A 47251-nucleotide genomic window follows, 5' to 3' on the forward strand; every position below is an offset into this window, starting at 1 on the left:
TTGAATCCCGGCGATGTGCTCTTTATCGACGAAGTGCACCGCCTGTCGCGCAGTGTGGAGGAAATCCTCTACCCGGCTATGGAAGATTATGCGCTGGATATTATCACCGGCAAAGGACAGATGGCAGCGTCCTACCACTTTGCCGCTTCCGAAGTTTACGCTGGTGGGTGCTACCACACGTGCGGGGCAGCTTTCTGCTCCATTGCGCGACCGTTTTGGCGTAGTGCTTCGTTTGGAAATGTATTCTCCACAGGAGTTGGCAAAGATCGTCACGCGGAGTGCACGGATTTTGGGAATTCCGATTGAAGCGGATGGCGCGCTGGAGATCGCTTCTCGTTCGAGGGGAACACCGCGTATTGCCAACCGGATGCTCCGGCGCGTAAGGGACTTTGCACAGGTGATGACGGACGGGGTAATCACTTACCAGTCTGCAAAAGTAGGGTTGGACCGATTGGAAGTAGATGAAATTGGTTTGGATGCCAACGACCGGCGTATGCTCAGTGCAATGATCCGTTATTACAATGGCGGGCCGGTCGGATTGGAAACACTGGCTGCAGCCATCGGGGAAGAGGCGGTCACAATTGAGGATGTTTATGAGCCGTACTTGATGCAGATTGGCTTTCTGAACCGAACTCCAAGAGGCCGTTGCGTTACGCGGGCGGCATATCTGCATTTGGGACTCACACCCCCAGGAGAGCAAACGCCCCAACAGAGTTTTTTTGATTGGACCAGGGAACCGGATTCTAGGAGCGGCGCACCCAACGAATAGCCAGGCGGATGGATGATTGGACGCCGTAAACACAGTGTTTGCGATGAAAGCTTTTCGTTCAATTGTATGTGTTAGCAAAATGAGAACCCGCGGTTCTGCTCAGGAGGGTAGGGGCGTTTCCGTTTGTGAGCAAAACGAGAAATGGCCAGTGATGATCTCACAACAGCAGAGAATGCTTCTGTTGGTGTATGAAATACCTGTTTACGGATATGGAGAAAGCATGAGAAGTGACAGGAGATGAAAGGCTGGACTCGATATGAAGCTCATTATAGGGCTTTTACTAGTACCGATTTTGATGGGACATGGTTACGGTGTCTTGCCCCCCCAATGAATTACACGAATGGAGACGGCATGGGGTTTGTGCATCATTCCTACAAGGCCGTTTGGCCGGATAGTCGCCGGGAAAAGGGGTTTGGAATCATGCCTTTAAACGGCTCGATCGCGGCATGAACGGGTGTGGGTTTGATCTCTGCACCCCGTCTGTGCAGATTCATCTCGGTAGAGCCCCCTTCTATGCGGAGGTTGCGATTTTGAATGGAAACGGTGGGCGGTATGAGTCATCTTACATGCCTACCAGCCGCCCTCCGCACAGAGGGTGTGGATTGAAATCCACATAGCCACACCATTGGCATCAGCATCTTCGATGTCACCCTCCATGCGGAGGGTGCGGGTTGAAATATGATGATAGCTATGCGGGGCTTGGGGACAATAGCGTCGCCCTCCGTACAGAGGGTGTGGGTTGAAATCATTTGTTTTGTTCCATTTCGTCCGCCGTGGAGCTTCGATTCTCGCCGACTTTTTTGGTGGAGCCTGCACGAATGATAGGAGTGTTTGTTCAGGAGTTCTCAATAGCGAGGATTTCTTTGAAGTACATGTATGGAAGGATTGATTTTTGAAGCGCCTGTAAAGAATGGCATATCGTTGTGGAGTGAGAAGAGGACCCAAGCGGTTGGTATATAAGGAGCAGATGTTTGCCCTGTAGATGACCCTGCCATTTGTAGGGAATTGCATCAAAGAAGTGCCAGGCCAATACGTTTATCCGATTCGCCGCTCCGAAAGAGAGTGAGAAAAGTTGTCGCTTTGCGCATCTTGGGAGAGCTGCACGGCTGGTACGATTTCCAGATGGAAGCGTATGAATGGAAGCAGAATCGGATGTATCCCCTTGTACAAAGGAAAATCCGTTCCGGTGCCGGATAGGGGATCAGGCGAGTTACAGAAAGGAACATGTTTTTGGAATTCTCGTGTGAAGCTTGAAATCTATGTGCCCGAAAAAGATCTTGACCGCCTTCGGATGGCGTTGAACGATTTGGGGGCATGTCGTGTTGGGGCGTATGACAACTGTTCATCGGTCGTTACGGTCACCGGCACTTGGCGTCCCCTTTTAGGAGCCAGTCCATACGATGGAACCGTTGGCGTACTTTGCCATGGAGCGGAGTGCAAGCTGGAGGTGGTCTGCCCGCGAAAGTTGGCTGCACAGGCGGTGGAGCTGGTTCGCAGGCTGCATCCCTATGAGGAGCCGGTTATCCATGTCCTGCCACTGTTGGATTTATAAGCTCAGGACGGTTTTACAAGTGGACGGAAGTTTGCCGCCCATTTATAAAATCGCCCCGTGTGGTTCGCATTTCAACGTTTCCCGGTCAGACGTGTGGGATTGCGACGAGGTTTTCGGAGAAGAACCGTTACAATAGGAGAAAAGACCGGTTTCGGAATATCCGCAATTCAGACGACACCCGTTAAGGGAACGATTTTAAGGAGTGTGTTAAGAAAATGGGCAGACTTTTTGGCACGGACGGCGTCAGAGGCGTCGCAAATTCGGAACTCACCTGTGAAATGGCAATGAACATTGGCCGGGCTGCAGCCATGGTGTTGACGGACAACAACCACCGGCATCCCAAAATTTTGATCGGAAAAGATACGCGCATTTCCTCCGATATGTTGGAAAACGCCATTACAGCGGGATTGTGCAGTGTAGGGGCGAACGTCGTACAGCTTGGTGTGGTACCGACCCCGGCTGTCGCCTTCTTAGTGGGCAAGTATAAGGCGGACGCAGGCGTTATGCTGACAGCTTCCCATAATCCGTGTGAATTTAATGGCATCAAAATTTTTAGCGGGGATGGATATAAGCTGCCGGATGCGCTCGAAGAGCAGATCGAGGCGATTGTGCTCGATCATGCGGATACCCCTCCGGTTCCCACGGCAGGTGACATCGGAAGCGTCACTTCAGCGCCCAATGTAGTGCGCGATTATGTAGATCATATCAAGAGTACGGTTCCGTTTGCGTTGACCGGTATGCGCATTGCCATCGATTGTGCAAATGGCGCGGCGTCCCGCACCGCGGAATTGCTCTTTTCGGAATTGGGGGCAGAATGCCATATGTTGGCCAATCAGCCCAACGGTGTGAATGTCAATGACAACTGCGGTTCTACACATATGGAAAATCTGATGAGCTTTGTCAAAGAGAACCATCTGGATGCAGGGATTGCATTTGATGGGGATGCAGACCGCTGCCTCGCGGTAGACGACAAGGGCCAACTGGTGGATGGAGACTTCGTGATGGCAATTTGCGCTGCGGATATGAAGTCGCGCGGCAAGCTGGCGAAAAACACCGTTGTGGGTACCATTATGACCAATATGGGTTTCACACGTTTTTGTGACGAAAATGGCCTGCATTTTGAAGCCGCGACGAAAGTGGGCGACCGCTATGTGTTGGAAGAAATGCAGCTGGAAGGGTATAATTTTGGCGGAGAGCAGAGCGGCCATGTTATTTTCTTGGATTTCGCCACGACGGGAGATGGCCAGCTGACAGCGGCTCAGCTGTTGAGCATTGTACACCGCCGTGAGGCAAGGCTTTCCAGTTTGGCAACATTGATGACCCGCTATCCACAGGTGATTGTCAATGTGCAGGTGGGGCCGGAAGGAAAACTGCACTTCTATACAGACAGCGAAGTGAAAGATGCGATTGAGAAGGCAAAAGAGAAGCTTGGAACCAGCGGACGGATTGTTGTGCGTCCTTCGGGAACCGAACCGCTTCTGCGCGTGATGATTGAAGGGGAGGACCTGGAGTACATCAATGTGCTCGCAAATTCGGTGGCAGATGTTCTCCGCGAACGGTTGGCTTGATATATTTTGTAGAATCTATTTAAAATATAACGGATAGTATTAAAAATTGACGGATAAGAGAGGGTTTGCTTTGAGAGCGGCAGCATGGAAGGACTATGAATTGATCGATACATCCGGTGGAGAGCGGTTAGAACGATGGGACAATATCATCCTCATCCGGCCGGACCCGCAGATCATATGGAATACGCCGCGCAAAAACCCGCTTTGGCGGGAAGCGCATGCGCGTTATCAACGTTCGAATACGGGCGGCGGCCGTTGGCAGGAGTATCAAAAAGTTCCATCCATGTGGAAGATTCGCTACGGAGAATTGACCTTCCAGCTCAAAACAATGGGCTTTAAGCATACGGGAATCTTTCCAGAGCAGGCAGTGAACTGGGATTTTGCTATGAAAAAAATCCGCGCGGCGGGCCGCCCTATAAAGGTTTTAAACCTATTTGGTTATACGGGGGCGGCCTCGCTCGCCTGTGCAAAGGCAGGAGCGCAAGTTTGCCATGTGGATGCTTCGAAAGGGATGGTTGCCTGGGCGAAGGAGAACGCGGCGGCCTCCGGTCTGGCGGACCGGCCGGTTCGCTGGCTGGTGGATGATTGCATGAAATTTGTTCAGAGAGAGCAGCGCCGTGGCAATCACTACGAAGGGATCATCATGGACCCGCCTTCCTATGGCCGCGGCCCCGGCGGTGAAGTTTGGAAGCTGGAAGAACAGCTGTATGCGCTAGTAGAAATGTGTATACCGATTATGTCTGAAAATCCGCTGTTCTTTTTGCTGAATTCCTACACGACAGGTTTGTCCCCAGCTGTAATGGAATACTTGCTGGGGGTGTTATTGCAAAAACGTTTTGGCGGGAAGGTATCCTCCGGAGAGATCGGCCTGCCGGTTACGGAGAGTGGGTTGGTTCTTCCTTGTGGAAGTACAGCTATTTGGGAGTCTTAATTCGACAACAGATAGTATTATTTTACTAAATTTTAACATCTTGGATTTGGGAGAGTGTGAAATGAAGTATATTGACAAGGCGCATTGGAGCCGAAAGGATCATTTTGACTACTTTCGTACCTTTAGTTATCCCCATTTTAATCTTTGTGCCAATATGGACATTACGCTATTTTCACACTTTGTGAAACAGCAGAAGCTTTCCTTCTTCGCAGCGTTCCTCTATGTGGCAAGCCGGGCGGCCAACGCGATACCGGAGTTTCGCTACCGTATTCGAGGGGAGGATATTGTGGAGCACGACGAGGTGACGCCCTCTGTCACGGTGCTTACCCGGCACGATACCTTTAGCTATGTAGCAATACCGTGGCAGGAGGACTTCCACGCATTTGTGGCAGATGCCAGGACGCGAACACAGGCGGCTAAAAATGGGGACGCCTGTATTGAGGACGAGCCCGGGCGGGATGACCTTCTGTATGTGACATCCATTCCATGGGTTTCCTTCACTTCGTTGACGCATCCCATTCAGATGAATCCGGTGGACAGTATTCCGCGAATCTCTTGGGGAAAGTATTTTCCCCAGGGAGATCGGACCCTTTTGCCGCTTTCTGTGCAGGGACATCATGCTTTGCTGGATGGACTGCATGTGGGGCAGTATTTTGCTTGGGTGCAGGAATGGTTGGATACGCCCGAAAAGTGGGCAAAATAGGCGGCGGTTGACGCAATCGCTCAAATACAGGGAGTAAAAACAGATGGCTTTTATACAAACAAAGGACCTAAAATTCACCTACGATGAGGTGGAAGACGGCGAAACCCGCCAGGTGCATGAGGTACTCAAGGGTGTGAACCTGGAGATCAAGAAGGGGGAGTTCGTCGCACTTTTGGGACACAACGGTTCTGGAAAATCCACCATCGCCAAGATGTTCAATGCCATGCTGCTGCCTGCCGGCGGCAGGGTGTATGTGGAGGGGATGGACACGCTGGACGAAAGCCTTTTATATGAGATTCGCCGCCGCGTGGGCCTTGTGCTACAGAACCCAGACAACCAGTTGGTGGCCAGCATTGTCGAGGAGGATGTGGCGTTTGGCCCGGAGAATCTCGGCATAGCGCCGGAAGAGATTCGCCGCCGTGTGGACGACGCCCTTAAGGCTGTGGAAATGTACGATTACCGCCTCAACGCACCTTATAAACTTTCGGGTGGCCAAAAGCAACGCATCGCTATTGCGGGGATCATCGCCATGCAACCGGAATGCATCGTGCTGGACGAACCAACGGCCATGCTGGACCCGCGTGGACGGGAAGAGGTGCTGCGGACCATCCATAAGCTGAATCAAGAAAAGGGGATCACAATTGTTCTGATTACCCACTACATGGACGAAGCAGTGCAGGCAAGCCGGGTGGTTGTGATGGATAACGGGCAGATTCTATTGCAGGGAACACCGGAAGAAGTATTCGCACATGTGGAATTGCTGAAAAAACATAAGCTGGATGTTCCACAGGCCACGGAGCTGATTTACCGCTTGCGCGCAAGCGGTTATCCGCTGCCGGAGTGTGTACTCAATGAAGAGGACTGCGTGGCTGCATTGGAGCGGATTTTAAAAGAGCCGGTTGGCGACGAATTTTCCGGCAAGAAATAAATAGATCCGCAGGTATCCGTATGAAACGGAATCTGACGGAGGTTTGGAGAAAGCACTATGGCGATTATCGAGACAAGGGACCTGACATACACATATGGAACGGGCACGCCGTTTGAGAAGATGGCGGTGGACCATGTGAACCTCTCCATTGAGCAGGGAGAGTTCATTGGCGTGATCGGGCATACCGGCTCTGGAAAATCTACGTTGATTCAGCAACTCAATGGACTTTTGCGCCCAACCTCGGGGACAGTCCTGCTGGACGGGAAAGACATCTGGGCGGAACCCAAAAAAATTCGGGCAGTACGCTTTCGGGTGGGGATGGTGTTTCAGTACCCGGAACACCAACTTTTTGAGGAAACCGTCTTAAAGGATATCTCCTTTGGGCCGTCCAATATGGGGCTTGAGCCGGCAGAAATTGAAAAACGAGCGCGCGATGCGGCGAAATTTGTCGGATTGAAAGATGAACTTCTGGAAAAAAGCCCCTTTGAGCTTTCCGGCGGGGAAAAACGCCGTGCGGCGATTGCCGGCGTGATTGCAATGGACCCGGACGTTTTGATTTTGGACGAGCCTACAGCGGGGTTGGACCCGCGCGGCCGCGATGTGCTTTTGTCGCAGATTGTGAATTATCACGAGGTTCGACACAATACAATTCTTCTGGTTTCCCACAGCATGGAGGATATTGCGCGAACCGCGGATCGGATTCTGGTGATGAACGCGGGAAAGGCGGCCATGTTTGATGAGACGGAGAACGTTTTTGCGCGTGGGGAAGAGCTAGAGCAGATGGGGTTGCGGGTTCCACAGATCACAAAGATTCTTGGAATGTTGAAAAAGGATGGGTATCCGGTGGGAACGGCCCTTACGTTGGAACAGGCGATCAAACAGCTGATGCCTCTGTTGGAGGAAGGAGGACGCACGCATGGTTAGAGACGTCACTCTGGGACAGTATTTTCCCGCCAAATCGGTAATCCATCGTTTGGACCCGCGGATTAAGGTTATACTTCGACCTTTTTATTTATTGTATTTGTCTTTGTTGCGCGCAACTTTGCCGGATTATTTCTCATGATCGCGCTGGAAATAGGCGTGATGGTGAGTTCCGGGGTTCCGGTCAAGCAATACTTTAAGAGCCTGAAAGCAGTGCTGTTTATCGTCATTTTTACCGGTGTCCTGAACCTGTTTTATGGGACAGGAGAGCCGTTGGTGACGCTGTTCGGTTTTATGCAGATCACTATGAACGGCATTCAAAATGCGATTTTTATTGCAATCCGTATCATGAGTTTGATCCTTTTCAGCGCTGTGCTGACCTTTACAACGACGCCTACAGAGTTGACAGACGCTTTAGAGCGCATTATGCGGCCGTTAAAGGTGTTGCATGTCAAAGTCCACGAAATTGCCATGATGATGACCATTGCACTGCGCTTTGTCCCAACGCTTCTTGAAGAGACGGACAAGATCATGAGCGCACAGAAGGCGCGCGGCGCCGATCTGGAAAGCGGTGGGCTGATGCAGCGGATCAAGGCGCTGATTCCGATCTTGATTCCCCTTTTTGTGTCTTCCTTCCGCCGGGCATATGATTTGGCCATGGCAATGGAGTGTCGTTGCTATCATGGAGGGGAAGGCCGGACGAAGATGAAACAGCTGCATATGGCCACACGCGACGGCTGGGCGATTGCAATCTCGGTGGCAATTTGTGCTCTGGTTATCGTATTAAACCTATTTGTGCCGGCAACTTTGTGATGTTATCATTCCCGAGAGGAGGAAAAGCGTATGCGCAATCTTTTGTTGACACTCTGTTACGATGGCGCACAGTACCATGGTTGGCAAATTCAAAATAATGCGGTTTCGGTGCAACAGGTGTTCCAAGAGGCGCTTTTCAAGATCACCGCAGAGAAGCCGGAAATCAAGGGATGCAGCCGTACGGATTCGGGTGTGCATGCCAATCAGTACTGTATCAGCCTGAAAACAGCACATTCCATTCCCTGTGAGCGGTTGCTCAACGCTTTAAATCACTTTTTGCCAGAAGACATTGCCGTACAGGACTGCCGGGAGGTGCCAATGGATTTCCATGCGCGCTATTCCTGCCTCGGCAAGGAGTATATTTATAAGATTTGGAACGAACCGGTCCGCAATCCTTTCCTGCGGAACCGGGCGCTTCATTATTGGTATCCTTTGGATTTAGACCGGATGAATGCAGCGGCAGTCCATTATATTGGAAGGCATGACTTTACATCGTTCTGTACGTCGGATGCCCGCGAACGCGGCGATATGTGCCGGACGGTTACGCGCGCAAACATTCAGAGGGATGGGGGTTTAGTGACCTTTACTGTGGCGGCCGATGGCTTTTTGTACAACATGGTGCGGATCATGGTGGGGACGCTGCTGTATGTGGCCCAAGATAAGTTACAGCCGGAACAGATTCCAGAGATTTTGGCTGCACGTGACCGTACGACGGCAGGACCAACCGCCCCCCCGTGTGGTTTGTATCTGAACCGCGTGTTTTATGGAGAGGGACCAGTATGAGCCAGGGAAAACGCTTTGCCACGGGCGAGATCGATGTGGCCAAACACGACCGCCATGCCGAACAGATTGCCAAACGGCGTGCCAAGCGCCGCGAAAAACAAAACCGCACGCATAAAATTCCTGGATGGGTTTATAGGGTTCTGCTCATATTGATTTTAAGCGTGGTTGGGATGTTGTTGTGGTTTAACCGGCAGAATCTGGCCCCTGACCGAGTAATGGAATGGGTGCAGGACCGCGTGGTAGGCATTGGCGTAGGGGATGGATTTCCACAGCCAATTGCAGGGACGGTTGTGGAACCAAAAAACTTTCTTTCTGTGAATAAGGAACTCATTGTGGTGAGCGATACGGATTCTTTCGATCTACAATTCCTCAGCAAAAGAGCTGGCAAGCCGTCAGCACAGTTTCAGTGAACCAGTGATGAAGACAAATGGTTCCCGCACGTTGATTTATAATTTGGGTGGGACTGGTTATCAGATTGAGAGCCGTACAAAAACCATCGCCAAACAGAACGCAGAGGGAAATATCTTTGCAGGTTCATTGTCCGAAGATGGGCATTATGCCTTTGCGACCCAGGCAGACGGCTATTGTGGAAAGTTGACTGCCTATAAGCCGGACGGAAAGGCCAAATTCCAGTATTGGTTTGCAGATTATTATCCCACCTCGATCGCGTTGGACCCATCTGGCTCCCATGCAGCGGTCACAGCGTTATCTGCGTTGGATGGTGGGTTGACGTCTGCGGTATATCTGCTAGATTTTCATTCGGAAGAGGCGGTTGAACCGTTCGCTGCCTATACGGAAAATATGATGTTGGATTCCTATTGGAGTGCTGACGGGACAGTCTCTGCAATTGGAGATAAAATGACCGCGATCATCAATACAACGACACAATCCAAAGTTAATTACGACTATCAGGGCATGCAGCTTTCGGCATATACTGTGGACAGTGGCCGGACAGTGCTCTGTTTGGCCGCGTTTGACAGTGCGGCGAGCAGCCGGGTGGTGGTGTTGGGCGGCGATGGCAAGGAACTAGCCAGCCTTTCCGTTCCCGGAGAAGTTCGCTCGGTTTCGCTCTATGGGGATACCGTAGCAGTCCTGGTCAATGGAACGATCTACGCTTATTCCGCAGTAGGGGGAAATCCGGTTGCAACGGTGGATGCGGGAAACGATGCTAAGGCCGTGGCGCTGGCCAGTGAGAGTAAGGCTTATGTACTTGGTATTTCAGAACTTCGTTATGTCGATCTCAATGCAGGTTAAGCCCGGGAACCGCATGCAGCCTTAGTGAACGGAATATGAACATTTGAACGAAAACTTGTGTTTATCGCCTTTTTGTGCTATATTAATCTGGTGATTTCCGTACTTCCCTTTCAGAAGGAAGTGGCTTTCGGGAAAATTGGATGACATTGGGAGGAAACGAGTGGGGCTGGTATTGGACGCCGCTTTTGCGGCGATTGTACTTTGTTTTATCGTCGCCGGTTATCGTGCCGGCTTGATGCGTACATTGGTAGAATTTGTTGGGTATTTGTTCGCAGTGGTTGCCTCAGTAGTGCTCGCGGGCCTGGTGGCGGACGGGTTGGCAGATCTGTTTCTACAGGCACGCAGTCCTTCGCCAGCGGAATACTATTTTTTGCGTGTAATTGCCACTGCAATCGTATTCGTTCTGCTGCAAATGTTGGTACGGATCACAGCCTCGGCAGTCAGTGCTGTTTGCCGTCTGCCTCTGTTACATTTGGCCAACAGCCTGTTGGGCGGTTTGTTTGGGGCATTTAAGGGTGTCGTTGTTGTTCTGCTCTTGTGCTCTTTCGTGCAGTTGGCAGGTCCTATTTTCGAATTGGAGAATGGCCCCTTGGACGAACAGGAGCTTTTTACCACCTCGTATATTTTTCATTTTGTTTCTGCGCATAATCCGGTTTATTCCCTGTTCCACGTGGAAGACTTTTTGAAAGGGGTCGGAGGCGCCTTGTAAGCGCTGAAACAGCGCGTGCATATTTTGCAGCGGACTCTGTCGCATCCGGCGGCATCAGCCCGGAAAGGCTTGTGAGGAATGAAAAACTGGAATAAGAATATCAATGTACCAAATGCACTTTCTCTGTTTCGAATTGTGCTGATTGTGCCGTTTGTCTATTACTTTTTACACGATCAGATCGTACCAGCTGCCGCCTGCCTTGTTCTCTCCGGGCTTTCGGATATGTTTGATGGCATGATTGCGCGAAAGTTCCATCAGATCACCGAGTTAGGAAAAATGTTAGATCCAGTTGCCGATAAGCCTGACACAGGGGACAGTGGCTGTATGTTTGGCAATTGAGCAGCCGGTCTTGATTCCACTTTTAGCGATCTTTATTGTTAAGGAACTTTTGATGTTGGTGGCAGGATCTTCTTGGTCCTGAAAAAGAAGAAAAGGCCCACCGGCTCCAAATGGTATGGCAAGGTGGCAACCATTCTTTTTTATTTTTCATTTGTCGTCATTGTGTCCCTAAAGGGGTTTTTCCAGATCGAAAACCTCGCAGTGACGGTCACGTTGCTTTCTGTGACAGCGGCATTTATGATCTATGCTTTTATCCAATACTTTAAGATTTTTTTGCAGCTTCTGCATTCTACAGACCCGAAAGATGCCATCGATTTGAAGGCGGATATTCGTGCCAAAAAGTCTGCAAAGAAGCAATAATTTGACAATTAACGCCGTCCGAAGGCCGCGGACGGCGTTTCCGAATATTCCAAGGGGATGGTTCGGCCGCACTTGGATGGTATCCACTCACTGGGTACAGATCAGTACAAACCAGCCATTGGTGAAATTTCCGGTTGGTTGTTCCCCGGAACCTTTTATATTTTTAGAAAAAGAAGTGATTGCAATATGATGATGTGTTCGAGATGTCATAAGCGCCCGGCTGTCGTGTTTATTTCGCCCACGGTAAACGCACAGGAGAGCAAGGGGCTTTGCCTGGTTTGTGCCAAGGAACTGGGAATTAAACCGGTGAATGATTTGATGGAAAAAATGGGGATCACAGAAGAACAGATGGAGGCAATGGAGTCCGAGTTCAGCAGTCTGATGAACCCAGAGAGCAACAATGAGAACAGCGAAGAAGGTTTTACGCCCGGTGGTGCAGCGACTTTCCCATTTTTACAAAATATCTTTTCGGATATGGCGAATCCGCAGAAGAGCAGCGGGGAGACGCCGCCCCCTCCGTCTGCGCCAAAGCGTGACAAGCGCGAAAAGCATAAGACAAAGCGCAAGGCGTTGGATACGTATTGTACCGATTTGACTGCAAAGGCGCGCAAGGGTGAAATTGATAAGATTATTGGAAGGGATAAGGAGATTTCGCGGGTGGTACAGATTTTGAGCCGCCGCACAAAGAATAATCCCTGTCTGATCGGCGAGCCCGGCGTAGGCAAAACAGCGGTTGCAGAAGGATTAGCATTGCGAATTGCCTCTGGCGATGTCCCAGCGCGCTTAAAGTCCAAGGAGATTCATCTCCTCGACCTCACTGCGCTGGTGGCAGGGACCCAGTTCCGAGGCCAGTTTGAAAGCCGCATTAAGAGTTTGGTCGACGAAGTAAAAGCAGAGGGAAACATTATCCTGTTTATTGACGAAGTGCACAACTTGGTAGGGACTGGGGATGCAGAGGGTTCGATGAATGCGGCAAATATTCTCAAGCCCGCTCTATCCCGCGGTGAAATCCAGGTGATTGGCGCTACAACCTTTGTGGAATACCGCAAATACATTGAGAAGGACGCGGCCTTAGAGCGCCGCTTCCAGCCTGTAACCATTGCAGAGCCGTCGGTTGATGAAACGGTGGATGTATTGATGGGTATTAAATCCTATTATGAGTCGTATCATCGTGTACGCGTGCCGGATACCCTGGTGCGCCGTACGGTGGTCCTTTCAGAGCGTTATATCAACGACCGTTTCCTTCCCGACAAGGCCATTGATCTGTTGGATGAGGCCTGTGCCTGTGCAGCTCTGCGCAATCTCCCGATGGCCGAATATGACCGTTTGACCGCAGAACTGGAAAAGATGCGGCAAGACGAGGACGATATAACGAATGATGGTGGAGAGATCGATTATGAAGCGCTTGCAAAGTTGCGCTATGAGATTTCTCAGGCGGATGAAAAAGTGAAGGAACTCGCTCCAGCGGCTTTGGGCGCGGAGGTTGAGGAGGCGGATCTGGCCAAGGTGATCGAGCTTTGGACGGGGATTCCTGCCAGCCGTATCCAGGAAAATGAGCTTAAAAAGCTTGCTGATCTAGAGAGCGTATTGAACACCAAGATTATCGGCCAGCAGGAAGCGGTTTCCGCAATTGCAGCTGCGATTCGCCGTAGCCGGGTACAGATCAGCCCTCGCCGCCGGCCTGCGTCCTTTATTTTTGTTGGCCCGACCGGGGTGGGAAAAACCGAATTGGTGAAGGTGCTCTCTCAGGAACTTTTCGATACCCCAGAGACTTTGATTCGCCTAGATATGTCGGAGTTCATGGAGAAGCATTCGGTGTCCCGGATCATCGGTTCGCCTCCGGGGTATGTCGGATACGATGAGGCTGGACAGGTGACCGAAAAGGTTCGCCGCCGTCCGTATTCGGTTCTTCTGTTCGATGAAATTGAGAAAGCGCATCCGGACGTCATGAATATTCTTTTGCAAATTCTCGACGAGGGCCATATTACGGACGCCCATGGACGCAATGTCAATTTTGAGAATACGGTCATAGTGATGACCTCAAACGCCGGCAGTGAGAAAAAGGAAGGGGCGCTCGGCTTTGCGCGCAGTGATGCCGATGTAACGAAGGAAAAGGCAATGAAAGCGCTCTCCGAATTCCTGCGTCCGGAATTTCTCAGCCGTGTAGATGAAGTGATTGTCTTCCGCCAGCTCACGGTAGAGGATTTTGAGAAGATTGCCGCCCTGATGTTGGATGAATATGTACTTTCTCTCAAGGAACGTCATATTCGTTTTGTTTACGATGAAAAGGCTACCGGCTGGTTGGCAAAACATGCTATTGGCGGAAAAAGCGGTGCGCGCGATCTGCGCAATTTGATTCGGCGTAAGGTGGAGGACCAGATTGCCTCCTTGGTGGTGGAGCACTTCGAACAGCCATTGTTTGGTATTGCATTGACAGCGGATGAAGAATTGCGGATGGAAACGATGGAATAATAAACGAGTCAACGGAATCTCTTTAACGATAAAGAGCTTGTTTGGCGTTAGCGTATGAACACAGATTCAGATTCGGCCATATGGGGGCCTCTCGTATGGCCGTTTTTGGTCGGTATGTAGACCGGCATTCTTACAAGTTAGAGGATATTTTCTTTTCATTTGCCCTCGAAAATTACTTGAAATTCTTGACAAATCCTGCTGGACTGTGCTATACTTATTTCCGTCGCAAAATGCGAGTGTAGTTCAATGGTAGAACCCCAGCCTTCCAAGCTGGTCGTGTGGGTTCGATTCCCATCACTCGCTCCAATTGCATGCGCCAATAGCTCAGCTGGATAGAGCAACTGCCTTCTAAGCAGTAGGCCAGGGGTTCGAGTCCCTTTTGGCGCGCCAATATGGTGGATGTAGCTTAGTTGGTTAAAGCGCCAGATTGTGGCTCTGGAGATCGTGGGTTCGAGTCCCATCTTCCACCCCACTTAAAAGTTGCACCTGCGGGTGTTTGCTGAGCACGGGACGGACAGGCAGTTCGGTCCCGTGTTGTTATATACTGGGTTGTAGCCAAGGGGTAAGGCAACGGACTTTGACTCCGTCATTCCGCGCGTTCGAATCGCGCCAGCCCAGCCACGCCTGCGATGAGCAATTGCTCATCGCAGGTTTTTTTGTTATATTGTTGATATAGGGTAGAAGAAAAAATCGCCCTCTTCTATGGAAGAATTCATTGGATAACGGTTGTGGTTCTGTGCTACACTATACGCGTCGCTAAGAGTGGAGAACTTTTGAATGAAGGTGAACCGGATGAAATTGTTGATGAGCGATCGACCTTTGCCTTTTGTGACCTTTTCAGATGAAGCGTATCGTTATGTGGATTTGAGCAGCTTAAAGATTTCCAACTGTGTAGGATGTTTTGGCTGTTGGGTGAAAACACCGGGCAAATGTGTGATCCGGGATGATGCGGCAAAGGTCTATCCCTTAATTGCCAAGAGTGAATCTGTCATCTATGTGACACATGTTAAATATGGTTCTTATGATACGGTCATGAAAACCATGTTGGAACGTGCAATACCGATTCAGCAGGCTTTCATTCGGTTGTATCATGGCGAGACCCATCATATTCAGAGGGCTGTAAAGGAAAAAGAAGCGGTCATTGTGGCGTATGGCGATGTTTCCGAAGAAGAGAAAGCATTATTCAGGCGGCTGGTTGAACGAAACGCCAATAATATGCTATTTCGTTCGCACCAGATTCGCTTTGTCGCGGAAACAGAGCTGGAAACCGCAGTGAAAAAGGAGGTGGCGGTATGGGACGCTTGCTGATTGTAAATGGAAGTCCCCGGGTGCCGCATTCCCATTCCAAACAGATCGCGGAGCTGTTCCAGACTTTTTGGGGTGGGGAGGTCTCCAAATACAATGTGACAGCCAAAAAACATGCGGGAATCTGTGAGCAGATTGGAACCTATACAGATCTACTCTTTGTATTTCCTTTGTATGTGGATGGGTTGCCTGTAACACTGATGCATTTTTTGAAGGAAATGGAAAATCATCCTGTTTCGCCCAAACCGGTTGTACATCTGATTATCAACTGTGGTTTCCTGGAACCCGAACAAAACCGGGTTGCATGCGACATGGTGCATTTATTCTGTAAACAGAATGGATACCCTTTTGGGTCTTCTCTTTGGATTGGAAGTGGAGAAGCAATTTTGGAAACACCATTTGCTTATTTTGTGAAACGGAAACTCAAAAAAATGGCCACAAGTATAACGACAGGCAAGCCTGTGCAACAGATGGTCACTATGCCGTTGCCGAAGAGGGCCTTTCTAAAGGAATCGACGAAGTATTGGATTCGATACGGTGAAAAAAACGGGGTTACCAAGCAACAGATGGAAACGATGGAAATCGAATCAGTCGGCATTTGAGAAAAGCCTGGTCCATTCGTTTGAAAAGTGTGGTATGATATAAGAAACTTACCCCATAAGGGATCAAAGCACGAGGATAAGGAGGTTTTTTCGATGGATTTGCTGGAAGTAATGCAGAAGCGGCGCAGTGTAAGGGCTTATACAGATCAATCCATTCCAATGGATACGTTGGAAAAGGTGATTCAAGCGGGCTTGCTTTCCGCATCCAGCCGTTCCATTCGTCCGTGGGAACTGCTGGTTGTCCGAGAGAAAAAGACATTAGATGCGATGTCGCAGTGCCGGATTGGTTCCGCAAAGATGCTGAAACAGGCGAGTTGTGCGATTGTTGTATTGGCCGACGAAAAAAAGTCGGATGTATGGGTGGAGGACTGCTCCATTGTCATGGCGAATATGCACCTGATGGCGAATTCCCTGGGGATTGGCAGCTGTTGGATTCAGGGAAGACTGCGGGAAGCCCTGGATGGAAGGAGCACAGAGGACTATCTGAGAAGCTTATTACATTTTCCGTCTCATATGCGTTTAGAGGCCGTTTTATCCATGGGAATGCCGGCGGAATATCCGGAACCATATACGATCGAATCGCTTCCCAATGAAAAGGTTCATTGGGACATATTTTGATAGACTTTCCGCGATGGTTGTGCGGTATGGGGTCTACAGAAATGGAAGAGAAAATGAATGTGTGGCATTAAAACCCTATTTAGATGTTTGGAAAACCGCGTACAGTTGCCTCGTGCGCAGTTTTCCGAGAGAATCTGTCGGCTGATTTTGGCAGATGTATCAAAGAAAGTAGAATTTTTGTTGACATTTGCTTGATGTGCTGTTATAATAATTAAGCTGCATATGAATCATTAGCTCAGCTGGCAGAGCACCTGACTTTTAATCAGGGTGTCCGGGGTTCGAATCCCCGATGGTTCACCAAAAAAGGGACATCCATTTGGATGTCCCTTTTTGTATACAATGTTCATCGTTGATAATTATGTTGAGAAGAATCTGGCGGTGATGATATGGAGCGATTTCTATCCATCCTAAAATTGTGTGACGCTCCGGAATGGGCATGGTCCGCAGCGAATTGGTTCCATACAAAATGGGGTATCCCAGTAGAGGAATACGATAAAAGCATCGCGGAATCCATACAGAATCCGAGAAAGATCCCTCAGTGGTATCTGGTTTGTGATAGCCGGCAGCAGATTGTGGCGGGGTGTGGAATGATTGCCAATGATTTTCATAGGCGGACCGACCTGTTTCCCAATGTGTGTGCCCTGTATGTGGAACCATTCGCACGCAACCAGGGAGTTGCACGAAACCTGCTGGAATTTGTGAGGAAGGATGCCTTTGCATGTGGTTTCCATCAGATCTACTTGGTGACCGATCACGATCAGTTTTATGAAAAATGCGGCTGGTCTTTTTGGGGGATGGTTCCCTGTGAGGATGGGAGCCCCATCCGTATGTATGTTGTGGAAACCATTGGGGAATAGGACGGTTGCTCAATATTGCGATTTTGGTAAACGATAATGAGGGAAAAAAGCCCTTTTTAGGAGATAAATTGAGTGGGGATGTCCGTGAGAGAACCGATCAGTGAATGGCCTTCGGTTTATCATCTTTATAAAAGAATGGCTTGTGAGATTAGAGGGAACAGCCATTTTTTAAAACAGGGTAGATAATAAAGAACACCCGAACCCCGGCTGGTTAGGCCGCATGGCGGGTGTTCTTTTTATATTCCATTTTATTTTATATGGGAGTGGATTGAAATTGTCCAGCATAGGCAGGATTGGTTAGGCCAGCCTCCGTTACCCTCCATGCGGAGGGTGTGTTTTCAAGAACGCTCTTGAATTGGAAGGGCACATAGAGTTTGAAAAGCACATCCGAATCGCAAAGGATTCATTCCATTGGATAACGAAGCCCCCAGTCCTTACGCAGACGATCCATCAATCCCATCATGTGCAATGTTTCTGCATGGGGCATCTCTGGACATTCGAGCTTTCCGGCCGCGATTGCCCGTGCGCAGGAGCGCACTTCGTATTCGTAACCGCTGATCTCTACAGGGCACGGGTAGATGTGCGGACTGTCTTCTCCATCAACAAAAAGCTGAATCTCCTCTGCGTGCCAAAAACTTGGCAGGACCAAATGGCCTTTTGTCCCATAGATTACGGCTTCATTGCGTAAATTGCCGAGCATGGAGGTTGTGAGTGTAGCGAGCTTTCCATCCGCATATTCCAGAATGATGCTGTCCTGCGCATCAACGCCACGGTCCGATTGGATGCACCGGGAGGTCACCGCTGCAATGGAATCTCCAAAGGCAATGGAGGCGAGCGTCAGGGGATAGATTCCCATATCAAGCAAAGCGCCACCGGCCAGAGCCGGATTCACCAGTCGGTCATGCCAGGACAGTTCAAATCCAAAACAGGCCTCCATAGAGCAGACTCTACCGATTTTTTCTGAAGCCAAAAGGTCTTGTAGCGTTTGGACAAATGGCATGTAGCGTGTCCAGACTGCCTCTGTGATCAAGAGCCCTTTTTGCTCTGCCAATGTGAATACTTCTTCTGCTTGCCTGCGGTTGACAGTAAACGCCTTTTCGCAAAGGACATGTTTTCCATAATTTAGACAGAGCATTGCATGTTCGTAATGATGGGAATGCGGCGTGGCGATATATACGAGGTCTGTGCCGCCGTCTGCCAGCATGTCTTCATAGGAACCATAAGCTTTTGTAAAGCCATAGGTCTTTGCAAAGGCTTGCGCCCGATTTAAGTCGCGAGCCGCTACAGCATAGGAAGTCACATCATCCATTTTTGCAAGGGTTTCTGCCATTGTCGCCGCGATTCTTCCCGCGCCGAGGATGGAAACCTTGAGCTTGTCCATAAGAATACCTCCCAGTCTATTTAACGATCTAAGACTACCTTTATTATAAAAAAAGTCATTGGGTAACGCAATAGAAACGGGCAGAAAAAGGAATCACAGCAGAATCCTTCTTACATCATTCGTTATAAGAAAGACGCTTTCTTCTGCTTTTAAGCATTTAGAAAGCGTCTTTTGAATGGGAGGATTTGTGCATACTTCTATTACAGATTCGGTTGAAAAAGCTCCTTTTTTATCGGAGCGGTTCCCCGTTTTGTTCAGGCGATTTGCCTTCAGGGAGTCCGGAAACGTCCATATGGATTTTTTTGGTTGTCTTTCCTTCGAAGGTATTCGCGCGCATAACCTCCGTCATGTCGAACCCCACGGTGTCCTTCAAGGCCTCATTTACCGCCTTGAGAGCGCCGACGGTGTATCGAGCTACGTCGGCTGCGCCGCTTGCATCACCTTCTCTACCGGAACCGTCGATGATGGTAATATTCCCAATCTTCGCCATGGGTTCCGCAATGGCGCGGGCGATTTCTGGAAGTTTATCAATGACCATCTGTAGTTTACCGGCATCATTCATCTTAGCAAGAGCTTCTGCCTTCTTTTCCAGAGCTTCCGCCTCCGCAAGCCCCAGCTGCCGGACTGCCTCTGCCTGGGCCAGGCCCTGCTTTTCCGTCACGGCAGCCTGTGCAGCGCCCTCTTGACGAATCCGTTCCGCTTGCGCCTCTGCGTCCAGTTTTTTAGCTGCTGCTTGTGCAGCAGCATCCAATTTACGGGCTTCGGCCTCTGCCTCCGCCTTTTTAATCATAGCGATCTTCTGCGCTTCTGCAGCGAGTTCAGCCTTTTGCTTTTCAGCTTCAGACGGTTTGATGACGGTTTCCATCAGTTCGGCTTCTTTACGTTCGGCCTTCCGTTTTGCCAATTCGATGTTTTTCTGTTCCGCAGCAATTTGAATCTGGATCTCTGCTTCGCGGACTTCTCGTGCACGCTGTTCCTTAAGGACGTTTGCATCCATTTCCGTGTTAGTGATGTCTTTCAGGGTGACATTTTGTTGGATGTTGTAAGCGGCATCCGAAATGGCGCGTGTAGTTTGGCGTTCCTTCTCGAAGTTGAGCTTTTTAATATCAGCTTCCTTTTGCGCTTCTGCCATGCGCGCTTCCGCTTCCAAACGCGCCTGCTCTCCTGCACGGCGTGCTTCAGAGGTTTTAATCATGCTCTCTTTGATTGCTTCTGCCTGTGCAATTTCCGCATCACGCTTGACCGCAGCAATCTGCGGTTTGCTCAACGCTTCAAAATAGCCATTCTGGTCGCCAATCCCTTTGATTGTAAAGGATTTCAATTCCAGGCCCAATTCGGAGAGCTGATCCTCCGCCACCTCTTTGACACGCTCGGAAAACGTCTTGCGGTCTTTGTAGAGCTGTTCCGCAGTCATGTCGGCGATAATCTCGCGGAGACGGCCTTCACAGACATCCCGCGCAGTTTCCATAATATGCTGCTTGGTTTCCTCTTCACGGCCGCAGTTAAACTGCTCCACCGCGGAGCGAATCATGCTCTCCTCGTTTTTGATCTTGACAACGACTGTGCCGTTCGCCTCAATTGGAACAGCATCCGAGGTCAAAGTTCCCTGCATATTTACGTCAAAGCTGATGTTTTCCAATGTCACATAGTCGATTCGCTGTAGGACCGGAATGACCATAATGCCGCCGCCGGTGATGACCTTTGCGCGGCCTAATCCGGTCACAATCGCCGCCTTGTCAGCCGGAACCTTTTTCCATGTGGAAAAAATTGCAATCAGGATAATTAAAAGTGCTGCGACGACAATCCCAACGGTAATCAAAACTTCAGGCATAATCATTCTCCCTTCATTGATCCAAATGCATGGTCATCTGTTCCATGTCCTCCACAGGGCAAACGGTACAGATGCGCTTGTCAGGGTCTACCCCTACCACAAGGATTCGTTGCCCAACGGGGAGAATATCCTCCTCCACCCATGGGGCCAGCTTTGCGCTGAATGTCACCTTACTGCCGATGGCGCTGAGCATGGTGATCGTCCCAACAAAATCCTTGCGGATCTCCAGTTTTACAACTCCCTCCTTCCATTTTAGGTCCTGCATGGACTGTGCGAGAGGCCGGCTTTTTTTCAATGGACGGATCACATACCGGCCTAATAGGTAGCAACCAGCGATCCCAGCGATTGCGGCGATGGCAACACCGGCGAACGGAGGAAGTCCCAAAAGGCATAGGCGGCCGACTGCACCGAAAACGACCACGCCAAAACAAATGCTCATCAGATTGACCGGTGCCGGCCCGTCGAATCCAGAATCGCCGTCAAAGTCGAGATCGAGATCGAAAGCACTGCCGAGAGCACCAATCAACACATCCAGAAGTGGAACGGCTAGACCGCCCCCGATGCAACAGAGATAGATGATCTGCCACGTCTCCAGAGTCATAAAACCTCCCTCCCTTTTCTTTATTATACTCTTAAGAAAATATATCTCAATAAAAATTTTTGTTACTTTCATTACAAAAATATAATGATCCAAAGAGGAATGTAAGAATTTTTCACAAAGAATGATTTGCCAGTGAAAGACTTAAAAACGCAGACTTTGCTATAAAAAGCACCCAAAGGGAATACGAAAGGCAAATCCCTTTGGGTGTATGACGCAAAAATCAATCTTCTTTTTCGTGTTTCATCAACTTGGTGGGATCGGATAAAACATTCCGAGCTGCAATGGCGGCAGCCCCCAACAGGGCGGGGCTTTCAGGCAAACGGTTTACTTCTATGGTAATGTCGTTGTAGACCAATGGATTGATACAGGCGTGTACCTTGTCGCATACAATCTGGAGCAGAATATCCGGCGCCACCTCTGCCAATTCGTCTCCGATAACGATCATTCCGGGATTGAATTGGTTGATGAGGTTTACAATTCCAATGGACAAAAACTCACAGACTTTCTCATATTCTTCGCGTGCCACTCTGTCACCCGCCCGTACCGCTGCGGAGATATTTGCAGATGTCAGGCTATTTTTATCCAGGACAGAGGATTCTCCTGCCTGTAGGCGGCGGGTGATGTTCTGACAAAACACCAAAAATGAACAATACTTTTCCAAACAACCGCGGTTTCCACATTCACAGGGGGCACCGCGATAATTGATGGTGTTGTGACCAAACTCGCCGGCAATCCCGCGTTGGCCTAAAACAAGTTTTCCATCGGTGATGATACCGCAGCCGATGCCTTGGCCTGCCAAAACATAGATCATATTCCGGATACCGTACTCTTTGCTGCGATACCAGAGCTGTGCAAAAGCACTGGCATTTGCATCATTGGTTATGTAAATTGGAATATCGAACCCCTCAGTCAAAGCTTTTTTAATGGGGAAGTTCTGCCAGCCAGAAAGCTCTGTGACAAAGAGCAATTGATCGCGGTCTTCCCGGTAAGGTCCCGGCATGGCCATGCATACAGCAGGAATGTTCGTTGCAGCATTTTCGCGCCGAATATCCTGAATGGCGTTTCGAATACGAGAAATGGTATTTTGTACGTCATCGCGGGGACCGATCGGATACTCCTCCACCGCATAGACTTTTCCCGATAAACCGACAATACTGATATAAAAAGCCCGGCGTGTCATACGAATCCCGATGACCTTATACAGCGCATCGTTCAAGGTTACGCCAATGGACCGTCGCCCTTTGCATCCGCTCATCAACCCGGTTTCTACCACAAGGCCACACTCGATGAATTCCCCAATGATGTTGGTGATCGTAGCCTGTTTCAGCCCGGACAATTGAGCAAGCGTGGCACGGGAGCAAACGCCCTCCTGCCGCAATAGGTCTGCCACCAGAGCGCGGTTGATCAGCTGGCTCCTTTCCTGGTTAATACTTTTATGTGTGATGATTTCATTCATATCCAAAGACTCCTATACTCCCAAGTTTGTCTTTTTATACTATACACTTTTTGAAATTAAAATGCTTCTAGTTGAAAAATATCATCTATTTAGATGAAATATTAAACCTGCTTTGTGATCAAATCCAGCGCATTCATCTTAATAACTGTAATCCAAATGAATCCCGTGACCTTTCTTCACACTTTTCAAGAAATCGGGAACGACTTATCCAAATGAAAATGGGAAAACAAAATGAAGCGCAAATGCAAGAACGATACCAATTATTATCATGCAAATAGTGTTGATTGCAGTGTCGCGCTTCATCACGATGATTCCGCAAACAAAGACGAATAGCTCTAATATGGAGCGTACTTCAAAATAAATCCACCCATACACAAATGTCATATGAAACAAAACCGCAACAATTGCTGCTGAAATGACAAGAGATACATGCCCCTTTCCTTTTGCATACCAACAAACAAACGCTAATAATGGAGAAATAACTGTAAATCCAAACCAAATCATTGCATAGCTTGCCGGGAAAAAGCCAGCTATAAAAGCAGAATATAAATAATAGCTTGTAATCATGCCGAGAAAAAACAAAAATACATTTATCGCCGCTCTAAATGGCGAATGACTGTAAAGTGATATACATAAAGCAATTAACACCCAAATAGAAAATCTTCCCAAAAAGTTTCTGATGTCTAAATATTGAACGATAAAAGGCAATTCGTTTGATGCAGTCGTATCGAAAAATTTTGAGACAATCCCTAAAGCGATTCCAAAAATTAAAATAGCAAACGTATTTGTGATTTTTTTGCTCGTTGATATTTGCTTATCTACACGCCGAATACAATCTAAAAAAGACATATTGATCTCCTATAATATCCAATTATCCGACTTTTTAATCCCGAGATCATGATTGCTTTCCCATGTTCTACTGCTTATGTAGGACATCCTATTTCTTTATTTCCTTCCCTTGCATACGGAAAATGGCAATAATGTGGGCTATTTATTTTGACTCGAAATTCATAGCAGTCATCTTGGAGAGGAGCGAAAATATGGATACATACAAAAGGAGTAACGGTAGAATTGTTATTTGCCAGATGGTATCTTTGGACTTCCGGATTTTCATTTCTATACACTTGCATTTATGGCTCCTCTGTATCCAGAGAAGCGTCGGCTGGGGCTGCCAGGCAGTTTTTCTCCACTTGAAGGTCGGTAATGCCCTTTTTCTGCAGGAAATCGCGTGTCGCTGTGCGCAGGAGCGTATATACGACGGAAAAAAGTGGAACCCCCATTAGATCCCTGGGATTCCCCACAGGTTTCCACACACCAGGATGGCAAGCAATACCCAAATGCCGGGGAGGCCGATAGAAGTACCCACCACACGGGGATAGATCAGATTGCCTTCTACCTGCTGTAGAATCACTAGGAAAATCAGGAACCAGAGGCAATACAATGGGTCGATAATCAGTAGAATAAATGCGCCGATTGCCCCTCCGAGATAGGCGCCCAAAATGGGAATCAGGCTGGTCAAAGAGACGATCACGCTGATGAGCAGAGCGTATGGCAGCCGGATGATACTCATGCCGAGATAGCACAGGCAACCGAGAATCAACGCCTCCGTCACTTGCCCAGTGACAAAGCCAGAAAAGATATTGCTGGCAAGGCTGCCCACAGAAATCACCTTTTGGGCCCGTTTGGGAGGCAAAAAAGCGTACAATACGCGCTTTAAATTTTTGATGAGTTTTTCTTTACTGAACAGCATGTAAACGGCAAAGATCAAGCTCATCACAAAGGTGAGAACCCCGGACGCGACACCCATTGTAGCCGTTGCAACAGACCCCACTAAGTCCGTTGTGACTTGGGAGGCCTGTGTGAGAAACGAAGTCCAATCGATCTGCATAACGGTTTCTTTCAGTTGATCGAGATCGAATTTGGTGAGGACCTCGTTTAACCAATTTGTAAAAGTTACGACATAGCTTGGAATAGCGGCTGTTAGAATTTGAATGGAATTGGCCAGCTCTGGAACGACAAAGAAGATAATTCCGCCTAAAATCAGGAATACTGCAATAAAGGAGAAAAGGACGCAAATGCCGCGGCCACACTTCCGCCAAATCTTTGAATTTTTCCGTTTTAAGAATCCAAAGATGCGATCTTCAAATAGCTTTAACAGTACGTTGAGCACAAACGCAACCGCAATCCCAAGCAAAAATGGGCTGAACAACGAAAACAAGGTGCTCAAAAAGGAGCCAGCCTGCTCCAAATGAAAGACGATATAGATTAAGGCAACTGTAAAGGTTACCAGCAACATCGCTGCTTTTATGGTTTTTTGCGAAAATTTGGGATTGTCGATCCATTCCTTTAATTTCATACTCCATGCCTTCCTACACCTGAAATGTACGGGATACGCCGCCTTATCCTTTATTCAATCACACTCTACCGTATTCCCCTATGGATGTCAAGTTATTCCAGTTAAGAAATCTAGACGGATTCTTTTCTAAAGTATGTTGCGCGCGAAGGCTTGAAAAAAGTGCGATTCAAGGATATGATGAGAGAAACAGGATGAAACATCCTTGTTATAGAAAGAAGGGGTTTTATGGAACTAATGGAAGCAATCCGTGCGCGAAAGAGCTACCGGAATCAATTTGAAGACACGCCCGTACCCCGCAATGATCTTCGAGAAATTTTGGAAGCTGGTGTGGCGGCCCCCTCGGGCTGCAATATGCAGACAACCCAGTTTATCGGAGTGGACGATCCGGTCCTTGTCAAGCGGCTTGCGGAAATCTACGGAAAAGAATGGGCCTTGACAGCGCCTGCAGCAATCCTTGTGTTAACCAAGGAAACAATGTCTCCGAGTGGCGTTTCCTACCATATTCACGATTATTCCGCAGCGATGGAAAATCTTCTGTTGGCGATCACGGCGAAAGGATATGCCTCTGTATGGGTGGAAGGACAGATTCGAGGCGAACGCGCCAGAGAGATGGGCCGCCTTCTCGGAGTACCGGAGGAACTCACAGTAGCGGTGTATCTGCCAGTAGGGGTTCCGGCAAAGCCCATGGCGGAAGCAGTGAAAAAACCTTTTGAAGAGCGGGCGTGGTTTAACGGTTATCAAAAGGAATCGTAGGGCTTTCGATTGACAGAAAGGTGGCGGATGGTATGAATAAATGGTTTTCTTATGCAAATGAATATGTAAAGCAGTCCGATTGGAAGGACTTTGCCCTGGTCAAACTCTGCCTGTGCTCTGCGGGGGTTATGATTGGAATATCGCTGACAAAGAAAGCAAAGAAACTGGCGGCGTTCGGGGCCATGGCAGTATTCATTGCCACCTATCTCCCTTTGATAATCAAATTTTTGAGGATTGTGACAGCGGGACAAACACGAAACAAATCGTTTACACGCTGAACACGAGGAAAGGAAATCTGTGACCATCGAGACTGAACGACTACTCCTATGTCTTTTGAACGCGCGGCAGCTGCACCTGTGGTTTTCCGACCTGCCGGCCCTGGAACGTGAATGGGATTGCCATTATGATGGCGAGCCTGTAGAGGGCGTATTTCGAGAGATTGTGCAGCAGCAGTGGAAAATCACTTCCAGAGATCCACGAAACGCCCTGTTTCACAGCTTTTGGATTTTGCTGCGAAAGGCGGATCGCACAGTGGTAGGGACAATCGATTTTAAAGCGCCTCCGAATGCGCGCGGCGAAATAGAAATTGGTTATGGGCTGGGCGGCGCGTATGAGCGCCGAGGATATATGACCGAGGCAGTGAACGCTCTGTGCAACTGGGCGCTTCAACGGGAGGATGTCGAAAGCATCCTGGCAGAGACGGAGCAACAAAACCGCCCATCACAGAGGGTCCTACAGCGCTGCCAGTTTATTCTGGAACACGAAGGCCCTACCCTCTGGTGGAGAAGAAAAAAATAATCGTGTGCGGCGGTTGTCTGGAAAGGGCTTCGGCCGCGCTATTTTTAGGGGAATAATCCATCAATTGCTGAGGAGATGTTTTTTCTAAATTGCACTTGAGGCATATAAAGAAAGTATTCGATTTTAGGAAGGGGCAGAAGACCAAACGAAAAGCGCACAGCCACCTGGCAGTCAGGTGATTGTGCGCTTTATCCCCTGAAGAGCGTTTGAAAAGAATATAAAGGGAAGACTTTTGATTTGGGTGAAACAACTTCTTCGCCGGGAACAAACGATGCTTGGCCGACGAAACTTCACTCGAATACAGCGGCCGTGTATCCCCTTATTTCAGGAGGAGCTCTTTCTTTTCCAGAATGGCTTCTACAGCCGCACAAGCAGGGCAATCACAATATTTTGCGCCAGCAGCTTTGATCTCGTTTGCATGTGTGACAATGCCTTTAGCGGTATCCGCGCCAAAGTACTGCATACCAGCGTCGGAACTAGCAAAGCCAATTAAATTGTCGATCGGCATGATGTCCGCTTCGAGCTCTGCTACATACTTTTTGGCCTCAGCAGATTCTTTTTCAGTCCCGATCGCATCCAGCCAAGCCTGCGCGGCAGCTTTTGCTTCGCTGCAACAGGTGGGGGCGTTGATTAATTCACGCGTCTTTTCAACAACAACATCCAATGATTCTTTATTCATGATGGATTTTCCTTCTTTCTTATGAAATATATCTATATTCTAGCAGAATTCTTTCGCAATTACAATGCAAATTTACATTGTCAAAGGAAACTGCAAAAAAAAGGTTGACAAACCAACCGAATGTGGGATATATTGATACTAATAAAATTTCATAAGAAATCGTTGCTTTTAAGCATGATTTTGCGTAGATGGGGACGGAATGCATTCCTTTCGCCACAGAGAGCCGCCGGTTGGTGTGAGGCGGTGCGGAATTTGCAGGACATCGCCCCGGAGCAGGCGGCTGAACCCCTCATTTGGTGTAAGTAGGCGCGTCCGGTTTCTCACCGTTAGAGGAGAGTGTATTGCTAGATACACGTGAGCGGTTGCATTGTGCAGCACTTAGAGTGGTACCGCGGAGCTAAAATAGCCTTCGTCTCTAATAACAGAGATGGAGGCTTTTTGTTTTGTCTGCAAGAGGAAAACGATGTGTACAGGGTCTTTTGAAATAGGAATAACAGGAAGAGATTTGTCAGGAGGAATGGACTATGGTATTGACAGGGGCACAAATCATCATGGAATGCCTGCTGGAGCAGGGGGTAGACACGGTATTTGGGTATCCCGGCGGAGCGGTGCTCAATATTTATGATGCATTATATGAGTACCGGGACAGGATCAACCATATCCGTACAGCCCACGAACAGGGCGCGGCCCACGCGGCAGACGGGTATGCACGCTCCAGCGGTAAGACCGGCGTATGTATCGCTACATCGGGGCCTGGTGCAACCAATCTGGTGACAGGCATTGCAACCGCATATATGGATTCTGTCCCGGTGGTGGCGATCACCGGCAACGTCAATCTGGATTTGTTGGGCCTGGACAGCTTTCAAGAGGTGGACATCACCGGAATCACCATGCCGATCACCAAGCACAATTTCCTTGTCAAAGATGTTCACAAGCTGGCGGACACCATCCGGGAGGCATTTCGGATTGCCAATAGTGGGCGCAAGGGTCCCGTATTGGTGGATATTCCAAAGGACATCACAGCACAAAAGGTGGAGTTTCTTCCGCCAGCGCCACCGCTTCCGGAAAAGCATCATCTATTCCCGTTTGAGCAGCGTTTTGAACAGGCTATGCAAATGTTGGAAAAGGCGGAGCGTCCTTTTATTTATGCGGGCGGTGGTGTGATCGCATCGGGGGCATTTGAGGCTTTGAAAATTTTTGCAGATCGCCTGGATGCGCCGGTCTCGTGTTCTCTGATGTGCCAAGGCGGTTTCGATCAGACGGACGACCGCTACATGGGGATGCTCGGCATGCATGGAACGAATACGGCCGCGCTCGCGATTAAAAATTGCGACCTTTTTGTCGCTGTAGGTACTCGGTTTTCAGATCGTGTCCTTTGCAATGCAAAGCTGTTTGCACAACATTGCCCGATCATCCAAATTGATATCGACTCCGCGGAGTTCAATAAGAATATCGATGTGGATCTCAAGTTGAAAGGGGATGCCCGTGAGATTCTGGAAGAACTGAACCGCCGCCTGCCGCAACATGCACATCCGGAGTGGATGGACAATATTGCCGGATGGAAGGCCGCTTATCCGTTGCATCAGATGGTCTCTGATCCCGATGGGGTGACGCCGCAAGAGGTCTTGGAGACCCTCAGCGATTTGACCGATTCGAATGCGATTCTCTGTACGGATGTGGGGCAACATCAGATGTGGGCAGCACAGTTCTATCGCTTCCGGCATCCGCGGCAGCTTATCACTTCCGGCGGATTGGGAACCATGGGATTTGGCCTTGGGGCGGCCCTGGGGGCGCAGGTGGCAAACCCGGATACCCATGTCGTAAACATTGCCGGAGATGGAAGTTTCCACATGAACTGCAATGAGCTTGCTACCGCAGTAGCCTACAACATCCCCGTGCTGGAGATTGTATTCAACAATTCCGTTCTTGGCATGGTGCGCCAATGGCAGAAACTTTTCTACGACAATCGGTTTTCACAGACGGATCTCGATAAAAATACCGACTTTGTCAAGTTGGCCGAAGCATTTGGTGCAAAGGCATACACCATTCGGACAAAGGCGGATATTCGCTCGGTCTTGGAGCAGGCGCTTGCTTTGCGCGAACCCGTCTTGATCGATTGCCGGATTGATAAGGATGTCAACGTCCTACCGATGGTACCCGCAGGTGCTTCGGTAGAGAGCCCGATTCTAGAGATGTAAGGGGGAGGAGCGACATGACCAATACAGCTGAAAAGGAATATATTATTTCTATATTAGCCAAAAATAATCCTGGCGTTTTGCTACGGATCGCAGGGCTGTTTAGCCGCCGTTGTTATAATATTCTGAGCATCGTGGCGGCACAGACGGAGAACACGGAGTATTCTCGCATTCTGATTGTAGTACAGGGTGACGACCGCATTGTGCGGCAGGTCGACAAGCAGGTCAGTAAGTTGGTGGACATTGAGCAGGTGGATGTGCTTGACCCAAAGAACGCCGTTGTCCGCGAACATCTTCTCATTAAGGTGGAGCGTACCCTTCAGAATAGTGAAAAGTTGGTCGAGATGGCCAATGTTTTTCATGCGAATGTCCTGAGCGTTGAGACAAATACCATGATCTTGGAACTCACCGGCGACGCGACGACTATCAATTCGTTTATAGAGCTTTACAGCCCCTACCACGTTTTGAAGATTTTACGTACCGGCGCAATGGCCATGCCAAAATGATTGCAAGAAACTGGATGTAGATGTTCCGCATTTGCCCACAGGGAACCTTTGCATCCGGCAACCATACATAGAGCCGACGGCAATCACCGCGGCCCCAATTTAGATGACAGATGGGGGTAAAAAAGATGTTAACTTTGGATAAGGTATATCATGCTGCATATGTATTGAAGCAGGTGATCCGAAAGACCGACTTAATCCCTGCGCCGCAGATCAACCCGGAGAGTGAAATCTATCTGAAGACCGAAAATCTACAGGTCACCGGTTCGTTTAAGGTGCGCGGCGCCTACTATAAGATTTCACAGCTTTCTGATGAAGAAAAAGCCCACGGAGTGATTGCCTGTTCCGCAGGAAACCATGCGCAGGGGGTTGCCTTGGCCGCTGCACGCAATGGTATTCCGTCGTTAATCTGCATTCCGGATGGCGCGCCGATTTCCAAGGTGGAGGCCACCAAGAGCTATGGTGCCGAGGTGGAATTGGTAAAAGGTGTGTACGACGACGCCTATAATCGTGCGGTAGAGCTTCAAAAGGAACGCAATTTGACCTTTATCCATCCTTTTAATGATCCGGATGTCATCGCGGGGCAGGGAACGATCGGACTAGAACTGCTCAAGCAGCTTCCCGATATGGATGTAGCGATTGTGCCTGTGGGCGGCGGCGGACTGATCTCTGGAGTAGCGTTTGCCATCAAGTCGCTGAATCCGAAGTGTAAGGTTTATGGCGTACAAGCGGCCGGTGCGGCCAGTATGAAATCCTCTTTGGAACAGGATGGGCCGCATTGCCTGACGGGGGTGTCCACATTCGCGGACGGCATTGCGGTGAAATGCCCCGGCGACCTCACTTATGAGATGTGTAGCAAATATGTGGACGGCGTTGTAACGGTCAGCGATGACGAGACGGCAACCGCTATTTTGGCGTTGATCGAACAGCAGAAACTGATTACCGAAGGTGCTGGTGCGGTTGCGGTTGCCGCGGCCATGTTTAACAAGGTGGATGTCAAAGGGAAAAAGGTTGCCTGTATCCTTTCTGGCGGTAACATTGATGTGACGATTCTGTCAAAGGTGATCAACCGTGGCCTTATGAAGGCGGGCCGTTCGGCTGAGTTGATTATTGAGATGATTGACAAACCTGGACAACTCAAGGAAGTCTCCGCATTGATTGCTGATCTGGGTGCAAATGTAGTCAGCGTTCACCATGATCGCGGCGGTGAAGACACCGACATCAACGGCTGTTACCTGCGTATTGCCATGGAGACGCGCAACTGGGCGCATGTTGAGCAGATTGAAAAGGCGATTTCTGATGCGGGTTATCACATTGTCCACCGCCAAACTGTCGGCTGAGTACGGTAATCATTTATTATCTTTGAAAGTGGAGATTGGAATTATTTCTAGAAAGAATTAAGAAAGAAGGCTTTTTTATGATGACGACAATTTCGACACCGAATGCCCCAGCGGCTATCGGGCCGTATTCCCAGGCTAAGGTTGTCAACGGGATGGTATTTGCCTCCGGACAGATCCCGATCATTCCCGCAACCGGAGAGATTGCCAGTGGGGATATTGCTGTTCAGGCAGAGCAGGTCATGAAAAATGTAGGAGAAATCCTCAAGGAGGCCGGCTGCGGTTATGAAGATGTTGTGAAAACAACGTGTTTTCTGGCAGAGATGGCAGATTTTGGCGCCTTCAACGCCGTATATGAAAAATATTTTACGGGCAAACCTGCACGTTCCTGCGTAGCAGTCAAAGAACTGCCGAAGAAAGTCCTTTGTGAAGTTGAGGTCATTGCAGTACAGAATTCCTGAATCATCTTGAAAACTTATATAAAGTAAAAAGTGGCTTATTAAGCATATAATATCAAAATAGAAATTTAATTCGTTATGAAAGTTAGAGGGTGTCCCAAAAGTCATGAGATGACGGAAGGATACCCTCGTTTTTTAGAAACTCAGATATTTTTCCAAATACAAAGAGGACGCCTCTTTCCTATGAATCTAAAAATTCGTAGTTTTGGGATACCCTCTTTGTTATATAATGTTGTAGCATATTATAACGGATTCTTTTTAAATTCTTTATATTTTATAGTATAATTATAAATAGTATTATTATATTTGATAAAATAATTATAAAGAGGTGATTCCAGTGGTTTAGTGAAAAAGTATTTCACGCTTGTTAATTTTTAAATACAGAAAGACGATTATGAAAAGGTCATTAAAAAGCCTTTTAGCAATTTTGGTATCCTTCATTATGTCTTTGGTCTTGACAGTTCCTACCTTCGCAATTCATACAACAGATGAATTGGCTGTCGATCACGGTATTTTGATGAGGGAAGTACAAGTTGATCCATATGACTGTTTTCAAGTGGAATCAATTATTTCGAAATACCATGTTCGGCCAGAAACTGCACAAACAATTAGAATGTATGTTCAATCTTGTATGGATGGTTCCGGAGTTATTGAAAAAATTACTTTAATGATCCCTGCATTAACAACGAATTGGGCAAGCGGAGATGGTACAAGAACCTATAAAGGTTATGGGAATAAAACGTATTATGAAGAAATCATAACGGCAGAGTATGATTCACCCATTACAGAAGTAGGCGGTGGATTATGGGAAAATTATGTGACAGATACAGTCAAAGCTGTTGGGGAATATGCGATAAACAGTGCTATCAATACTTTGATAGATGGAACATGGGTTATATCAAAACTATTTGCCCCAAATGCGGTTCCAAGCGATCATTCTGTGTTGCATAGCACGCAATTGCATGAGACCAAGACAGCAAAATATACTTATGTAGTTGAAGACGGGCAATACGGTTTTGGGTCTTTGGTTCAACATTCTTCGGGCCGTTTTCAGAACTTTATATTGGACGAAGATACACATAGAACAGAAATTGGAAAAGATTCCGTGTTAAGCTCTATCCAAATTCCAATTCGCCGAATGAGAAAGCATACCATGGATATGTCTCTTCCGGCTGGGTAGAAACGATTGCTGGATATGAATATCATGGAGTCCATTTCAATTTTGTTGGTGCATAATTATGATCCACACTTTCAGAAAAAAGTTTTCTTGTAAATGGTGTTCCTGCTGCATAGCACTCTTTTGCATTTTAGCAGCGGCCGGGGGCTGGCTTTGGTTTTCGCGGCCGGTTACAGCCTCCCAGTATCTGTATGGTTGCTCTGTTTCCGGCGCTCAGGTGATCGATATGGCGACGCCGTCCGGAGGGCCTACTACCTTGCATGGAATCGCCACGGAGGACAGCAAGGAAATCCAGGAGCTCCTGGGCCTTCTGGACCAATATCCAACCAACCGCAAATGGGATTGGAGCTGGATGCTTGGGAAAGGCTTTGGCGATTACAATGGGAAAGACCCATACAGTTCCGTATGGGTGGTTCTATCCTTTCGGGACGCGGACGGCAAAGCCGGTTCCCTGCAATACATCGTTTCCGAAACGGGCCGCGTGCAGGTGTTTGAACCCAACCGCTTTGGCGACGTCCCTGCGGGAGTCGGACGGTTCGGGACTGAGGGGGCAGAGCGGTATTTTGCGGTTCTTCACCGGTTCTATGGCCAGAAAGTGGACAGTCCGTTGTGGGTTCCTTCTACGGGAACCCATGGAGGGATCTGACAGGCGGAAACAACGCATGATTCTGTAGAGAATGGAATAAAAGCCGGCCTCCGTTTCGGATACGTAAAGAGGAGGCCGGCTTTTTCGGTTCCAATTGAATACGGCAGGGGCCATTTTGCCCAGCTTGTGTCCAGTGGGCATATGGATGGAATCTGGGTTTGGAGGAATCTATCAAAGCGCCTTTCGCACAAGCGCTCTGCTCTGTGATAGTTAGCATTCTATAAAAAAGAATTGGAAAGATAGGGCGGGAACCCAAGAAGATCAGCGGATGTTAGGGAATACTACAGGGAAACATAGATATTCAGGGCCAGTTGTTGTGGAAAAAGAGTGCGGACCTGCGCGGCTTCCTTCCGATTTTTCTCTGTAACCATTTCAGGCTTATTTACGGGAAATGGGAATGCTTTCTATATTCCGCTGGCGGACCCGTCCAGGAAGGCAATCCGGACGAAAGCAACGGAAAGAAGAAAGAAAATCGGGTTGGCAGGTTCCCGCTTGACAGGTTTTGTAAAAGCGTGTTAAAATAAATTAACGATAAAGCGTGCCTTTTCCGCCGGGAAAGGGAAAAGCGTTCCTGTTTCACACTGTAGGCCTTTGAAGGTGTGAAAGAGGGAACGCTTTTTTATTGCTAAAGGAGGGCTCATGTGGATTCCGTTCAGAAGCGTTTTATAAAATATGTTTCATTAAACATTTTTGGGATGATCGGGTTATCCTGTTATATTCTTGCAGATACGTTCTTCGTGGCAAAGGGAATCGGTGCGGACGGGCTGGCTGCCCTAAATATTGCGCTTCCGATCTATAATGTTGTCAATGGCATTGGTTTGATGCTTGGAATGGGCGGGGCAACGCGGTTTGCTATTTTGAAGGGCGAAGGGCAGACCGAGCATGCGGGAGGAATCTTTACACAGACGCTCTACGCAGTATTCTTGTGTTCCATTGTTTTCCTTTTAGTGGACGGATTTTTTTCTTCTCAAATTGCTACCTGGATGGGGGCGAATGGCGAAATCTATGACATGACGCTCATATACTTACAGGTGGTTCTTGCATTTTCACCGGCTTTCTTGTTAAACAATGTCCTGAACTGCTTTGTACGAAACGATGGAAATCCCAATTTAGCCATGGCTGCCATGTTGTTTGGCAGCTTGGGCAATATTGTTTTGGATTATCTCTTTATCTTTCCCTTGCAGATGGGGATGCTTGGAGCGGTGTTGGCCACCGGAATGGCGCCATTGATGGGTATTCTATTGCTATCTACGCATTTTATCCGGCATAAAAGTACCTTTAAAATAAAAAAACAAAGGCCGGTCATTATGGATATGCTCCGCAACGCCCGGTTGGGTATTGCTTCCCTTATCACCGAGCTCTCCTCTGGAACGGTCATTTTAATATTCAATATTCTGATTTTGGGGATTAGTGGAAATATGGGCGTGGCAGCCTACGGAGTCATTGCAAACATTGCCCTGGTCGTTTTGGCTATCTTTACAGGCGTCGCGCACGGTATACAGCCTATTATCAGCGACCATTTTGGAAGGGGAGAGTCCCAGGCGGTCAACAGAGTTTACCGGTATGCGTTGTGCCTGTGTATCGCTCTGGCAGTGGGAATTTATGTATTTTCCTTCTGGCAGGCAGATGCGATGGTGGCGCTGTTTAATAGCGATGGTGATCCACAATTGCAACAGATTGCCAATGAGGGAATTAAAATTTACTTTGTCGGATTCCTGTTTGCAGGAATCAACTTAATTACTGCGATGTATTTCAGCGCGATTGGAACGGCCAAACCTTCTTTTTTGATTGCCATTCTACGCGGTTTTGTGGTAATGATTCCTGCAGCGGTTCTTTTGTCGTCATTTGCACAGATGGTGGGAATCTGGCTGGCTTTCCCGATCACAGAGGCCATTGTGTGCGTCGTGGGCCAGTTAATCCGAAGGGCGTCCTTAAAAGAACAAGCTGCCCATTGGAGTGTCGTATAGGTTTGTCTTTCGGAAAGGTATACAGCCATCCTGCGGTATCTGCTTCATAACAAAAATGCCCCGCCGTGCGAGAGCGCTTTTGCTGGCGCTTCTGTACGCGGAGGCATTTAAATTCTAGTCCTTTTTTGTGCGGATACGAGCAACATCATGGGGCGGCGCATTTCGTCCTGCATGCCTTCGATTGACAACATATGAACCGGAGGCTGTGGCTCCACTACATGTAGGAGTTCGAATCCATTTATCAAAAGTCCATTGAGGTATGTAGTCAGGGTTTTGTGATATTTTCGAACGGTTTCGCCCAAAAAGATGGCTTGCCGCTCCCCTTCATAGAAATAATTGTCCACAGGGAAATGGAGGATGTTTCCATCCGCATCGTAGTACCAATCCTGAGATCCATATGCGGTAAAGACTGGGTGTTCTACGGAGAAAATGAAAACACCGTCTGCGGTCAAACAAGTCCGGATTTTTTGAACCACCGCTTCAAATGATTCTACGTAGTGGAGCGCCAACGAGCTGAGCACAATGTCAAAGCTTTCCGGAGGGAATGCAATGTCTTCAATCGATTGATGCAGATAGGTCACTTCCGGATAGGCCGTTTTCTGGCGTGCAACGGCGAGCATCTTTTCAGACAGGTCAACGCCGGTGGCAGACAGGGCTCCTTGCTCCATGGCATAGATACAGTGCCAGCCATAGCCGCAGCCGAGATCTAAGACCCGTTTCCCTTTAAAGTTTGGCAAAAGCTTTTGCAAGGCCGGCCACTCGCCTGCGCCCTCCAAGCCCTGTTGCGAGCGGCTCATTTGGCTGTATTTTTCAAAAAAGGTAGGATCATCGTATTTGCTTTGTCGCATGGGAACCTCCAAATTGAAGTGAATATGATAAGAATACATTTATTGTACCATGGATCGTGGAGAAAGTCATCCGGCCGGTATGTAGGGATGGCTTATAATTGAGGCGGGAGGAAACGTATGCGCCGCGTGATTTTGTACATTGCAATCAGCTTGGATGGATATATTGCCGATTTGAACGGTGGAGTCAGTTGGCTGGACTCTGGAGCGGATGCGGAAAATACAGAAGATGGATATGAGGCGTTCCTCCAAAAGATTGATACGGTGGTGATGGGATACAATACGTACCGCCAAGTGGCAGAGGAATTGTCCCCGGGCAAATGGGTGTATTCCGGTATGATGAGCTATGTGCTGACCCATCGAAAGATGGATGATCTGCCGGAAATCCGATTTGTCCATCAGAACGTTGGGCGGCTGCTCCAAAGATTGAAGCAGCAAGAGGGAAGGGATATTTGGCTCTGTGGAGGTGCCAACGTCGTGGGACAGTGCCTTGAGCAGGACTTGATCGACGAGTTCCATATTACGATGATCCCAATTCTGTTGGGACGGGGAATCCCTCTATTTTGTACATTGGACCGTTCGATACACTTGAAACTGATTTCTGTGAAGAAGAATGGGAATCTTTTGGAGTGTATCTATCGTAGAGCGGGAAACGGTCAAAGGGAGGAAAGCATATGAAGCGAATTGTTTTGCTTGCGGGCAGTTCCCATACCGGAAAGACTGCATTGGCGCAACAAATATTGGAACGGTATGGCTATCCTTACCTGTCCATCGACCATCTGAAGATGGGGTTGATTCGAAGCGGGTATTGCTCTCTCACCCCAGAGAGTGATGACAAAGAATTGACTGCTTATTTATGGCCGGTCGTCCGAGAGATCATTAAGACCGCGATTGAAAACAGGCAACGTCTGGTGATCGAAGGCTGTTATATCCCATTTGATTATCCATGTTCTTTTGAAAAGGAATATCTCGATGAGATTCAATTTGTCTGCTTGTGTTTTCAACGGTCCTACATTGAAGAACACTTTGATGTCATCCAAAGTTTCGCCAATGTCATAGAACAGCGCATCGATAATAGCGCCTGTACCAAGGAACAGCTTCTAAGAGAAAATGAAGAAAATCTTCGCCTTTGTCAAAAGTTTGGCCGTTCGTACCTTCTTCTCAAAGAACCGTATTCGATTGATCTGGATCTGCTGGAAGAGACCATATAATTAGAAAACCGCCTGCCCGGATGCTCCGGACAGGCGGTTTTTTTAATCCGTGTTTTCCGTAAGGCGTCTAGGCCCTAATAGGGAAAAATCATTTCCAGGAAACATAAAGCGAGGAAAAGAACAACTGGCGTCGCATAATAGAGGTATTTTTGGGGCCTGGTGGATGTCTTACCTTTTTTATAACAGAAACAGGCCACGGGAATGGTAAGGTTCGCAAACATCAGAATCCACCAGGCAGTCAAAATGCCTTCGGATGCGCCTGCAATTTTTAAAAGCCTTTCCCCCAGGAAAGGGAAGATGACGCTGGCAAACCGATAGACATCCCATAAGACAGCGCGCTTGTCCATCTTGTCCATAGGACTCCCTCCATAATCGTTTATGCTTCAAAATTTTCCGGCATACTCCACAATTGTGGACCCTCGTACACAGCTGTATATGGGTGGCCAAGCAAAGGAGAATTGTCTCCATCCTCATAAAGATAGAGGGTGTAGGTTGTTCTCCAATATGCAAATTTTCCGTTTATGGAAACCTCTTCGTAATATCGAGTAAAGTTCCCATAGACGGTTTGTGCTCCGCCTTGTATGAAATAAAAGACAGAATCGGCCAGTATGGTTGCAGATACGGAGTGAACCCCTAAACCGACGAATACGGATGTTAAATCTTTCAATGTAGGGGCGGCCCCGTCGATATAAACGCCTTCCAAAGTGCCGCTAGGTCCCCGCCAACCTTTTGTTGTTTCTTCTTTTGCAACGGAGAAAGGAGTCTTTAAAGATATGGAAGGAATCTGGTTGGTCGTCGGACGATCTTCGATTGTTATGGAAAATATCACAGAGTTCCCAATTCGTAATAGGGAGAATATCAACAAAAATAAAATGATTAAGAGATACCCTGGTTTTAAATAATTTAATTCCTATCTTTAAAATGATCGTTTTTCATTTTACTTATGTTTTGTCACGAAGAATGACTTCGTCCAATCTGGGCGCATTTTTTGATCGAAAATCTATTGGAATCACCTCGTTGCAATTTTCTAATTTCAGTATATAAATCAAGCTAAAAATAATCAATAGAAATTTTAAATATTATTGAGTAAATAAATGATTTTCTAAAATAAAAATTTCCCTCGCCTGTACAGCAGGTGAGGGAAAAATGAAACGAGATACAACTGGCTGGAATTTATTATGCCCAAAATTGAGGAAGTAACAGTCCAACAAGGAATCCCTTTTATGAAGCGGACGATTATAAAAACCCTTTCTATCTCTTAGGCCTCCATTTTTTACGCCGTTCTTGTAGCGCAGCACGCATGCGCGCCAAAGACTCGTTGGCGCGGAGAGACTTCATGGTTGGGAAGGCGTTCATCAGGCGGCGATGGAGAAGCTTGCTGTTTTGTTCCAGGGCAGCCTGCTTTTGACGCAATTTTTCCAGATACTCCGTGTACGGTTTTCTGTCGGCTGACAACCGGCTTTCAATGGCAAGTTCCATATTCCGCTTCTTTTCCTCCAGAAGCACATGGCTCTTTTCGCGGATCTCATCAAGCACTTTCTGCAATTCGGCCATTTTTTTGTTGAAATCCAAGATGGTATGTACGGTTACAATGGTGTCCCCGATGAAATAGACGGCCAATCCAGCTGCGAGAAACGGTATTAAGAAGGAAGGGATTCTCTCAAGTATATTCATCACAAAAGGGTGAACCACCCGCATGACAACGACGCCCATTACACCAAAGATGAGCGAATTGCCAAGGCAGACACGTCCGTGTATATTCCACCGCCGGTGGGAGTAGTCCCACCATTTGGCATGGAAAAGCTTTTCCATCGCAAAGCCGGTGAAGTATTCCAAGATGCTGGTGAGGAATAGCGAAGCGAGATAGAGAACAATGATATTGGCAGAAAAAGGCGCCAATAGCTTGATAATTAACAGTGCACCTACTCCATAGATTGGACAGAACGGCCCGTTTAAAAAACCGCGGTTGATAAACTTTTTGGCTTGAATGGAACAACATGTACTTTCACAGATCCATCCCAGCAGGCTATATACCGCAAATAACAAAATGCATTCGGCCCAATGCGGCACAAAATCCCCCCTTATCCATTTTTATAACCTTTATCATACGCTTATCCGGCAAAATTTGTCAACAGACTGTTCGCAGCAGGGTCAAAAGGTAGTAAAGCAGGGCTGCACTGACCGCAGGAGTTAAAATCCATCCAATAATATCCACATCCACACGAGCAACTTTTAAGAGGCGGCTGATACTGAGGGAAGCGTTGAAAATTTCGCTTAAAAAGAGGATGAAGATATAGGCTTTCACGCCAAACAGAGGAAGTAAAACCGCAATCAAAATCACGCGCATGATGGAATCGATAAAATTGTATCGGAAGGAATAGGCCTGCTGGTCCAGCCCTTTGAGCATGCCGTCGACGATGCTATCCACATACATTAAAGGAATAATCGGCGCCATGATGCGCAAAAAGGCGCCGGCCTGCTGACTTCCATAAAACAGCTCGCCCAAGTCCTCCGCATAGACGATCAATACCGACGTAATTAAAAAGGAAAAAAGCAATGTAAATCGGAATGCTCGCGAGGCGGAATGTTCAATCGCCTGATGTTTGCCACGCGCATTTGCCTCAGCAAGCTCGGGGATTAGGAGCGAGGATAATGAGGTCAGAAAGGATGAGGGAAACAGTAAGATGGGCATCACCATTCCTTGAATGATGCCATATTGCGAAAGTGCGACGTCCGATCCCGCTCCGTGATGTTTGAGCCCACGCGGGACCAATAGATTTTCTGTACTATTGAGAAAACTGCGGATAAAAGAACCGCTGAGCACTGGTACGGCGATGTGGCAGATCTGCCGGTAGCTGCCGGAATCATTGAAGCATTTTGGCGGCCGTTTTCGCGTCATAACACGGTAGGCCAAAAAGACGACCGCACAGGAGGCGACTTCTCCAGCGGTGGAACCAAGCATAAGTGCACTGAAGGGAGTAAAGATAAAAAAGAATCCTACAGTTGCGCCAATTGTGGTAAACTGTTCCAGCAGTTCTGCGATTGCTGGTATAACACTGTTGCGAATGGCCAGAAAATATCCTTTGAGGCAGGCGCAAATCGCCATAAAAGGAAGGCCCGGTGCGAGCAGCCGCAGGGGAAGCCCGCTGGAAAGGTCTAAAAAATGCTGTGCGAGAAAGTCTGAACCCACCCATAAGATAGCGGCAGCGGCAAAACTGACGCAGAGGGAAAACAGTAGGCAACGCCGGATACAGACCGGAGAGCCACGTCCTTCCGCGACCATACGTGTTACAGAGAGGCTTGCGCCGCTGGTACAGGTGGCGATTGCCAATGCAAAAATGGAAAAGGTGAGCTGATAAACGCCCATGCCCTGTGTGCCAATCTTGCCGAGAATATAGGCACGAAACCAAATATTGGAGAAGCGGAGTAGCAATGTGCCGCCTGTCAAAATCGCCGTATTGGCCAAAAATTTGGCCTGTTTCTTCACGCGCACACCCCCATCCCGGATTCCCGCCTTGTACATACCATGTATATTGGTATATAATTAAATTTATCATTAAAATTTTGGAGGACGTTTTATGGATTGGACGGAAGTAACGGTATCGGTTGATGCAAAAGATGTCGACCGTGCAGGGGATATTGCACAGATGGTGGTGCCGTATGGCATCTATGTAGAGGATTATTCGCACCTGGAGGAAGAGGCCTGGGAGATCGCACACATTGACTTAATTGATGAAGATCTTTTGAAGAAGGACCGCACAAAGGCCTTGGTACATGTATACATCAGCCCGGAGGAAAATCCGGCAGAGGCCATCGCTTTTTTGAGCGAGCGGTACCATGCTGAAGGAATCACGCACACCATTTCTACAGCGGCCTGTGCGGAGGAGGATTGGATTCATAATTGGAAGAAATATTTTAAACCCATCCCGGTGGGAGAGAAACTGCTGATTCGTCCCAATTGGGAGAACGAATACGATGCACAGGGGCGTACCGTCCTGCATTTGGAGCCGGGTTTGGCGTTTGGGACGGGAACACATGAGACAACGCGCCTTTGCATGGAGCTGTTGGAACAGTTTGTGAAACCGGGCATGTCTGTGCTGGACGTAGGCTGTGGCAGCGGAATCTTATCCGTGGCAGCGCTCCTCCTGGGGGCAGAACGGGCGGTCGGCGTGGACATTGACGAACTTGCGGTCAAAACAGCGATTCAAAATGCCGGGCTGAACCATGTCGAGGAGCGTTTTACTGCGCTATGCGGAAACCTGACCGAGCGTGTTCAAGGGACTTATCATATTGTCGTAGCCAATATTGTGGCAGACATTATTATCTCCCTTACAGAGGATGTTTCAAAGTTTCTGGCTCCTGGCGCCGTATATCTGATGAGTGGAATCATTGATACCCGGGAGAAGGATGTATTGGATGCATTGAAAGGACGCTTTGAGGTGATTGCACGCAGGGAAGAGAAAGGCTGGATTGCTTTGGCGGCGAGGCCGCTCGTGTCGGCATAAAGACGGGAAAACAGAGAGGGTGTCCCCAAACTACGAATCGTTGGATTCATAGGAAGGGGGCATCCTCTTTCTGTTTGAAAAAATATCTGCGTTTCTAAAAAAAAGAGGGGGATCCTTCCGTCATTTCATGACTTGTGGGATGCCCTCTTTGGCGCTCAAGATTGTTTATATCGTATAAGTTGTCCAGCCTCATGCCGTTTTGCCGAATGAAGCAGGGTATATGTGGGTTACTCTTGCTCGCGATAATTTCCTAAAAAAGAAAAGCGTGGCAGTTCATCGCTCAAAGCAGCAATCAGATTTAACGTGTGGCTTTCGTGGACATTGCCAGTAAAATCAAGGTAAAAGTCGTACTCAAAATTTTTCCCTGGAATAGGACGGCTCTCAATCTTGGTAAGATTCAAACCTGCTGCCGAAAAACGAGCCAAAACACCGTGTAGTGTACCGGTACGGTGTGGAAGAGAAAAACAGAGGCTGATCTTATTGGCCCCTTCGGGGATAAACAGATGCCGGCTGATAGCGATGAAACGGGTGCAGTTGTCGGCATTGTTCTGGATGTCCCTAGCCAAGATGTGCAGGCCATATTCCTCCGCTGCTGATGCAGAACAAATGGCTGCAGTGCCGGGATTGCGTTCTATGGCGACCTTTTGCGCCGCAGCGGCAGTTGCAGAGCAGGGGACCGTCTGTAAATGATGCTGAGCAATAAAGTTGGAACATTGGGCCAGGGGTTGAGGGTGCGAATAAGCCAGGCGGATATCTGAAACAGGGCACTCCTGCGCCGCTGCAAGACAATTATGGATGTGCAGTGTCTCCGCCGCAACAATATAAAAGCGATAGCGCAGAATCAAATCGTACACCTCGCTGACAGAACCGGCAGAGGAATTCTCGACTGGCAACACGCCCAGGTCTGCGCGCCCATCTGCCACGGCGGCGAAGATGGCCGCAAAATTGTCAAAGAAGAGCGGTTCAGCGTGGGGATACAGGCGCTGGACTGCTTCATGGGAAAACGATCCGCTTACCCCTAGACAAGCGATATGCTCTGCACGGGAAGGCGCATATTCTGCCTCCTTCACAAGTTCCCGCAATGCAGCGCCACTACCGAGCAAATTGTGCTGGAGAGCGCGGCTCATATCCATCAGAGTGGCATACAGCATACACGCTTCACCAGCATAGTTGCCAGCACGCTGGGCCATGCTGTCCAAAATTTCCTGTTCGCGGTCAGAATTTCAGAACGGGAAGGTGCTGTTCCCGTTTAATCTCTGCCACCTGTTTTGCGCAGTCCATACGCTTCAAAAACAGCGGCAGCAATTGGCGGTCGATGGCGTCAATTTCCTTGCGGACTTCCTCCAATTTCATGTGCGCCACCTCCCTTCCGACTTGCCGCCGGAGAGAATTCCCTCAAAGTTTATCAGGGCAACTGCGGCGGCGGCTTCCACGACAGGCACTGCACGCGGAACAATGCAGGGATCGTGCCTTCCGTGTACGGAGAGAATCTGATTCTCTCCGGTCTGTAGATTTACACTCTGCTGGTTCTGGCTGATCGAGGCGGTTGGCTTAATACCCACGCGAAAAAGCAAGGGCATTCCGGTGGTGATTCCACCAAGGATTCCGCCGGCATGATTGGTTGTTGTTTTCACTGCGCCGTCTGCAAAGCAGAAGGGGTCGTTATTTTGGCTACCCCGCAGCGCACAGGAGCCAAACCCATCGCCAAATTCAACCCCTTTGACCGCAGGGATACCGAACAGAATCGAGGAAAGAACGGGTTCGATTCCTCCGAACAGAGGGCCGCCAATTCCGGCCGGAACGCCGGTGACCGCACATTCGACGGTGCCGCCCACACTGTCCTGGGACATACGTGCTTCTTCAATCAAAGCGGCCATGGCCGTTTTTTTGTCCGAATCGATCACGGGAAAATAAGCCGTGGATAATGTCCGCAAAAGCTCATCAGGAATGTCAACAGGGTTAAACAGGGTATCCTCGATCTGTGCGACAGAGGCCACGTGCCCTCCGATATGGATGCCACGGCGCTCTAAAATTTGCCGGCAGACTGCACCGGCAAACACCAGCGGCGCCGTCAGACGGCCAGAAAAATGCCCGCCGCCGCGGATATCGTTGTACCCACGATAATGCAGATAAGCGGGATAATCGGAATGACCAGGGCGCGGGACGTCCAGCAGATTGCCGTAATCCTGGGAGCGGGTATTGGTATTCTCAATCACGGCGCAGAGCGGTGCACCCGTTGTGGTATGGTTGAGAAGTCCGCTCATCACTTTTGGAAAGTCACTTTCCTTGCGCGGTGTGGCAGACTTGTCCTGCCCAGGGGCCCGGCGTTTCATCTGCGCAAGGACCGCATCAAAGTCGATCGGTTCTCCGGCGGGAAGGCCATCGATTACAACACCGATGGCGACGCCATGGCTCTCGCCGAAGATGGATATTCGAACAATTTCACCCCAAGTTGACGACATCTGCTTTTCCTCCTAGTCGATTGTAATCTTCAAAAAAGGTGGGATAACTCTTTCGGATACTCTCCGCGTCGGAAATGATAACAGGGCTATCCGCACGGAGCGCCGCGATGGAAAAAGCCATCACAATCCGATGGTCGTTGTAGCCGTTTACTTCTCCACCGTGCAACGTTTCCACTCCGTCGATCAACAGGCCGTCCGGAGTCTCCTGGACGGGAACGCCTAGCCGGCGAAGTCCGTCGGCCATAGCGGCGAGGCGGTCGCTCTCCTTGATACGCAGGCGCGCGGCATTATAGATACGTGTGCGTCCCTTTGCGAGCGCTGCAGTGACAGCCAGAATCGGCACAAGATCGGGAATTTGAGAGGCATCGATTTCCATTCCGTATAGTTTTTTTGAGTTTATACAAATGGTTTCACCATTCCAATGGCTTTCCGCTCCAAATGCATCAAAAAGCGACGCGGCAGCACGGTCGCCTTGTGTCGAATGGCGTTTCAGTCCTTCAATCGCAAGCGTCCCCCCCAGTGCACCTGCAGCCAGGAAAAATGCTGCTTGGGACCAGTCGCCCTCTACGGAAAAAGACCGTGCACGATAGCGCTGGCTACCAGGAATCCGCCATCCAAATTCGATTGGTTCCACTTGGATACCAAACGCCTGCATAGCCTCCAAAGTCATATCCACATAGGCTGCACTCTCTAGAGGAGAGGAAAGACGTACGGTGCTTTCTTCGGGAAGCAGAGGGCATGCCAACAACAAGCCTGTGATAAACTGTGAACTAATATTTCCTGGAAGTATAAATTCCCCTGAATTTAACGTGCCGTATATTGATAACGGAAGCCCCCCTTTTGTCCGGCAGGTCACTCCGTGCGCTGGGAGTAGGTCAAGATAAACGCCGATGGGCCGTTCTGGAAGCCGCCCGCGCCCAATAAAAGCCGTCTCTATGCCAAGGGCAGCGCAGACTGGAATGAGAAAGCGCAGGGTGGAGCCACTCTCCCCACAGTCGATCTGTGCTTGCTTTTTTGGGGGGTGGCCGCCGGTCACATGCCAGGTATGCTGTTCTTCCCGAATGGTAGCTCCAAGGGCCTGCGCGGCCTCTGCGGTGACGCGAATATCATTGGAGATAGCGATCGGGGAGAGAATGCTGTCCCCAGCTGCCAAGGCAGCGCATAAGATGGCGCGGTGTGCCGCGCTTTTGGAACATGGAACGGTTACAGTCCCGCGCAGGGTGGAGGGGGAAACAATCACCTTACTCATTGCAACCCTCCGCCAAGGGGGCCAACTCACTGCGCGGTACCTTTTGCACAAAGCTCTGTCCAATCTCTTCCAGCAGAACAAGATTGATTGAGGAACCGATACTCTTTTTGTCGGAAGCGGTCGCATCGACAATGTGTGAGAGCGGAAAATCGCTGTGCACCGGCAGATGGTATTTTTTCAGGATCGTGGCGATGGTGTCCGCTGTACCTGCTGCGGTCCATCCGGCTTTCTCGCCCAGGCGTGCCATCATAACCATACCGATGCCAACGGCTGCACCATGGGAAAGGCCTTCGTAATGATTGAGTTTTTCCAAGGCGTGGCCAAAGGTATGGCCAAAGTTCAACAGCGCCCGTTCGCCGGTATCGAACTCATCGTGCTCGACCACGTTGCGTTTAATATCGACACAACGGTAAATCACATCGTCCATAATTGGCTCGAGATCTTCCGTATGGGCGAGCAAGTCGAACAGTGCCCGGCTTTTGATGCATCCATACTTGATGACTTCTCCCATGCCATCTGCAAAGAAGTGTGGCGGAAGGGTCTTGAGCGTATCCGGATCGATCAGAACGAAAGAAGGCTGCCAAAATGCGCCGACCAAGTTTTTTCCTTGTGGTAAATCTACGCCGGTTTTTCCTCCGACGGAAGAATCCACTTGGGACAGCAGGGTAGTTGGCACTTGGACAAAGGGGATGCCACGCAGGTAACTTGCCGCGGCGAAGCCTGCCATATCTCCGGTGACACCGCCCCCTAGGGCAACCACAAAATCACTGCGGGTGATATGGGCCTGAGCCATATGGCCATAGATACCTTCGATGGTAGAAAGCCGCTTGGAGGGTTCTCCGGCAGGAAAGGCACAGCTAGTCACATCAAAGCCTGCGTTGCGCATAGAAGTGGAGACGCGCTCAAGGTAGAGCGGTGCAACATGGGTATCCGTAACAATGACCGCTTTTGTGCCAGGGGGAAACAGCGATGCACATTCGGCGCCAATCCGATCCAGCGCACCGCGTTCGATTCGAATGGTATAACGTTTGGAGGTATTGACAGTCAGTTCCATTTATTCGCCAAGCCTTTCTTTGATGAGTCTGCCCTGGCGCAACAGGTCGCGCAGGGTATCCGCATCGCGCTGCTTGACGGCGGCGCTGATGCGGGTGATGTTGTCGATTAAAATGTCCAATTCTTCGGTAAGGGCATCCGCGTTATCGAGGAATAGCTCTGTCCAAAGTGTTTCGTTGATCCGAGCTACGCGCGAGACATCGCGGTAGCTGCCCGCGGAAAACCCATTGTGCTGTGGGCAGCAAGGACTCATCACGTAGGCACAGGCCAACACGTGGGGCAACTGCGAGGTATAGGCGATCAT

General features: G+C 48.9%; 49 protein-coding genes, 5 tRNA genes, 2 pseudogenes and 1 other annotated feature. Of the genes and pseudogenes, 37 read left to right on the forward strand and 19 right to left on the reverse strand.

The genetic code is table 11. The features are described from left to right. Positions 1-769: pseudogene (ruvB, locus tag ACGCCZ_RS09185) on the forward strand (Holliday junction branch migration DNA helicase RuvB); the annotation flags it as partial. Positions 770-1140: 371 nt separating this feature from the next. On the opposite strand, the gene ACGCCZ_RS09190 reads toward ruvB, so the two are convergent. Then, positions 1141-1263: a hypothetical protein gene (locus ACGCCZ_RS09190; protein ID WP_411655865.1), complete on the reverse strand. Its 123-nt coding sequence runs from the start codon at positions 1261-1263 to the stop codon at positions 1141-1143. Positions 1264-2012: 749 nt separating this feature from the next. On the opposite strand from ACGCCZ_RS09190, the gene ACGCCZ_RS09195 reads away from it, so the two are divergent. The 23 genes and pseudogenes from ACGCCZ_RS09195 to ACGCCZ_RS09305 all read left to right on the forward strand — a co-directional run bounded on the left by ACGCCZ_RS09195 (position 2013) and on the right by ACGCCZ_RS09305 (position 17484). Next, the gene (locus ACGCCZ_RS09195) at positions 2013-2321 is read left to right on the forward strand and encodes a cytochrome C biogenesis protein (RefSeq protein ID WP_152918356.1); all 309 of its coding nucleotides are present in this window, start codon (positions 2013-2015) and stop codon (positions 2319-2321) included. Positions 2322-2536: 215 nt separating this feature from the next. Beyond that, positions 2537-3889: a phosphoglucosamine mutase gene (glmM, locus tag ACGCCZ_RS09200; protein ID WP_411655866.1), complete on the forward strand. Its 1353-nt coding sequence runs from the start codon at positions 2537-2539 to the stop codon at positions 3887-3889. Between the two features lie 70 nt (positions 3890-3959). Then, entirely contained in the window at positions 3960-4820 is an 861-nt protein-coding gene (locus ACGCCZ_RS09205; protein WP_085533639.1) for a class I SAM-dependent methyltransferase, read from the forward strand. A 61-nt stretch (positions 4821-4881) separates the two neighbouring features. Further along, positions 4882-5523 carry a chloramphenicol acetyltransferase gene (locus tag ACGCCZ_RS09210; protein WP_054323967.1) on the forward strand — a complete coding sequence of 214 codons (642 nt, stop codon included), beginning with the start codon at positions 4882-4884 and terminating at the stop codon, positions 5521-5523. 43 nt (positions 5524-5566) lie between these two features. Further along, complete coding sequence (locus ACGCCZ_RS09215; RefSeq protein ID WP_085533637.1) at positions 5567-6451, forward strand: energy-coupling factor transporter ATPase; 885 nt, start codon at positions 5567-5569, stop codon at positions 6449-6451. Positions 6452-6508: 57 nt separating this feature from the next. Beyond that, complete coding sequence (locus tag ACGCCZ_RS09220) at positions 6509-7375, forward strand: energy-coupling factor transporter ATPase (RefSeq protein ID WP_085533635.1); 867 nt, start codon at positions 6509-6511, stop codon at positions 7373-7375. After that, positions 7368-8185, forward strand: a pseudogene (locus tag ACGCCZ_RS09225) (energy-coupling factor transporter transmembrane component T family protein). The gene ACGCCZ_RS09220 and the pseudogene ACGCCZ_RS09225 overlap by 8 nt, the downstream one beginning before the upstream one ends. A 30-nt stretch (positions 8186-8215) precedes the next feature. After that, complete coding sequence (gene truA, locus ACGCCZ_RS09230) at positions 8216-8968, forward strand: tRNA pseudouridine(38-40) synthase TruA (RefSeq protein ID WP_054323969.1); 753 nt, start codon at positions 8216-8218, stop codon at positions 8966-8968. Next, positions 8965-9378 carry a hypothetical protein gene (locus ACGCCZ_RS09235; protein ID WP_411655867.1) on the forward strand — a complete coding sequence of 138 codons (414 nt, stop codon included), beginning with the start codon at positions 8965-8967 and terminating at the stop codon, positions 9376-9378. The genes truA and ACGCCZ_RS09235 overlap by 4 nt, the downstream gene beginning before the upstream one ends. Next, on the forward strand, positions 9350-10222 hold the full coding sequence (locus tag ACGCCZ_RS09240) for a DUF5711 family protein (RefSeq protein WP_411655887.1): 873 nt from the start codon (positions 9350-9352) through the stop codon (positions 10220-10222). Before ACGCCZ_RS09235 ends, ACGCCZ_RS09240 begins: the two co-directional genes overlap by 29 nt. 160 nt (positions 10223-10382) lie before the next feature. Next, entirely contained in the window at positions 10383-10931 is a 549-nt protein-coding gene (locus ACGCCZ_RS09245) for a CvpA family protein (protein WP_054323972.1), read from the forward strand. 78 nt (positions 10932-11009) lie between these two features. After that, entirely contained in the window at positions 11010-11270 is a 261-nt protein-coding gene (locus ACGCCZ_RS09250) for a CDP-alcohol phosphatidyltransferase family protein (RefSeq protein WP_411655868.1), read from the forward strand. Between the two features lie 72 nt (positions 11271-11342). After that, positions 11343-11630: a hypothetical protein gene (locus ACGCCZ_RS09255; RefSeq protein ID WP_411655869.1), complete on the forward strand. Its 288-nt coding sequence runs from the start codon at positions 11343-11345 to the stop codon at positions 11628-11630. A gap of 189 nt (positions 11631-11819) precedes the next feature. Then, positions 11820-14102 carry an ATP-dependent Clp protease ATP-binding subunit gene (locus ACGCCZ_RS09260; protein WP_054324056.1) on the forward strand — a complete coding sequence of 761 codons (2283 nt, stop codon included), beginning with the start codon at positions 11820-11822 and terminating at the stop codon, positions 14100-14102. A gap of 232 nt (positions 14103-14334) precedes the next feature. After that, positions 14335-14408, forward strand: a tRNA-Gly gene (locus ACGCCZ_RS09265). 7 nt (positions 14409-14415) lie between these two features. Next, positions 14416-14492: transfer RNA gene (locus ACGCCZ_RS09270), tRNA-Arg, on the forward strand. Between the two features lie 5 nt (positions 14493-14497). Then, positions 14498-14574: transfer RNA gene (locus ACGCCZ_RS09275), tRNA-His, on the forward strand. 73 nt (positions 14575-14647) lie between these two features. Then, positions 14648-14723, forward strand: a tRNA-Gln gene (locus ACGCCZ_RS09280). Positions 14724-14879: 156 nt separating this feature from the next. Next, the gene (locus ACGCCZ_RS09285) at positions 14880-15410 is read left to right on the forward strand and encodes a flavodoxin family protein (RefSeq protein ID WP_411655870.1); all 531 of its coding nucleotides are present in this window, start codon (positions 14880-14882) and stop codon (positions 15408-15410) included. Then, entirely contained in the window at positions 15395-16009 is a 615-nt protein-coding gene (locus ACGCCZ_RS09290) for a hypothetical protein (protein ID WP_411655871.1), read from the forward strand. Before ACGCCZ_RS09285 ends, ACGCCZ_RS09290 begins: the two co-directional genes overlap by 16 nt. A gap of 93 nt (positions 16010-16102) precedes the next feature. Beyond that, positions 16103-16627 carry a nitroreductase family protein gene (locus ACGCCZ_RS09295; RefSeq protein ID WP_054323974.1) on the forward strand — a complete coding sequence of 175 codons (525 nt, stop codon included), beginning with the start codon at positions 16103-16105 and terminating at the stop codon, positions 16625-16627. Between the two features lie 224 nt (positions 16628-16851). Then, positions 16852-16927, forward strand: a tRNA-Lys gene (locus ACGCCZ_RS09300). Between the two features lie 86 nt (positions 16928-17013). After that, positions 17014-17484: a GNAT family N-acetyltransferase gene (locus ACGCCZ_RS09305; RefSeq protein WP_085533625.1), complete on the forward strand. Its 471-nt coding sequence runs from the start codon at positions 17014-17016 to the stop codon at positions 17482-17484. Between the two features lie 403 nt (positions 17485-17887). Here the strand turns inward: ACGCCZ_RS09305 and ACGCCZ_RS09310 are convergent, their stop codons facing one another. The 7 genes from ACGCCZ_RS09310 to ACGCCZ_RS09340 form a co-directional block, all read right to left on the reverse strand. Further along, a complete protein-coding gene (locus ACGCCZ_RS09310) occupies positions 17888-18865 on the reverse strand; it encodes a Gfo/Idh/MocA family protein (RefSeq protein WP_054323977.1) in 978 nt (325 codons plus the stop codon). A 229-nt stretch (positions 18866-19094) separates the two neighbouring features. Continuing rightward, a complete protein-coding gene (locus ACGCCZ_RS09315; protein WP_411655872.1) occupies positions 19095-20696 on the reverse strand; it encodes a flotillin family protein in 1602 nt (533 codons plus the stop codon). Between the two features lie 13 nt (positions 20697-20709). Continuing rightward, positions 20710-21297, reverse strand: coding sequence for a hypothetical protein (locus tag ACGCCZ_RS09320; RefSeq protein WP_411655873.1), 588 nt, complete (start codon positions 21295-21297; stop codon positions 20710-20712). Between the two features lie 220 nt (positions 21298-21517). Next, positions 21518-22753: an ROK family protein gene (locus ACGCCZ_RS09325; protein WP_054323981.1), complete on the reverse strand. Its 1236-nt coding sequence runs from the start codon at positions 22751-22753 to the stop codon at positions 21518-21520. A 204-nt stretch (positions 22754-22957) separates the two neighbouring features. Continuing rightward, positions 22958-23602, reverse strand: coding sequence for a hypothetical protein (locus ACGCCZ_RS09330; protein WP_054323982.1), 645 nt, complete (start codon positions 23600-23602; stop codon positions 22958-22960). Positions 23603-23883: 281 nt separating this feature from the next. Beyond that, positions 23884-24033 (reverse strand): hypothetical protein, encoded by a 150-nt coding sequence (locus tag ACGCCZ_RS09335; RefSeq protein ID WP_411655874.1) that lies wholly within the window; start codon positions 24031-24033, stop codon positions 23884-23886. Beyond that, entirely contained in the window at positions 24033-25109 is a 1077-nt protein-coding gene (locus ACGCCZ_RS09340) for an AI-2E family transporter (protein ID WP_411655875.1), read from the reverse strand. Before ACGCCZ_RS09340 ends, ACGCCZ_RS09335 begins: the two co-directional genes overlap by 1 nt. A 225-nt stretch (positions 25110-25334) precedes the next feature. On the opposite strand from ACGCCZ_RS09340, the gene ACGCCZ_RS09345 reads away from it, so the two are divergent. Genes ACGCCZ_RS09345 through ACGCCZ_RS09355 form a run of 3 tightly spaced genes read left to right on the forward strand, consistent with a single transcriptional unit; the run spans position 25335 to position 26660 of the window. Further along, entirely contained in the window at positions 25335-25862 is a 528-nt protein-coding gene (locus tag ACGCCZ_RS09345) for a nitroreductase family protein (RefSeq protein WP_054323984.1), read from the forward strand. A gap of 32 nt (positions 25863-25894) precedes the next feature. Then, positions 25895-26140: a hypothetical protein gene (locus ACGCCZ_RS09350; RefSeq protein ID WP_054323985.1), complete on the forward strand. Its 246-nt coding sequence runs from the start codon at positions 25895-25897 to the stop codon at positions 26138-26140. A 19-nt stretch (positions 26141-26159) separates the two neighbouring features. Next, on the forward strand, positions 26160-26660 hold the full coding sequence (locus tag ACGCCZ_RS09355) for a GNAT family N-acetyltransferase (protein ID WP_085533613.1): 501 nt from the start codon (positions 26160-26162) through the stop codon (positions 26658-26660). A 319-nt stretch (positions 26661-26979) separates the two neighbouring features. On the opposite strand, the gene ACGCCZ_RS09360 is transcribed toward ACGCCZ_RS09355, so the two are convergent. After that, positions 26980-27339, reverse strand: a complete 360-nt coding sequence (locus tag ACGCCZ_RS09360; protein WP_054323986.1) for a hypothetical protein — start codon at positions 27337-27339, stop codon at positions 26980-26982. A 176-nt stretch (positions 27340-27515) separates the two neighbouring features. Beyond that, positions 27516-27759: a binding site (T-box leader), on the forward strand. Between the two features lie 104 nt (positions 27760-27863). Between ACGCCZ_RS09360 and ilvB the strand changes: the two genes are divergently transcribed. The 7 genes from ilvB (at position 27864) to ACGCCZ_RS09395 (ending at position 35622) form a co-directional block, all read left to right on the forward strand. Then, positions 27864-29537, forward strand: coding sequence for a biosynthetic-type acetolactate synthase large subunit (ilvB, locus tag ACGCCZ_RS09365; RefSeq protein WP_411655876.1), 1674 nt, complete (start codon positions 27864-27866; stop codon positions 29535-29537). Positions 29538-29551: 14 nt separating this feature from the next. Beyond that, complete coding sequence (ilvN, locus tag ACGCCZ_RS09370) at positions 29552-30040, forward strand: acetolactate synthase small subunit (RefSeq protein WP_054323988.1); 489 nt, start codon at positions 29552-29554, stop codon at positions 30038-30040. 125 nt (positions 30041-30165) lie between these two features. After that, positions 30166-31377 carry a threonine ammonia-lyase gene (gene ilvA, locus ACGCCZ_RS09375; RefSeq protein ID WP_054323989.1) on the forward strand — a complete coding sequence of 404 codons (1212 nt, stop codon included), beginning with the start codon at positions 30166-30168 and terminating at the stop codon, positions 31375-31377. 80 nt (positions 31378-31457) lie between these two features. Continuing rightward, a complete protein-coding gene (locus ACGCCZ_RS09380) occupies positions 31458-31835 on the forward strand; it encodes a RidA family protein (protein ID WP_411655888.1) in 378 nt (125 codons plus the stop codon). Between the two features lie 361 nt (positions 31836-32196). Beyond that, the gene (locus ACGCCZ_RS09385) at positions 32197-33012 is read left to right on the forward strand and encodes a hypothetical protein (protein WP_411655877.1); all 816 of its coding nucleotides are present in this window, start codon (positions 32197-32199) and stop codon (positions 33010-33012) included. 58 nt (positions 33013-33070) lie between these two features. Beyond that, positions 33071-33655, forward strand: coding sequence for a hypothetical protein (locus tag ACGCCZ_RS09390; RefSeq protein ID WP_054323992.1), 585 nt, complete (start codon positions 33071-33073; stop codon positions 33653-33655). A 641-nt stretch (positions 33656-34296) separates the two neighbouring features. After that, the gene (locus ACGCCZ_RS09395; protein ID WP_411655878.1) at positions 34297-35622 is read left to right on the forward strand and encodes an MATE family efflux transporter; all 1326 of its coding nucleotides are present in this window, start codon (positions 34297-34299) and stop codon (positions 35620-35622) included. Positions 35623-35729: 107 nt separating this feature from the next. On the opposite strand, the gene ACGCCZ_RS09400 is transcribed toward ACGCCZ_RS09395, so the two are convergent. Then, positions 35730-36470, reverse strand: coding sequence for a class I SAM-dependent methyltransferase (locus ACGCCZ_RS09400; protein WP_054323994.1), 741 nt, complete (start codon positions 36468-36470; stop codon positions 35730-35732). Between the two features lie 117 nt (positions 36471-36587). Here ACGCCZ_RS09400 and ACGCCZ_RS09405 point away from each other — a divergent pair, with 117 nt between their 5' ends. Continuing rightward, entirely contained in the window at positions 36588-37145 is a 558-nt protein-coding gene (locus ACGCCZ_RS09405) for a dihydrofolate reductase family protein (RefSeq protein WP_054323995.1), read from the forward strand. Further along, entirely contained in the window at positions 37142-37678 is a 537-nt protein-coding gene (locus ACGCCZ_RS09410; protein WP_411655879.1) for an adenylate kinase, read from the forward strand. Before ACGCCZ_RS09405 ends, ACGCCZ_RS09410 begins: the two co-directional genes overlap by 4 nt. A 74-nt stretch (positions 37679-37752) precedes the next feature. On the opposite strand, the gene ACGCCZ_RS09415 is transcribed toward ACGCCZ_RS09410, so the two are convergent. The 3 genes from ACGCCZ_RS09415 to ACGCCZ_RS09425 form a co-directional block, all read right to left on the reverse strand. Next, positions 37753-38034 carry a hypothetical protein gene (locus tag ACGCCZ_RS09415; protein WP_411655880.1) on the reverse strand — a complete coding sequence of 94 codons (282 nt, stop codon included), beginning with the start codon at positions 38032-38034 and terminating at the stop codon, positions 37753-37755. Positions 38035-38929: 895 nt separating this feature from the next. Beyond that, positions 38930-39724 (reverse strand): putative ABC transporter permease, encoded by a 795-nt coding sequence (locus tag ACGCCZ_RS09420; RefSeq protein WP_411655881.1) that lies wholly within the window; start codon positions 39722-39724, stop codon positions 38930-38932. An 82-nt stretch (positions 39725-39806) separates the two neighbouring features. Beyond that, the gene (locus ACGCCZ_RS09425) at positions 39807-41165 is read right to left on the reverse strand and encodes an MATE family efflux transporter (RefSeq protein ID WP_158089018.1); all 1359 of its coding nucleotides are present in this window, start codon (positions 41163-41165) and stop codon (positions 39807-39809) included. Positions 41166-41256: 91 nt separating this feature from the next. On the opposite strand from ACGCCZ_RS09425, the gene prmA reads away from it, so the two are divergent. Further along, positions 41257-42183 (forward strand): 50S ribosomal protein L11 methyltransferase, encoded by a 927-nt coding sequence (prmA, locus tag ACGCCZ_RS09430; protein WP_085533589.1) that lies wholly within the window; start codon positions 41257-41259, stop codon positions 42181-42183. 227 nt (positions 42184-42410) lie between these two features. On the opposite strand, the gene ACGCCZ_RS09435 is transcribed toward prmA, so the two are convergent. The 6 genes from ACGCCZ_RS09435 to ACGCCZ_RS09460 all read right to left on the reverse strand — a co-directional run. Next, positions 42411-43373, reverse strand: a complete 963-nt coding sequence (locus ACGCCZ_RS09435; protein ID WP_411655889.1) for a prephenate dehydratase — start codon at positions 43371-43373, stop codon at positions 42411-42413. A gap of 25 nt (positions 43374-43398) precedes the next feature. Further along, a complete protein-coding gene (locus tag ACGCCZ_RS09440) occupies positions 43399-43536 on the reverse strand; it encodes a chorismate mutase (RefSeq protein WP_411655882.1) in 138 nt (45 codons plus the stop codon). Next, positions 43533-44645, reverse strand: a complete 1113-nt coding sequence (aroC, locus tag ACGCCZ_RS09445; protein ID WP_411655883.1) for a chorismate synthase — start codon at positions 44643-44645, stop codon at positions 43533-43535. Before aroC ends, ACGCCZ_RS09440 begins: the two co-directional genes overlap by 4 nt. Continuing rightward, positions 44626-45894: a 3-phosphoshikimate 1-carboxyvinyltransferase gene (gene aroA, locus ACGCCZ_RS09450; protein WP_411655884.1), complete on the reverse strand. Its 1269-nt coding sequence runs from the start codon at positions 45892-45894 to the stop codon at positions 44626-44628. Before aroA ends, aroC begins: the two co-directional genes overlap by 20 nt. Continuing rightward, complete coding sequence (gene aroB, locus ACGCCZ_RS09455; RefSeq protein WP_411655885.1) at positions 45887-46948, reverse strand: 3-dehydroquinate synthase; 1062 nt, start codon at positions 46946-46948, stop codon at positions 45887-45889. Before aroB ends, aroA begins: the two co-directional genes overlap by 8 nt. Next, positions 46949-47251 (reverse strand): prephenate dehydrogenase dimerization domain-containing protein (locus ACGCCZ_RS09460; RefSeq protein WP_411655886.1); only part of this gene is annotated, 303 nt, incomplete at its 5' end. It lies immediately after the preceding gene.

Origin of the sequence: Anaeromassilibacillus sp. SJQ-1, from assembly GCF_046693725.1 — a bacterium.
Classification (GTDB): Bacteria; Bacillota; Clostridia; order Oscillospirales; family Acutalibacteraceae; genus Anaeromassilibacillus.

What these genes read in the sequence shown, in the direction of transcription:
- ACGCCZ_RS09325 (WP_054323981.1), bottom strand. Translation starts at nt 22,753, where the DNA reads ATGAATGAAATCATCACACATAAAAGTATTAACCAGGAAAGGAGCCAG.
- aroB (WP_411655885.1), bottom strand. Translation starts at nt 46,948, where the DNA reads ATGGAACTGACTGTCAATACCTCCAAACGTTATACCATTCGAATCGAA.
- ACGCCZ_RS09235 (WP_411655867.1), top strand. Translation starts at nt 8,965, where the DNA reads ATGAGCCAGGGAAAACGCTTTGCCACGGGCGAGATCGATGTGGCCAAA.
- ACGCCZ_RS09260 (WP_054324056.1), top strand. Translation starts at nt 11,820, where the DNA reads ATGATGTGTTCGAGATGTCATAAGCGCCCGGCTGTCGTGTTTATTTCG.
- ACGCCZ_RS09390 (WP_054323992.1), top strand. Translation starts at nt 33,071, where the DNA reads ATGATCCACACTTTCAGAAAAAAGTTTTCTTGTAAATGGTGTTCCTGC.
- ACGCCZ_RS09295 (WP_054323974.1), top strand. Translation starts at nt 16,103, where the DNA reads ATGGATTTGCTGGAAGTAATGCAGAAGCGGCGCAGTGTAAGGGCTTAT.
- ACGCCZ_RS09380 (WP_411655888.1), top strand. Translation starts at nt 31,458, where the DNA reads ATGACGACAATTTCGACACCGAATGCCCCAGCGGCTATCGGGCCGTAT.
- ACGCCZ_RS09345 (WP_054323984.1), top strand. Translation starts at nt 25,335, where the DNA reads ATGGAACTAATGGAAGCAATCCGTGCGCGAAAGAGCTACCGGAATCAA.
- ACGCCZ_RS09440 (WP_411655882.1), bottom strand. Translation starts at nt 43,536, where the DNA reads ATGAAATTGGAGGAAGTCCGCAAGGAAATTGACGCCATCGACCGCCAA.
- ACGCCZ_RS09330 (WP_054323982.1), bottom strand. Translation starts at nt 23,602, where the DNA reads ATGTCTTTTTTAGATTGTATTCGGCGTGTAGATAAGCAAATATCAACG.
- glmM (WP_411655866.1), top strand. Translation starts at nt 2,537, where the DNA reads ATGGGCAGACTTTTTGGCACGGACGGCGTCAGAGGCGTCGCAAATTCG.
- ACGCCZ_RS09305 (WP_085533625.1), top strand. Translation starts at nt 17,014, where the DNA reads ATGGAGCGATTTCTATCCATCCTAAAATTGTGTGACGCTCCGGAATGG.
- ACGCCZ_RS09400 (WP_054323994.1), bottom strand. Translation starts at nt 36,470, where the DNA reads ATGCGACAAAGCAAATACGATGATCCTACCTTTTTTGAAAAATACAGC.
- truA (WP_054323969.1), top strand. Translation starts at nt 8,216, where the DNA reads ATGCGCAATCTTTTGTTGACACTCTGTTACGATGGCGCACAGTACCAT.
- aroC (WP_411655883.1), bottom strand. Translation starts at nt 44,645, where the DNA reads ATGTCGTCAACTTGGGGTGAAATTGTTCGAATATCCATCTTCGGCGAG.
- ACGCCZ_RS09250 (WP_411655868.1), top strand. Translation starts at nt 11,010, where the DNA reads ATGAAAAACTGGAATAAGAATATCAATGTACCAAATGCACTTTCTCTG.
- ACGCCZ_RS09435 (WP_411655889.1), bottom strand. Translation starts at nt 43,373, where the DNA reads ATGGCCCAGCGTGCTGGCAACTATGCTGGTGAAGCGTGTATGCTGTAT.
- aroA (WP_411655884.1), bottom strand. Translation starts at nt 45,894, where the DNA reads ATGAGTAAGGTGATTGTTTCCCCCTCCACCCTGCGCGGGACTGTAACC.
- ACGCCZ_RS09350 (WP_054323985.1), top strand. Translation starts at nt 25,895, where the DNA reads ATGAATAAATGGTTTTCTTATGCAAATGAATATGTAAAGCAGTCCGAT.
- ACGCCZ_RS09190 (WP_411655865.1), bottom strand. Translation starts at nt 1,263, where the DNA reads ATGAATCTGCACAGACGGGGTGCAGAGATCAAACCCACACCCGTTCAT.
- ilvN (WP_054323988.1), top strand. Translation starts at nt 29,552, where the DNA reads ATGACCAATACAGCTGAAAAGGAATATATTATTTCTATATTAGCCAAA.
- ACGCCZ_RS09210 (WP_054323967.1), top strand. Translation starts at nt 4,882, where the DNA reads ATGAAGTATATTGACAAGGCGCATTGGAGCCGAAAGGATCATTTTGAC.
- prmA (WP_085533589.1), top strand. Translation starts at nt 41,257, where the DNA reads ATGGATTGGACGGAAGTAACGGTATCGGTTGATGCAAAAGATGTCGAC.
- ACGCCZ_RS09310 (WP_054323977.1), bottom strand. Translation starts at nt 18,865, where the DNA reads ATGGACAAGCTCAAGGTTTCCATCCTCGGCGCGGGAAGAATCGCGGCG.
- ilvA (WP_054323989.1), top strand. Translation starts at nt 30,166, where the DNA reads ATGTTAACTTTGGATAAGGTATATCATGCTGCATATGTATTGAAGCAG.
- ACGCCZ_RS09360 (WP_054323986.1), bottom strand. Translation starts at nt 27,339, where the DNA reads ATGAATAAAGAATCATTGGATGTTGTTGTTGAAAAGACGCGTGAATTA.
- ACGCCZ_RS09340 (WP_411655875.1), bottom strand. Translation starts at nt 25,109, where the DNA reads ATGAAATTAAAGGAATGGATCGACAATCCCAAATTTTCGCAAAAAACC.
- ACGCCZ_RS09215 (WP_085533637.1), top strand. Translation starts at nt 5,567, where the DNA reads ATGGCTTTTATACAAACAAAGGACCTAAAATTCACCTACGATGAGGTG.
- ACGCCZ_RS09410 (WP_411655879.1), top strand. Translation starts at nt 37,142, where the DNA reads ATGAAGCGAATTGTTTTGCTTGCGGGCAGTTCCCATACCGGAAAGACT.
- ACGCCZ_RS09320 (WP_411655873.1), bottom strand. Translation starts at nt 21,297, where the DNA reads ATGACTCTGGAGACGTGGCAGATCATCTATCTCTGTTGCATCGGGGGC.
- ACGCCZ_RS09415 (WP_411655880.1), bottom strand. Translation starts at nt 38,034, where the DNA reads ATGGACAAGATGGACAAGCGCGCTGTCTTATGGGATGTCTATCGGTTT.
- ilvB (WP_411655876.1), top strand. Translation starts at nt 27,864, where the DNA reads ATGGTATTGACAGGGGCACAAATCATCATGGAATGCCTGCTGGAGCAG.
- ACGCCZ_RS09220 (WP_085533635.1), top strand. Translation starts at nt 6,509, where the DNA reads ATGGCGATTATCGAGACAAGGGACCTGACATACACATATGGAACGGGC.
- ACGCCZ_RS09290 (WP_411655871.1), top strand. Translation starts at nt 15,395, where the DNA reads ATGGGACGCTTGCTGATTGTAAATGGAAGTCCCCGGGTGCCGCATTCC.
- ACGCCZ_RS09315 (WP_411655872.1), bottom strand. Translation starts at nt 20,696, where the DNA reads ATGCCTGAAGTTTTGATTACCGTTGGGATTGTCGTCGCAGCACTTTTA.
- ACGCCZ_RS09405 (WP_054323995.1), top strand. Translation starts at nt 36,588, where the DNA reads ATGCGCCGCGTGATTTTGTACATTGCAATCAGCTTGGATGGATATATT.
- ACGCCZ_RS09285 (WP_411655870.1), top strand. Translation starts at nt 14,880, where the DNA reads ATGAAGGTGAACCGGATGAAATTGTTGATGAGCGATCGACCTTTGCCT.
- ACGCCZ_RS09335 (WP_411655874.1), bottom strand. Translation starts at nt 24,033, where the DNA reads ATGGGGGTTCCACTTTTTTCCGTCGTATATACGCTCCTGCGCACAGCG.